Consider the following 56935-nt stretch of genomic DNA (forward strand, 5'->3'; position numbering starts at 1 on the left):
GATTGGGCGAAGGCGGCGGCCAGCTCGGCCACGTGGCCGCCCACGGCTTGCCAGCCGAGGATGCGGTGCGTGTCCTTGCGGGCGACGACGCGCACAAAGCCGCTGGTGTCCTCCAGCGTCATGGCGCGGCCATTGGCGGCAAAGGGGAATTGAGCGGTGAGCACTTCATGGCCTGCGGCCTTGGCTTCATCGGGCGAGAGGCCGACGCTGACAACCTCGGGGTCGGTAAAGCACACGGCGGGGATTTGCGCGGGCTGGAAGTGGCGGGTTTTGCCCGCGATGATCTCAGCCACCATCTCGCCTTGGGCCATGGCGCGGTGCGCCAGCATCGGCTCGCCGGTGAGGTCGCCAATGGCCCAGACGTTTTTCATGCTGGTGCGGCATTGGTCGTCCACCTGCACGGCGCGGCCTTTCATGCTCAGTTGCAGGCCGTCCAGCCCGTAGCCTTCGGTGTGCGGGCGGCGGCCGGCTGCAACGAGGATTTGGTCGGCCTTGAGCACTTGCGGCTTGTCTTTTTCGTGCTCGGCGCCCGCAGGGCGGATTTCCACGCCCACGGTTTTGCCCTTGCTTTGCGCTGGCCCCAGCACCTGGTGGCCCAGGTAGAGGGTGATGCCCAGCTCTTGCAGGCGCGCTTGCACGGGACGGGTCAGCTCTGCGTCGTAAGCGGGCAGGATGCGCGGCGCGGCCTCGACCACGGCCACTTCCACGCCCAGCTTGCGGTAGGTGATGCCCAGCTCCAGGCCGATGTAGCCGCCGCCGACCACCACCAGTTTTTTCGGCAGTTGCTTAGGCGAGAGGGCCTGGGTGGAGGAGATGACGCGCTCGCCATCAAAAGGCAGCACAGGCAGCTCCACGGGCAGCGAGCCATTGGCCAGCAGCAGGTGCTCGCACTGGATGCGGTGCGTAGCCTGGCCTTGGGCGTCGCGCACTTCGACGGTTTTGCCATCGACGATGTGGCCCCAGCCTTGCACGACTTGCACTTTCTGGCGCTTGAGCAGCGCGGCCACGCCGCCGGTGAGGCGCTGCACGATGCCGTCTTTCCAGGCGATGGTTTGCGCCACGTCCAGCGTGGGCTTTTGCACCTGGATGCCCAAGGGGCTGTTGCCGCTGGCCTGGGCCTGGGCGCGGGCGAATTCGCCTGCGGCGTGGATCAGGGCTTTGGAGGGAATGCAACCGATGTTCAGGCAGGTGCCGCCCAAGGCCTGGCCTTCCACCAGCGTGGTCTGGATGCCCAATTGTCCGGCGCGGATGGCGGCCACATAGCCGCCGGGGCCGCCGCCGAGGATCAGCAGTTTGGTTTGGAGGGTTTGCATAAGCGATTGTGGTGTCGCATCGGCAGCGCGTGCGGGGCTGCTGGCACACTGGCCTGCTCTGCCCCGCTACTGCGCTTGCGCTGGCGCTGCCTTTGTGATCGGGAAATGAAGTTACTCGATGAACAACTGCGCCGGGGTTTCCAGCAAGGCGCGGATGGCCTGGATGAAGCGCGCCGCGTCCATGCCGTCCACCACGCGGTGGTCGAACGAGGAGGAGAGATTCATGGTCTTGCGGATCACGATCTGGCCGTTCAGCACCACGGGCTTTTCCACCAGGCGGTTGACGCCGACGATGCCCACCTCGGGGTGGTTGATCACCGGGGTGCTGACGATGCCGCCCAGCGCGCCCAGGCTGGTGAGGGTGATGGTCGAGCCGCTGAGTTCGTCGCGCGTGGCCTTGCCCGCACGAGCGGCTTCGGCCAGGCGCGCCACTTCGGCGGCATTGCCCCACAAATCGCGCGATTCGGCATGGCGCAGCACAGGCACGACCAGGCCGCCATCGGTCTGCGCGGCAATGCCCAGGTGCACGCCGTCGTAGCGGGTGACGATGCCCGCGTCGTCGTCAAAGCGCGCATTGATTTGCGGGAAGTCGCGCAGCGCAACCACCATGGCGCGGGCGATGAAGGGGATCATGGTGAGCTTGCCGCGCTCTTTGCCATATTGGGCGTTGAGCTTGCCGCGCAGGGCTTCGAGCTCGGTAACGTCCACCTCCTCCACATAGGTGAAGTGCGGGATGCGGCGTTTGGACTCCTGCATCTTCTCGGCGATCTTGCGGCGCAGGCCGATGACGGGCACCTGCTGCACGCCGGTGCGCGGCACGTATGGCGTGACGCTGGCCCCGCCGCTGGCCGCACCACCGTGCTGCTGGGTTTGCATGTAGGCGTCCAAATCCTCATGCAGGATGCGGCCGTGCGGGCCGCTGCCTTGCACGAATTGCAGCGCAATGCCCAGATCCCAGGCGCGGCGGCGCACGGCGGGCGAGGCCAGCGGGGCTTCGCCGTAGGGCCGCGTGGGGCCGCTGGGCGCAGCGCTGCGTGCGGCAGGCGCAGATGCCGCCGCAGGTGCGGGCGCCTTGGCGGCCGGTTGCGCTGCGGCCTGCGCGGGGGCAGCGCTGGCCGCAGCAGGTGCAGCGGCCGCTGCGGCTTGTGCAGGCGCCGGGGCCGCTGCCTGGCTGGGGGCCGGGGTGTCGGCGCTGACGTTGCCTTCGCCTTCGACCTCAATGCGGATCAGCTCGGAGCCTACCGCCATCATTTCGCCCAATTGCCCTTGCAGCGCCAACACCTTGCCCGCCACGGGCGAGGGGATTTCCACCGCGGCCTTGTCGGTCATCACATCGGCCAGCGGCTGGTCTTCGCGCACCATGTCGCCCACTTGCACATGCCAGCCCACCAGCTCGACTTCGGCAATGCCTTCGCCGATGTCCGGCATCTTGATTACATGAATACCCATCTCACACCTCCATCACTTTTTTCAGGGCTTGCCCCACGCGCTCCGGCCCGGGGAAGTACGACCATTCCTGCGCGTGGGGATAGGGGATGTCCCAGCCCGCCACACGCTCGATGGGGGATTCAAGGTGGTAGAAGCAGTGCTCTTGCACCAGCGCCGACAGCTCGGCGCCAAAGCCGCCCGTGCGCGTGGCTTCATGCACGATCACGCAGCGGCCGGTTTTCTGCACGGATTGGACGATGGTGGGCAAATCCAGCGGCCAGAGGCTGCGCAGGTCGATGATCTCCGCATCAATGCCAGTTTCGCGCGCGGCGGCTTCGGCCACGAACACCATGGTGCCGTAGGCGATGACGGTGACGGCCTTGCCTTCGCGCACGATCTTGGCCGAATCCAGCGGCACGGTGTAATGCCCGTCGGGCACTTCACCCAGCTCGTGCTTGGACCAGGGCACAACGGGCTGGTCGTGGTGGCCGTCAAACGGGCCGTTGTACAGGCGCTTGGGCTCCAGGAAGATGACCGGATCGTTGTTCTCGATCGCGGAGATCAGCAGACCCTTGGCGTCGTAAGGGTTGCTGGGCATCACGGTGCGGATGCCGCAGGTGTGCGTGAACAGCGCCTCGGGGCTTTGGCTGTGCGTTTGCCCGCCGTAAATGCCGCCGCCGCAGGGCATGCGGATGACCATCGGCGCGGAGAAATCGCCCGCCGAGCGGTAGCGCAGCCGCGCCGCCTCGCTCATGATTTGATCCAGCGCCGGGTAAACGTAATCGGCGAACTGCACTTCCACCACCGGGCGCAAGCCGTAGGCGGCCATGCCCACGCCCGCGCCAACGATGCCGCTTTCGGTAATGGGGGCGTCAAACACGCGGTTTTTGCCGTATTTGGATTGCAGCCCCTCGGTGCAGCGGAACACGCCGCCGAAATAGCCCACGTCCTCGCCGAAAACGACCACGTTTTCATCGCGCGCAAGCATCACATCCATGGCCGAACGCAGGGCCTGGATCATTGTCATTTTTGCCATTTGCAGACCTCCTTCAGACCCCAAGTTGCTGCCGCTGCGCGATCAGATGCGCGGGCATGTGCTCGTACACGTCGTCGAACATATCCGCCGCTGTGCGCTGCGGTCCGCTCATCAACGTGCCATAGGTCTCGGCCTGTTTTTGCGCGGCCAGCACCTCGGCTTCCACCTCGGCCTGCACCGCTTCGTGTTCGGCATCGCTCCAGGCGCCCAGCAGCGTCAGGTGCTGGCGCAGCCGCGCAATCGGGTCGCCCAGCGGGAAGCGCTGCCAATCGTCGGCGGGGCGGTATTTGCTCGGGTCGTCCGAAGTCGAGTGCGGGCCAGCGCGGTAGCTGACCCACTCGATCAGCGTCGGGCCGTGGTTGCCGCGCGCGCGCTCGGCGGCCCAGCGCGAGGCGGCCAGTACGGCCAGAAAGTCGTTGCCATCCACGCGCAGCGAGGCAATGCCCATGCCCGTGCCGCGCGCGGCAAAGGTGGCGGTAGAGCCCCCGGCAATGGCCTGGAAGGTGGAGATCGCCCACTGGTTGTTCACCACGTTCATGATGACCGGCGCGTTGTAGACCTGCGCGAACACCAGCGCGGTGTAGAAGTCCGCCTCGGCCGTGGCGCCGTCGCCAATCCAGGCCGTGGCAATGCGCGAGTCGTGCTTGATGGCCGATGCCATCGCCCAGCCCACGGCCTGCACGTATTGCGTGCCCAGGTTGCCGGAGATGGAGAAAAAGCCATAGTCCTTGGCCGAGTACATCACCGGCAACTGCCGGCCCTTCACCGGGTCGGCCGTGTTGGAGTAGATCTGGTTCATCATCTGCACCATCGGCATGCCGCGCGTGAGCAGGATGTTTTGCTGGCGGTAGGAGGTAAAGCACATGTCGTCCTGGTTGAGCGACATGGCCTGGCCCACGCCAATGGCCTCCTCGCCCAGGCTTTGCATGTAGAAGGAGGTTTTCTTCTGCCGCTGCGCAATCACCATGCGCGCATCGAAAGCGCGCGTGAGCATCATCAGGCGCAAGCCACGGCGCAAGTCCTCCACGCTGACCTCGGGCTTCCACGGCCCGTGCGCCTGGCCTTGCTCATCGAGCACGCGGATCAGGCTGTTTTTCAGCGCAATCGTCTCCTCATAAGGGCAGTCCACCGCCGGGCGGGGCACCTCCCCCGCCTTGGAGAGTTTCAAAAAGGAAAAATCGGTCTTCTCGCCCGGCCGTGCGGATGGCTCGGGCACTTGCAGGCGCAGCCTGCCTTTGCCGGGGCCTTGAGCGAGGCCCTTGGATTTGCGCATTGCTAATGTCTCCCAGTGGATTGTGTCCACCATTGGTTACGGGGCCGCCCCCGCTGGAGCATGGCGCACACGGCCAGCCCCTTGGCAAAGGACATTCCCCAGGAAAAAAACGGCCGTGTAAGGAAAGTATGTCGCCCCACAAGGCCACGGCTTGAGTGAAGCGGATACCCTCACAAACCGGCCGCTATCCTAGCAATCGCGCCCTGGTTTGACTCGTGGTGCAAACCCTCAGAAGCTCTGCCAAGGCCGAAGCGGAAACGTGTTTGGCTTGATTCGTGTCAGCCGCCATGCAAGGGCAACGCCACCACGTTCCATAAAGCATGTGATGAACTTTGCGCTCTTGCAGGGGGCAAAAAGTGCATCACCCGTTCTGGGAGCCAAGCGCCACCCTCGCCCAGTAGCGGCGCCCACGCATGCACCCCGAAAATTTCAATCAAAGGAAAAACAATCCATTAACCATCATGCCGAAAAAAGGTTAATTTATTTCTTTTTGATTGATAAAAATAATATTTAGGCTGCCCCGCGCTCATCCAGCGCCACACGGATGGGGCGCAGGAAATCCTGGGCGGCGGCCACCACGCCTTCGGGCGGCTGGTTCTCGATCACCTGAATCAAGCGGCTGCCGATGACCACCGCATCGGCCACTTCGCCGATGGCGCGGGCGGTGTCGGCGTCGCGGATGCCAAAGCCCACGCCCACGGGGATGTGCACGTGCTGGCGGATGCGCGGCAGTGCGGCCTGCACTTCGGCGGTGTTCAGGCTGGCCGCGCCAGTCACGCCCTTGAGCGAGACGTAATAGACGTAGCCGCTGGCCACTTGGGCCACCTGCTGCATGCGCGCCTCGGTGCTGGTGGGGGCGAGCAGGAAGATCAAATCCAGCCCTGCGTTTTTCAGCGCGGCGGCGAAGTCTGCGCATTCCTCGGGCGGGTAATCGACGATGAGCAGCCCGTCCACGCCCGCAGCCGCCGCATCGCGGATGAACCTGCCCGCGCCGTGCTTCTGGTCGTAGCGCTCCACCGGGTTGGCGTAGCCCATCAGCACGACGGGGGTTTGCTGATCCTGCTCGCGGAAGGTTTGCACCATGCCCAGCACCTTGGCCAGCCCCACGCCCAGCGCCAGCGCGCGCTCGCCCGCTTGCTGGATGACGGGGCCGTCGGCATTGGGGTCGGAAAAGGGCACGCCCAGCTCAATCACGTCCGCCCCGGCGGCGACCATACCGTGCATGAGGGCGGGAGTGATGTCGGCGTAGGGAAAGCCAGCGGTGACGTAGGGAATGAGGGCGGTGCGGCCCTGCTGCTTGAGGGTGGTGAAGGTGGTTTGGATGCGGGACATGGGTGATGGAAAAATTCGGTAAATGCCAAAAAATCAGCCGCGGCGGCGGCCTGTCAATGCAGCTTGGAAAACATGGTTTGCAAGTAATGCTTTTTGTCCATGAACAGTACGTGACGACTTTCCAGATCGGCTTCTGTTGCATTACCCACGTTGAGCAGGTCGGCAAACTTCGTTGGTGAAAGGATGAAGGCATTCAAGATCAACGGCGCTTCACCCGCCTTGGCCTGCGCCGCCAGCGTTGCTTCCAGAGTCTTTACTTCTTTGTACAGCCTCAGCTTGGGGTGCGACAGGTCGAGATTGCGCAGCCCCTTCGGATCGACAAAGGTCAGCCACTGCTTGCCGCTGGCCTCGTCCACCAGCCACAGCAGGAAGTCCGGATAGAAGTTGCCCGCCAACGCGAAGCCCAGGCCTTTCTCTTCCCGATCCGCATTGCGCAGCAGGTACAGACTGCGCGGGCCAATCGCTTGCTTGCCTTCGCTGGAGTTGTAGAACGCCTCCAGATCGCGGACAAACGCCCATTCGCTGGGCGCGTCAAAGGCCAGCGGGCGCAGTTTCAGCGGCACCGCATCCTTGTCCTTCAATGCCAGCAGCGGGTAGTACAAGTGGCGCTCGAAGCTGATGGCCACCATGTGCGGTGCATTCCATTGGCTGGCCTCGCCGATCTTGCCCTCTGCCACCAGCTTCTTCAGCACTTCCAGCTTTTTCTGATACTCCAGACCGTCGTCGCTGTTCTCGATCTCGAACTGGTACAGCTTGAGCATCGAGCCGTGATCTTCATCGATGTGGGTGATGTCGTAGAACTGGCCTTCGTAGCCCGTTTTCAGGGCTTTGTAGAAGCGGTCGGTGTAATCCGTCAGCAGTCGAAGCAGGATGTCTTCCTGCTTGCGGATATCGGCGAAGGCCGTCACGTTCAGCTCAGATGCCGGGATGAACAGCGTGTACCAATCCTGCGCGCCCGCGCAGAAGTCGATCAGTTTCTGCCGATCCAGTCGCAGGTTGCTCCAGCTGCGCTGCAACTTGTAATCCTGCAAGGCCAGATAGATGCGATCCCAATTGAAAGCCGGGAACAGCGCCTGATTCAGCTTGCCCTTGTTGCGGGCTTCCGTCGTGGGGGGTGTGCCCTTGTCCTTGCTGGATAACGCCTCTACGCGCGGGTACAGGTCAAGCACCACATGGGGCGGCTTGATCTTGCCCTGGAACTGCGTGGGGATTTCGTACAGCCACGGAAAGTGCGTGCGCTTGAACCCCAGTTTCTGGTTGTCCTTGTAACCATCCTTCAGCGTCAAGGTTTTGAGTTTGCCTTTGGGCAGGTTGGCCCGCGTTGGAAAGTCCAGCTCCAGCACTTCATCGCTGGGCGTGATGCCTTCCTCGCGCAGGTAGTCCTTGAACGCAGCCATATAGCTGGCGCGCACGCCGAAGATGTTCAGCGCCTCCAGTTTGTCCAGGTGCACACCCTTGGGCCGGTCCTGCGGCAAAGTGCGCTTGAGCGAGAAGCCCTTGCCCTTGAGGCGTACCCCGCGTCCGAACAACTGGATGATTTGCGAGCCTTCACCTTGGCCCATGTTCAAAAGGCCCATCGTGGACACGCGCCAACTGCTCCAGCCTTCCGTGAACTTGCGCGAGCCGATCAGCACGTTGAGGCGGCTGTCCCTGTTGTTCAGCGTGCCGAACAGTGCGCCGCCGAAGTCGTCGCGCTCGGTGTCGAAAGCCGCCACGTCCTCCGCCATCCCGAAGAATCTCGCATCATCGCCGATGTTGATGAGGCCGAAGGGCTCGGCATTGCCAACGCGCAAGGCAAGCTCGCCTTTGCTGCTCTTGATGTTGACCAGTTTCAATCGCTGGCGGGCCGAGGCATTGAATACGCGCAGCAGGATGTCGGCGTACAGAGCATCCACGCGACCGCCGAAGCCCATCAGGGCCGTGAAACGCCCGCTGAAGATGTTGTTGCCCTTGGCGTCCAGAATCTGCGCCTTGTCCGCAATCAGGTCGGTCAGCCAGCTCTTGATCTGCGCTTCGCTGTTCAGGAAGTCGGCGAGGAATTTCACCACTTCCAGGATGTCCGATTCCTCGCCAGACACGGTGTTGCCTACGAACACCCACAGCGGCTTTTCGATATTGAAATCGGCGATCTTGTCGCGGTGCGTACTCCACAGCCAAAGCTGCTGGTAGTAGGCCAGCAGGCAGGCGGTGAAATACTTGCGCGCGTCGTCCGCCTGCGCGTAGGCCTCGCCGCTCATGTTGAGGATCAGCGACTCCTTGCCATAGCCGTCCTCATAGAAAAACTTGTACGAGTAATCGAACAGGATGCACTTGGCGTAAATCTCGCGCGTCGCAGTGATGCGCGCGCGGCGCTTGTCCTCGGCCGTCAGCGCAAGCTGCGCTTTCTGCCCGTCATCCAGGTTGCGCAGACTGGTGGTGCCAAACAGCATCCTGGCGCGCTTTTTCTGGATGTCTTCTTCCGCTGCCGCCACGGTCATGCCCTTGGCCACTGCCTGCCCGAAGGTGGCCGAGTACTCGAAGGCAAAGCCGCCACGCACCAGCGCATCGCGCCGCGCCATCCATGCGCCGGCCGCCGTACCCGTACCACGGTGGCCTTCGTCCACCAGCACCAGGTTGTTGCCCTCGAAGGCATCCACGGCCACGGTCTTGTCGCCCATCTCATCGCCAAGCTTGTTGATGTCGATGATTTCGATGGCGCCGCGCGCGGGTGACTGGGCCTTGTTGAAGAACTGCGAAAACCCGAAGCCGGACAGGTGCAGCTCATCCAGATGCTGACGGCTCAAGCCTTCGTTGGGCGTGAGCAAAATGATCTTGTCGGGGTAATGGTGATCATGCCCCGCCTGGAAGTAATGCAGGTACTGGCGGATGTTGACGTGCAGCAGCAGGGTCTTGCCGCTGCCCGTGGCATTCCAGAAAGCGATCTTGTTCAGATCGTCGGCTTCAAAGTCACGAAACGGTTCTGCGCCTGCCTCGCTGCGGTAACGCGCCATTTCCTCGTTCAGGCCGTCAAGCAGTTCCTGGCGGCGGTTGAAATACCAATCCAGATACAGCTCGGTGAACAGCAGCGAGAGGTACTGGAAGTACTTCATTTGCAGCGCATGGCCTCCCTGCTTGTTGCGCTGGGCGGTGATGGCCTGCCAGTGTGCAACGATGTTCAAGTCGTAACGCCGCAGCGCGGCCTCTGGCACCTTGTTGGGATCGAACAATCCTCGCGTCAGTTCGTGGAAGAACCTGGTCTGGCCGTCCTCGTCGATGCCTTCAAAGCGGTCATCGCCCAAGCGCATTTTGAGCGCCGCCAGCGTGCCGCCCTGAAAGAAACCCAGCACCCAGCGGTTGAGCACCAATTCCTGGTGGAAGCTGCGCTTTTTTACTTTTGGTTTCGCTGCACGTGCCATATCAATTTCCCCATGCCTGAATCTGTGTTACCCAGGCATCAAACTGGGGACACTGCCCACGTATCGCATTAATACCAATCGCCTCGGCGATCAACGGCCCATGCTCCGTCTTGGAGTAGGTACCTTCCTCGAAAATCGACAGGATTCGTTTGGATGGCGCAGTTTGTAGGCCGTCATTGATGTCTTCGGGCGATGAAAAAGCTTGTCGTACTTGTTCCAGTGCTGCATGGCTTTGTTCGTTCCAGCCATCCTGTACGCACTTAAATGCCTCTGGATCGGTGAACAGCAGCCCCTCAAACTCATACATCTGCACATAGGGCAAGACGAAACGCTCGTCATACCCAGTGGTTGAGGCGGCAACGCCGGCACGAATGTCCGCCTCCAGTTGTGCACGATTTCGCCCATTGCGGTCTTGAAAGCCGTAGAAATCCACCAGCGTGGTGATTCGATCGGTCTGGTGATACTGATGCGACATGAACTTCACCAAACGCTCCACCGTGACGCGACCACCACGATGATTGCCAGATGGTGACTGGAGCAGCGACGGAAAAGCCAGTACTTGATGGCTCAGCAGGTAAGGCGCAAGGCAGCTTTTGACAAATTCCACCTCGGTCTGCCCTTCACAAACAATGCAGACGCGGATCATTCCATGCCCCCCACCACCTGCTTCAGCCAGATATCGGACAACTGATAGTCATCGTCCAGCCACTCTTGGTACTGCTCTCGCGGCAGGTTGCGCAGCAGCGTCTCGCCATTGTCCGCGCTGGCGACGATGATGTTTTCCAACTCGAAGCAATCCACCAAGTAAGGGGACTGCGTGGCAATGAAGATTTGCCGTTTCTTGGACAGTCGCTTGAACATCTCGGCCACCAAGGTGATGGCATGCGGATGCAGACCCAGCTCGGGTTCGTCAAACAACATTACGTCCGGCAACCGCCCCGGTGGCAGGTTCAGCAAGGTCAGCAGGCAGAACAAGCGCAGCGAGCCATCCGACGTCAAGTGCGAACCAAATACCTTGTCATTTTGATTGCCTACCCAGCGCAACAGAACCTTGCCTGCTTCCTCCTCCAGCACAAAATCCTTGAAAGCAGGCAGTACGCGGCGGATCTGCTTCACGATCAATTCATAGCGTTTGCCATCTGCGCTACGCAAGTCCAGAAGGACGGCGGCGAGATTGCCTCCATCCGAACGAAGGCGAAATGATTCGGTCACATCCCAGCGGTGATGGATAGCTGAGTTTGGCGATGTGTCGTGAAACTGGTAGGTGGAGCACTGCCGCAAGAGATTGGCAATCGTCCTGGCTGTCCTGTCCTTCCGTTCCAGAAGTGCAGATTCCTTGCCTACTACGCCAATTTCCGTCCACTTCGCCTTGGTCGGGATGCCATGTGCCGAGTAGCGATACGCTTCATTCATCAAAATGACCGAATCCCCACCCGAAACATGCTCCAGGTCGAAACGGTAGTCGTTCAGCCCCGACCTGGTTTCAAGGCACAGCTCTGCATGGATACGCGGCGTTTTTCGCGCGCCCATGAAAAATTGATCGTCCCCGCCGCCCTGGCGAAATACGAACTCTTGCAGGTTCTTCGACTTGAGCATCCAGCTCAACATTTCAAAGAAACGAATCAAGCTGGATTTACCCGCGCCATTGGCGCCAATCAACACGGAAAGCTGCGGCAGTTCCAGATTCTGGATGCTGCGCAGGCTACGAAATCCCTCGATGGTGACGGACTTGATGCGTGCCGGTTCTGGTTCTTGTTGTTGAATGCCAGGGGTTCCAAAATTAGCCATCACACATCCTCCACGCTGAACATGCGATTCAGAAACTCCGGCTCGATCTGGCGCAGCTTGAGCACGCGGGTGGCGCCGCCTTCCTCGGCCGTTTGCGTCAGCACGGTGGGGATGTTGTGGTCACCGTTGATGTAGACCAGGTCAAACTCGTTGTCCGCCGGGTTGATGGCCAGCTTGTCGCACAGCTTAGCAATGCCTTCGTAATCCAGCACCTCGCAATCGCGCCACAGCACCAGGCAGCTTTCACCACTGGGTAGCGCGCCTGTGACGGTGACGAAACCGCGCTGCGGTTGAGCATCAATGTGCTTGACCCGCAGGCCGATCAGGTAATTGAAGGTTTCGACCAAGTCGATTTTTCGTTTCTCGTACGCACCCGCGGAATCGGCGGCGATATTGAGCATGTAATCAAACGGTTTTTTGAAATCCTCTACCGACAGCAGCGAACCGCGGCTTTCCACGTCCAGTAGGTAATGCAGTAGATAGTCGTCCCTGGCCTGTTGCGGCAGGGCACCGAACATCTCATTCTGCGCAGCCGTGCGGCGCAATTGCAGGTTGTTTAAGGTGTCTTCGTAGCTTTCGAGTTTGAGGACTTTGAAGCAGTGGGAAATGCCGGTTTCGGGACCAGTCGCCTTCCCCTCTAACCAATCAGCAGAAAATATGATTTTCTTAACTCTAGGTTTCAAGACGGTTTCAAAGTAATCGCCTTGCTCAACCATTACATACGAAAGATCAAGCTTCTCTTCTCGATTCAAGGAAATTACCGCATGCGCGGTAGTTCCAGACCCTGCAAAGAAGTCCATAATCACCCCATTGGAGCGACAATTCGCCGCCGTGATCGCATGACGAACGGTATGCAGCGACTTTGGAAAAGAAAATCCATTGCTGGGAACGATATTTTTTAGCAAGGTGCTCCCATATTCGGCCGCATTGAACTCGGCGTCGCTCCAAACAGTCCTATAGGACTCCTTGTCCTTTGCGAGATTTATGGAGGGTAGTCCGTTTCTCCCAGTCTTAACTTCAAGATTATTGATAGTGGAATTGACCGATTGTCTTGCGTAACGCCACTTACGCTCCAATCCATCTGTCGATGAGATTGGCCACACCGCCAGCACTCCATTTTCAACTTCAGTGCATGCACTGTGCGGATGAAAATCATCACCGGGAACGTCTCCGAACCCTACTACCACCCCATTTTTAACGAAAATTGGATAGAAGCAGTTCTTTGCTGTGTGCCGCTCTGATTCGCTGCCCGTTTTCATCAGTGGTTTGGACTTCGAGTCACTAAGACTGCGTTTTCCCAATAGCTTGCCTTCAGGTCTGAAGAAAATAGCTGATTCGTTTGTCACGGAGAACCCGCTACCCTGAATGCCACGCGGATTGTGGATTACGCTGATCTGAGTTATGTCCCCGTCTGAGAACAGGTCTTTCATTAGCAGAGACAGGTGCTCCCTCTCGTTCTCATCAATTGCAACACAAACTGGCGCATCAGGCCGCATTAACTCTCTTGCCTGAGACAGCCGGTTTTCCATGAGCGTGATCCAAGAACCATGCTTAAAGCCATTCTTGTAGGCTATTTCACTCGTGATTGCGTTGTATGGAGGATCAATGTAAATGAAATCGACTTCACCTGCCATCCGCTGGCTCAAGAGAGCAAGCGCCTGGAAGTTATCCCCGTTGATGGCGATGCCATCGAGGTTTGCTTCGATATCTTCGATATTTGCCAAAAGGCACTGCTTAAATTCGTCATTGAATAGCGCCGTATCCACCATACGATACGGCGCCGCCTTCAAGTCCTCCAGCGTCCCCGGTTCATCACTTTCCCATACGCCCAATTGCTTCCACTGCGCCCACTGCCGTTCATTGGCGGCAATTTCGGGATAAAGCGCCTCGGGCACACGATCCAGGGTGATGCAGTAATGGCTGGAAACGACGAATTTCTTTTTCAGCCACAGTTTTTTCTGAAAATCCTCCAGTTGCGCCAGAAAGGCAATCAGTTCCAAGGCAATACTGCGCAGGCACTGGATCATGCGCAGGTTTTTCTCGATGTCGGCAAAGGCATTGGCATTTTGCACATCGTCCAGATGCATGACTTCGTTCTTGATGTAGAAGTCCAGCTCGCGGCGCAAAAAGCCGCCCAGGTCTTTGTGAATGAAGTAATCGGCCGTGTTCTTGGCGGTGTAATCGCTCAGGTGCTTTTCCAGCAGGGTGCGCTGCGGGTTTTTCTCGGTGGGCGCACGCTGGGCCAGCGCCAGCCAGCGGGCCTTGACGGCAGCATCCGCCAACACGGCTTCTACCGCTTGGGCGATCAGCGCCTCTTGCTTGGCGCCCTTGGGCTGGGCGGCGTATTCAAAGCGGATGAGCAAATCGCGCTGGCCATCGTTGCCGGGAATTTCTTCCACGGGCAGCAGGGTTTCTTCGATTTCGTCGCCGTTGTCATCCACGCGGGTGCGGGTTTGGGCCGCGATCAGGGCAAAGCGGCGCTCCTTGTCGTTGTCCTTGCGGTTGTCCTTGGCGGTGTCGGCGGCCACCAGCCGGAAATGCACCGTGCGGCCAGGTTTTCCATTTTCTTCAGGCAGCTTGAAGCTGTAATTGCTGAAGTTCTCGCCACTCTTGGTGTAGTACTGGTCCTTGTTGGCCCAGTGCAGCACCACTTCTTCGCCCGCGTAGGGGATGGCGTATGTGTCGCCCTTGTAACGGCGCTGGCTGATGAAGTCGCCGTCTTGCCAGTAGCGGGAGAAAAAGGCCAGCAGATGGGAGAACACGGCATTTTCATGCTCGTTGCTGCCTGCGGTCGCATCCTTCAGGCGGGCGCGTAAATCCTTGACCTTGGGCAGATCGTCGGGGTTTGCGCCCAGCGCCAGCGCCTGCTTGATCGCTTCGTCCAGGTCGCTCTGCAATTGCTGGGCGCTGGCGGCGCTGCCTGCACAGAGCGCTTGTTGTACTTTTTCAAACAGCCGGTTTTGCAGGTAGTCGTTGATCTCGCCTGCGCGGGCGCCCAGGATGCGGTAAATGCCAAAGTCCAGTTCCGGGCGGTCGATCTGGAAAATCTCGCGCAGTTTGGCGACAAGCTCCTGGAATTTGGGGTTTTGTTGATTGGTCATGGTTTGCCCTGGTCTCGGAATATTGGGGGCGAGTTAGATGACCTGCCAGCGCACGCTGAACAGGGTCTCGTTGCTTGTTTTTTCTTGCAGGCGCTGCTGGAGTGATTCGATCAACTCGTCGCGCTTGGCAATGATGTCGTCTTCGACGGCAAAAATTTCCTGCCGCTGACGGCGTTGCTTGCGCTCCGGCTCTGGCAGTTCGCGTTGGATGAGCGCCTGCCCGATACGGTTGCTGGCGCGGTGCGCATTGCGCAGCTTGTGCGCTTCGTCGATGACCACCACGTCCCAAGGCAGGGCGCGCAGCTCGGCTTCCAGCTTGGCGGCAAACTGGTAGGACACGATGATGACCGCCTTGCCAACCTGCCGTTGCAGGGTGGCGAGCATGTCGCCGGCGGACTGCTTGCGCAGAGAAACGGCATCCACCACGGTGGCGGGCACGGCGAACTTGTCGTGCAGCTCCTGCGCCCATTGTTTGCGCAGGCTGGCCGGGCAGATGACCAGCCGCCGCCGCCGGCGCTCGGCCCAGTATTGGCAAACCACCAGCGCGGCTTCGCTGGTCTTGCCCAGCCCCACCTCGTCAGCCAGCAGTACGCCTTCCTGCAATGGGTTCCGAAGGGCGAACAGCGCCGCCTCGATCTGGTGCGGGTCAGATCGACGCTGGCATCGAACAGCGATTGGGAGAGGCGATCTACGCCATCGGCGGCGTGTCGCCGCGTCAGCTCGTGGGCGTAGTACTTGGCGTGGTAGGCGGAGGTCATCCGGTGATCTCTGACTGCTTTGCATCGCTTTGTCGGAATGGCCCAAACACAAAGCCGGTCCCATTACCGACACTGCGATGCTGCTCGGCAGGTACGGACTGGCAATGCGCGTTGGGGCTTATCTCCCAGCCCCCTTAACCACATGCCCGCGCATGGAGGGCTGGTCGTAAAAGTCCACGCCGTCCAGGTCGGCCACGGTGCCGATGTCCTTGTCGCCGCGGCCAGAGAGGCACACGAGGATGACCTGGTCGGGCCGCATGGTGGGGGCCAGCTTCATGGCGTGGGCGAAAGCGTGGCTGGATTCCAGCGCGGGGATGATGCCCTCGGTGCGGCACAGGTGGTGGAAGGCGGCCAGGGCTTCGGCGTCGGTGATGCCCACGTATTCGGCGCGGCCGGTGTCTTTGAGCCAGGCGTGTTCAGGGCCGACGCCGGGGTAGTCCAGCCCGGCGCTGATGCTGTGGGTTTCGAGGATTTGGCCGTCGTCGTCTTGCAGCACGTAGGTGCGGTTGCCGTGCAGCACGCCGGGGCTGCCGCGTTGCAGGCTGGCGGAGTGCTTGCCGCTGTCCAGCCCTTGGCCCGCGGCCTCCACGCCGATCAGGCGCGTGTTTTCATAAGGGATGTAGGGGTGGAAGATGCCCATGGCGTTGCTGCCGCCGCCCACGCAGGCGATGACCGCATCGGGCTGGGTGGCGGCCATGCGCTGCGCGGTCAGCATATCGGGCATTTGCGCCAGGCACTCGCGGCCGATCACGCTTTGGAAGTCGCGCACCATCATGGGGTAGGGGTGGGGGCCGGCGACGGTGCCGATGATGTAGAAGGTGTCGTCCACGTTCGCCACCCAATCGCGCATGGCTTCGTTGAGGGCGTCTTTCAGCGTCTTGCTGCCGGACTCTACCGGCACGACGGTGGCGCCCAGCAGCTTCATGCGATAGACGTTGGGCGACTGGCGCTTGACGTCTTCCGCGCCCATGTAGACCACGCATTGCAGGCCGTAGCGCGCGCAGATGGTGGCGGTGGCCACGCCGTGCTGGCCCGCGCCGGTCTCGGCAATGATGCGCGGCTTGCCCATGCGCTTGGCCAGCATGGCCTGGCCGATGACGTTGTTGATCTTGTGCGCGCCGGTGTGGTTGAGGTCTTCGCGCTTGAGGTAAATCTGCGCGCCGCCCAGCTCGCGGCTGGTGCGCTCGGCGTGGTAGATGGGCGAGGGGCGGCCCACGTAATGCGCCAGCTCGCGCTGGAATTCGGCCTGGAAATCCGCGTCGTGCTGATAGCGGGCGTAGGCGGCGGTCAGCTCGTCGATGGCGTAGGTCAGGGTTTCGCTGCTGAAGCGGCCGCCGTAAGGGCCGAAATGGCCCTGTTCGTTGGGCAGGGCGTATGGAGTGGTTGTGGTGGTCATCTTTCTCATCCTGAAATGGCCGCGCTTGCGTGCCAAGCGGGGCGCGATCGCCAGGCTTTCAGCCCTGGCTTGCATCGGCCTGCCGCACTGCGGCCATGAAATGCATCATCTTGCCGGCATCCTTGATGCCTTTGAGCGCCCGGCCATCGGGGCCATCCTGCTCGATGCCGGAGCTCACATCGACGGCCAGCGACAGGCCGCGATGGCGCAGCTCAGCGATGCCATCGATCACATTTGATGGTGTGAGCCCACCACTTAAGACGAGGTGAGATGTGACGCTTGTTGGTAGAAGTGACCAATTGAATGTTTGCCCGCCGCCGCCGTAGCCCGTGACGTGGGCGTCCAGCAAAATGGCCTGGGCCTGTGAGAAACGACGGGCGAATTCTACGAGATCGAACGCCGCCCCGGCCCCGTCCGTTGCCACCGGAATGCGCGCGGCGCGCAGGTAGGGGTGGCGGCCTTGGTGGCTCAGGCGCTGGCAGTCCTCGGGCGTTTCATCGCCGTGAAATTGCAGCCAGGCGTGCGGCAGCAGGCCCAGGGCGGTATCGACTTCGGCCTGGCTGGCGTTGACGAACAGCAGCACGGGCGTGACAAAGGGCGGCAGGGCGCGCGCCAACGCGGCGGCGCGCTCGGGCGTGACGTGGCGCGGGCTTTTGGGGTAGAGCACGAAGCCCACGGCATCGGCCCCGGCGGCCACGGCTGCGGCCACGTCTTGCTCGCGCGTGAGGCCGCAGAACTTGACGCGCGTGCGCGGCGCACTGGTGGGTGAAGACATACAGCAAAGGCTTTCTATGAATGCAGGCGCAGCACTGTACTGGCTCGCCCGCACTCGGAGCGGAAAAATCTGCATGGATAATCTCTTGCAATGAGCCGCCCCCGCCGTGCGGGTGGTGGCTGTTGTTTTGTTTCCGTTCCCTGGACTTTTGTCTCCCAACTTTGCAAAGGAAGAAACCATGTCCCTGAAATTCATGCGCCCAAGCGCCCAATGGCTGGCCCCCACGCTGCTGGCGGCTGCGGCGGCCCTCACCGTCGCGCCCGCTGCGGCGCAAACCACTTACAAAATGGCCTATGCCCTGAGCCAGCAATCGCACTACGGCGCTGCAGGCAACGCCTTTGCCAAGACGCTGGAAGAAGGCGGCCAAGGCAAGCACAAGGTGCAGCAGTTCCCCAACAGCGCCCTGGGCGGCGAGCGTGAAGTGATCGAGGGCCTGCAACTGGGCACCATCGACATGGCCGTGCTCTCCACCGGCGCGACCATGAACTTCGTGCCCAATGCGGCGGTGTTCGACATTCCATTCCTGCTGCGCGACCTGGATCACGCGCGCAAGGTGCTCGATGGCGAGATCGGCCAGAAAATGCTGACCGAGTTCAACAAGCGCGGCCTGGTGGCCCTGGCCTGGGGCGAGCAAGGCTTTCGCCACCTGACCAACAACGTGCGCCCCGTGGCCACGCCCGCAGACGCCAAGGGCCTGAAAGTGCGCACGACGGAAAACCAGTTGCACATTGCCGCCTTCCGCGCCATCGGCATCCTGCCCACGCCCATGGCCTGGCCTGAAGTAATCACCGCCTTGCAGCAAGGCACGATCGACGGGCAGGAAAACCCGCTGTCGGTCATCACCTCGGCCAAGCTCTCGCAGGTGCAAAAGCACCTCTCGCTCACCGGCCACGTGTACGCGCCTGCCGTCATCGTCGTCTCGCCGATGGTGTATGAAAAACTCTCCAAGGAGGATCAGGCCCTGTTCCAGAAAGCCGCACAAAACGCTGGCCAAGCCATGCGCGATTTCGTTTCCAACATCGAGAAAACCGGCGTGGATCAACTCAAGAGCGAGGGCATGACCGTCACCGAAGTCGATCGCGCCGCGTTTGAAAAGGCCGTGCAGCCCGCTTATGCGGAGTACAACAAGCGCTTTGATCCCAAGCTGATCGAGCAAATCCGCAACACGAAGTAAGCCCGTTAGCGCCAGCGCTCAACCAGGGCGCACGCGCACACCAGGGCGGATCAGCGCAACGCCCGCCCTGGCTTCTGAGAGCCTGTTCAAAATCTCGGCGCGAGTGGACAAGAAGCGGTTTGGGATGGGCTGCAAGGCGCAAAACACAGCCATAGCGCCCGCTATGGCGAGACTTTGCAACGCCGCAGACCGCCCAAATCCACTCTCTTGACCGCCGTGCAAAGATTTTGAACAGGCTCTGACAACCCCAACCTCCGCACCCACTGCTTGCCATGTCCCCTCGCACCATCGATCGCGCTTTGTTTGCGCTTGTCTCCCTCCTGGCCCAGGGCCTGTTGTGGCTGGCGGTGGCCACGGGGTTTTTCCAGGTGATTGCGCGTTTTGTGCTGCATTCGCCGCTGGATTGGAGCGAGGTGCTCACGCGCGCGGCCATCATCTGGTCGGTCATGCTGGGCGTGGCGCTGGCGTTTCGCCAAGGGCACATGATTGCGGTGGAGTTTCTGCGCTCGCGCCTGCGCGGCCCGGCCCGGCGTGCGCTGGAGCATCTCATCCACACCATTTGCCTGGGGTTTCTGGTGTTTCTCGTCTGGGTCGGCGCGCAGATGACCTATCGCGTGCGCTTCCAAAGCCTGGCGGGGCTGGAGGTGTCCATCTCCTGGGTGTATCTGGCCATCCCCGTGGGCGCAGCCCTGGCCGCCGTGGGCCTGCTGCTGCGTTGGGCCATGCCCGCCAGCCCTGCTGCGGCTGGAGCGGCCGAAACGGTTTGATTTTTTACCAATCAAACGGAAAATAAACCACACTGTTTTGGCTTGATGGAAAACAAACTTGATTTACTTTGATTCATAGTTTGAACTTCATGCCAGGCGACCTGAACAGCGCAGCCGCCTCTCTCGCTGTCACAGTTGGAGGGCGCTGATATCCCCCAGAATTTTCTCAATCAAAAGCAAAAAAAGTTATATGCCATGGCTTGATATAAAAGCCATGGCATTTTTTATGGTTTGGAAATTATCCAGGTCGGATACTTTCAGCCTGCGGCCGTCCAGGGCGTGACCTGCACCAGGCGCGGGTCGTTCACATGGTCGATCAGCATGGCTTTGACCCGGCCTTGCCACAACTGGGCAAAGCGCTTGAGCTGCTCGGGCGTGGCCTTGCCGCCCACGGCCAGCGGGATCAGCGCCCGCATTTCCTCCGTCCAGGGCGTGACGCTGGCATCGAGCTTGACCAGCACCGCCTGCCCATTGTCACGCCGCCGCAAGGCCAGATCGCCTTGCAAATTGTTGTCGTAGCTCAGCAAATTCTTGCGACTGAAGCGGTTGGCCTTGCCCATGCCGGGAAAGCCTGTCTCCGCCGCTGCGCCGGTGAGTAAGGTGGCCACAGAGGCAATCACGCCCGTCACGCCCTCCTCGCGGCCATCGCTCATCAGCACATCGATCCCGCCGCGCTCTGGCAAGGCGCTGCCGTAAAGCGCCTGCATGCCCTTGACGGTCATCAGATACGCCCCCGCCACCGTGGGGCAGGAGTGGCCCGCCAGGCGCACGGCATCCACATAGCGGTATTCCATGATGCCTTGCTCGGCCGCGCCCAGGAACTCGGCCAGTTTGTCTTGCACGCGCAGCACGGGGGCCTGCGCGAAGAAGGAAGGGAAACCCGTCATGGATGGATCCTCACAGCCCGCATCGCCACCACAGGCTTGCAACGGCACACTCAGCGCGGCCGCCATGGAAACGCCTGCGCCAGAGATCAATGTGTTTTTCAGCCAGTCGCGGCGCGGCAAGGCTTCGCGCGAAGAAAAAGGGGTTGCTTGCATGGTTTGCTCCTTGAAAAGAGAGTGAAGAAAAGCGAAACCATCGTGGGAGCAGCGCCGCCAGATCAAAGCGCTTTGCAGCGCATCGCGATCAGCGGCTTGTTGTTTCGATAACCCGCCGGGCAAACCGCCCCGGCTGCGCGCGCCTTGGCACAGGGCCAAGGCGGATCACTGCATCAGGCGCGCGCCAGGCATTGCATTGCATCGCGGCGCGCACGCCTGGCGCGGATCAGAACACCCCTTGCCAGGACAAGGTCAGGCTGCGGCCTGGCGCGGGCGTTTCCCGCCCTGGCAAGCCTGCCGCCAGGTGCTCGTGGTAGCGCTTGTCGCCCACGTTCTTGATGCCCAGGCGCAAGGTGTGCTGCTTGTGGGGACGCCAGGACGCACCCACATCCAGCAGGCCATAGCCTGCCGTGGGGTTTTCCGTGCCGCGCGCAAACACGGTGGCAACGCGGTTTTGGCGCTTGACCAGCAAGGCCGTGGCATCCAGCGACAGGCTGGGGCTGATCCGCCCTTCCCAACCGAGGCTGAGGCTGTCGGCTGGCACGTTGAACAGCGGCTCGTTCAAATCGTTATTGGTGCCGCGCACGTGCGAGTAAGCGGCCTGGAGCCAATGCCCGCCGCCCAGGCGCCAGCGCACGCTGGCATCCAGACCATGCAGCGTGGCGTGGCCCAGGTTGACGGTTTGCTTGCAAGCCATCGCCTGCGGCTGGCCGCAAGCGCGCACGGCTGCGGGGCCGCTGAGTTGCACGCCGGTGATGTAGTCGCTGATGCGGTTGCGCCACAAGGCCACGGCATAGCTGACATCTTCTGCATCGCCCTTCATGCCCAGCTCGAATTGCAAGGCTTTTTCAGGCGCGATGTGCGGACTGCCCGCCCAGTAAAAACCATCCTGGCGCGGGCCGCTTTGGTAGCGCTCGCGCAAGTCCGGGGCGCGGAAGCCGCGCGACACGCTGGCATAGGGGCGCAGCAACGGGGTGATTTCGTACAAGGCCCCCAGGCTGCCGGAGACGGCGCTGTCGCTGCGGTTGATGCCGGAGGTGATGCGGCCATTGTTCATCGCCGCCGCCGAGCCGCGCACGCTGTCGTAGCGCAAGCCCGCGAGCACCTTCAGCGCGCCAAACTGCATATCGTCCTGCGCATACAGGCCGATTGCGCGCAGTTGCCCTTCGTGGAAGGGCTTGTTCGATTGCAGCGCAAACGTCGGCGGCATGGCGCTGCGGCTGTCGGGGTCGGCCTTCATTTGCCACGCATTCAAGCCGATGGAGAGCAGATGCTGCGGATGCGCCAGCCAGTCGGCCTTGGCATCCAGCCCGTTGGTGGCAAACGTCACGCGCGTTTGCGACATGTCACGCCCCAGCCCGCTGGCCCACGCATCGATGCTGCGCGCCATCTCCTGGCGGTACAGGCGCACATCCATGTTCAGCGGGCGCTCGCCGCCGCTGCGGCGGCTGTAGCCCACTTCATAAAGCGAGCGCGTTTGCTCGGGCGAGTGGATGGTGAGCTGGCCCACGCGCGGCATGGGGTGCGGCCGACTCGTGCCGGGATACCAGACATCGCTGTCCTGCTGGCGCTGCGCGGACAGGCGCAATTGCTGTTGCGCATCCAGGCGGAAGCGGTACTGGCCGATGAAAGCCTTGGAGTCATACCCCGTGCGCGCCACCCGCCCCTGCGGCGCCTTGTAATCGTCGGGCCGCGCCAGCGAAGCGCCCAGCATCAGCGCATGATCGCCCTGGCTGAAATGGCCCACGCCAGCGCCACGCCAGCCTTTGCTGGCCGAGTCGTAATCGACCCTGGTGCGCAAACTGGCCCCCGACTCGAAGCGCGCCTGGGGCAATTGCACATTGATCGCCCCGCCCAAAGCCCCGGTGCCATACAGCACCGAAGCCGGGCCTTTGACCACCTCCACGCGCTCGGCCAGCCCCAGCGAGAGGAAAGAGCCAATCGCCCCGGCCGGCTGCGCCGAATTGAGCCGCACGCCATCGACCATGAGCACGACGGACTCCTTCTGCAAACCGCGAATCACCGGGTTTTGCCCCTGCGCGCTGTCAGAGGCCACCGCCAGCCCCGCCTGCCCGCGCAAGGCATCGCCCAAGTTGGCCGCCGCCGTGCGATCAAGCTGCGCGCGATCGACTTCCGTGGTGGAGACCGGCGTCTGGGCGCTTTCTGCGGCATAGCCTTTCGCCGTCACGTTGACAGCAGGCAAGCTCTGCAAAGCGGCCTCATCCACCGCGCCCTGCTCTGCGCCTTGCGCCTGCGCCGCAAGCGCCGCCAACATGGCCGATACACCGATGACAACGGCCGACACCTGCCCAGCAGGCAAAGGGCGTTTTTTCTGCTGCATGGTTGAAAAGCTCCTCAAGAAAATGAAACGCGGCATGCAACCGCAAGTGAAACCGGATTCAAGGATTTGTAAGTTTGATAACAATTTTAATTGTCATCCTGCAGACACAAACCAGCCGCCCCACTGCGCGTAGGGGTATGCCCTGATGCCCTGTTGCGGCGCTGGGCGCAAGCACGCCTACGGCGCGCCAGACGAGGGGTTGTTGAGATTTGGCTTGCGAAGCGGTTTTTCGAGGCAAAAACCGCAGACCGCCCGATCCTGAGGATGAGCGCAGCGCGAGGATGTTGATGACACGCTCTAAACAAAGCCTCGCCACAGTCCGAGCCATGGCGAGGCTTTCAATAGGCTTGGCGCAGGGGCTGGCTTAACGCTCGATGACGTAGCGGATGCGGCGCTCGCCCTGCGGCGGGGTGGGAAAGCCCTCCAGCGCGGCCTGGAAAAGCTGGCGGAAAACCAGCTCATCGGGCGCCCAGATGTCGTCGTAACGGGCGCTGCTCTCATACGCCACGGCGCCTTGGGCGTCACGCAAAATCAGGCGCACTTGCCGCAAGTACAGCGTGGGCGGGCGATCGCGCCCATCGTCCCAATAGCCCCAGCCCCACAAGGGGTGCCAGCTCAAAAAACCGTAGCCGAAATAGCCGCTGAAATAGCCACCGTAATGGGGCCAGTCGGGGCGGTAGGTGTGGGCCTGGGCCTCGATCTCCAGCCGCATGGCGCCGTGGGCATCGTCGCGCTGCATGCCCACCTGAGCCAGGGCCGCGCTGGCCTGGCGTTCAACCATGTCGCGCCAGGGGCTGGCCGCCTGCTGCGAAGGCAGACGCTCCAGCCGATAGGTGGCTGGCTGGGGCATGGCCGCCAGCGTGGAATAGGCCTGCACATCGTGCTCCAGCACGCGCGTGCTGCTGCAACCTGCCAGAGCGATGCACAAGCCCGCCAAGGCAGCGCTGGCAACCTTGCGGGCGGAGAGCACGGGACGGGGCATCAAAGTCATTGGGCAATCTCCTGTGAACAACTGGGCAATGCACAGCGCATTGTGCCGTTGTGGGGAGAGCGCCCTGGGTATCCGCAAAGCCATCCAATCAAAGTAAAAATGGCTTTAATACCATCTTGCCGAAACAAGGCAATTTTATTTCCTATTGATTTGTAAAAAACAGACCTGAGGCAGCCCCAAAAGCCTTCGGGCCGCCTCACACCCGCTCACTTCAGCCCAGCCGCGCGAGCTTTTCCAACTGCTCGCGCAGGCGCGCCAGCGTGGCGCCGAAGTCGGCCACGCGCTGCTTTTCCTGCTCGATGACGGCGGGCGGGGCCTTGGCGACGAAGGCTTCGTTGGCGAGCTTGCCTTGGGCTTTTTTCACCTCGCCTTCCAGGCGGGCGATTTCCTTGTTCAGGCGGGCTTTTTCGGCGGCCACGTCGATTTCGACGAACAGGCACAGGCGCGCATCGCCCACCACGGCCACGGGCGCGGCGGCGGCGGCTTGCGCCCACTCGGCCTCGCTGGCAAAGACCTTGACTTCGCTGAGCTTGGCCAGCGCTTGCAGCACGGGCGCCACGGCTTGCAGTTGCTGGCTGGCGGCGGCCGAATCGGCCACGGCATACAGCGGCAGGCGCTGCGCGGGGGAGATGTTCATCTCGCCGCGCAGGGTGCGGCAGGCGTCCACCAGGGCTTTGAGCTGGGCGACTTCGGCCTCGGCGGCTTCGTCGATGTTTTCGGCCTGCGCCTGCGGGTAGGGCGCGGTGGCGATGCTGCCGCCGGGCGGCACGGTCTTGCCTGCCAGCGGGGCCACGACTTGCCACAGCGCTTCGGTCACGAACGGGATGACGGGGTGCGCCAGGCGCAGCACGGCTTCGAGCACGCGCAGCAGGGTGCGGCGCGTGGCGCGCTGCTGCTCGGGCGTGCCGGTCTGGATTTGCACCTTGGCGATTTCCAGATACCAGTCGCAATACTCGTTCCAGACGAAGTCGTAGATGGCGGTGGCGACGTTGTCCAGGCGGTAGTCGGCAAAGCCTTGGGCCACGGCGGCCTCGGTCTTTTGCAGGCGGCTGACGATCCAGCGATCGGCGGCGCTGCGGTGCTGGGTGCTGCTTTCATCGCCACAGTCGTAGCCCTCGCAGTTCATCAGCACGAAGCGGCTGGCGTTCCAGAGCTTGTTGCAGAAGTTGCGGTAGCCCTCGCAGCGCTTGCTGTCGAAGTTGATGCTGCGGCCCAGGCTCGCCAACGCCGCGAAGGTAAAGCGCAGCGCGTCCGCGCCGTAGGCGGGGATGCCGTCCGGAAACTCCTTGCGCGTGGCTTTTTCCACCTGCGGCGCGGTTTCGGGCTTGCGCAGGCCGGTGGTGCGTTTTTTCAGCAGCGGCTCCAGCGCGATGCCGTCGATCAAGTCCACGGGGTCGAGCACGTTGCCTTCCGATTTGCTCATCTTCTTGCCCTGCGCGTCGCGCACCAGGCCGTGGATGTACACGTCCTTGAAGGGCACGCGGCCGGTGAAGTGGGTCGTCATCATGATCATGCGCGCGACCCAGAAGAAGATGATGTCGTAGCCGGTGACCAGCACGCTGCTGGGCAGGTAGAGGTTGTAGTCGGCGGTGGCATTGCTGCTGCCGTCCGTGCTCTGGGCCTCGGGCCAGCCCATGGTCGAGAAGGGCACGAGCGCTGACGAGTACCAGGTGTCCAGCACGTCGGGGTCGCGCTCCAATGCGCCGGTGTAGCCTGCGGCAGCGGCCTTGGCGCGGGCTTCGTCCTCGTTGCGGGCCACGTACACGCTGCCGTCCTCGCCGTACCAGGCGGGGATTTGGTGGCCCCACCAGAGCTGGCGGCTGATGGTCCAGTCCTGGATGTTGTTCATCCACTGGTTGTAGGTGTTGACCCAGTTCTCGGGCACGAAGCGCACCTGGCCGCTTTGCACGGCGTCGATGGCTTTTTGCGCGATGGATTTCGTTTCGCCTTCGCCCACCTTGGTCATGGCGATGAACCACTGGTCAGTCAGCATGGGCTCGACGATTTGGCCCGTGCGGGCGCAGCGCGGCACCATGAGCTTGTGTTTTTTCGTTTCGACCAAAGCGCCGATGGCTTCCAGATCCTTGACGACGGCCTTGCGTGCCACGAAGCGATCCAGCCCGCGGAAGATTTCAGGCGCGTTGTCGTTGATGGTGGCGTCCAGATTCAGCACGCCGATCAGCGGCAGGTCGTGGCGCTGGCCCACGGCGTAGTCGTTCACGTCGTGCGCAGGCGTGACCTTGACCACGCCAGTGCCAAATTCCTTATCGACATATTCATCGGCAATCACGGGGATTTCACGTCCCACCAGCGGCAGCGTCACCGTTTTGCCGATCAGGTGCCGGTAGCGCTCGTCCTCGGGGTGCACCATCACGGCCACGTCGCCCAGCATGGTTTCGGGCCGCGTGGTGGCGACTGTCAGGCTGCCGCTGCCGTCCGTGAGCGGGTAGGCGATGTGCCAGAGAAAGCCGTCTTCCTCCTCGCTCTCCACCTCCAGATCGCTCACCGCGCTTTTGAGCACGGGGTCCCAGTTCACCAGGCGCTTGCCGCGGTAAATCAGGCCCTGCTCATACAGGCGCACGAAGGTTTCGGTCACCACCTTGGAGAGCTTCTCGTCCATGGTGAAGTACTCGCGGCTCCAGTCCACCGTGTCGCCCATGCGGCGCATTTGCTCGGTGATGGTGTTGCCGCTTTGCTCTTTCCACTCCCACACCTTGGCGACGAAGTTCTTGCGCGCCTCGGGCGGCGTGGCGCCCATGTCGTAGCGGCTGATGCCTTGCGCCTGCAACTGGCGCTCGACCACGATTTGCGTGGCAATGCCGGCGTGGTCGGTGCCCGGAACCCAGGCCGTGTTGAAGCCCCGCATGCGGTGGTAGCGCGTGAGGCTGTCCATGATGGTCTGGTTGAAGGCATGGCCCATGTGCAGCGTGCCCGTCACGTTGGGCGGCGGCAGTTGGATGGCGAAGTTCTCGCCCTTGGCCGCCGCCTCGGCGCTGGGCGCGCCCGTGCCGCGAAAGCCCGCCGCGCCTAAGCCTGCGGCTTCCCACGCGGGGCCCCATTGGGCCTCGATGGCGGCGGGTTCAAAGGATTTGGACAGGCTGGCGAGGCCGGGTTGGGCGGGGGTGGTCTGGCTCATGGTGGGCAAAGGACAGCAACAAGCGGCAGCCGACGCCAAAAGGCAAGCGCTGCCGCTGCAAATGGGGTGAAGGGGGGATGAAGGGGGTGGGAATAAAGGGGCGTATTTTACGTTTCGCTGCACGCTCTAGAATCGCGCGCTTTGCCCGGCGCAATCAGCGCCAGCACGAGACAAGACAGCCCAACGCACCCGCGCCCATCCCATGACCCAACGCACGATTTTTGCCACCACCGCCCTGCCGTACGCCAACGGCGCTTTTCACATCGGCCACATCATGGAGTACATCCAGGCCGATATCTGGGTGCGCTTTCAGCGCATGCGCGGGCACCGGGTGGATTTCGTCGGCGCGGATGACGCGCACGGCGCGCCCATCATGATTGCGGCCGAGAAGGCGGGCAAAACGCCCGAGCAGTTCGTGGCCGATATTGCCGCGGGCCGCAAGCCCTATCTGGAGGGCTTTCACATCGCCTTTGACCACTGGCACTGCACCCACAGCCCGGAAAACACCGAGCTGGCGCAGCAGATTTACCGGGATTTGCAGCAAGCGGGCTTGATCGAGACGCGCACCATCGAGCAGTTTTTCGACCCCGACAAGGGCATGTTCCTGCCCGACCGCTACATCAAGGGCGAGTGCCCCAAATGCCACGCCAAAGACCAGTACGGCGACAACTGCGAGGTGTGCAGCTCCGTCTATGCCCCCACCGATTTGATCGAGCCGTACTCCGCGCTCTCGGGCGCCAGGCCCGTGCTCAAGGAGTCCGAGCACTTCTTCTTCAAGCTCTCCGATCCGCGCTGCGTGGCCTTTTTGCAGGAGTGGACGCAAAACGGCCGCCACGTGCAGCCCGAGGTGGCCAACAAGGTCAAGGAATGGTTCACCGTGCGCACCAACCCCGACGGCAGCACCAGCGAGGGCCTGGGCGATTGGGACATCAGCCGCGATGCGCCCTACTTCGGCATCCCCATCCCGGACGCGCCGGGCAAATACTTCTACGTCTGGCTCGACGCCCCCGTGGGCTACCTGGCCTCGCTCAAAAGCCTGCTGACCCAGCGCGGCGAGGATTACGACGCCTACCTGGCCAACCCCGAGCTGGAGCAGGTGCACTTCATCGGCAAGGACATCGTCACCTTCCACACCCTGTTCTGGCCCGCCATGCTGCACTTCAGTGGCCGCAAAACGCCCGACCAAATCTGCGTGCACGGCTTTCTCACCGTCAACAACGGCGAGAAGATGAGCAAAAGCCGTGGTACCGGCCTCGATCCGCTCAAATACCTTGACCTCAAGATGAACCCCGAGTGGCTGCGCTACTACCTGGCCGCCAAGCTCAACGGCCGCAACGAGGATGTGGACTTCAACGCCGAGGACTTCATGGCCCGCGTCAACGCCGATCTGGTGGGCAAATACGTCAACATCGCCAGCCGCGCTGCTGGCTTTATCGCCAAACGCTTCGATGGCCGCCTGGGCCTGCCCTCGGGCGACGGCCATGCGCTGCTGCAAACCCTGCGCGCCAAGGCCGATGACATCGCCGACGCCTTCGAGCGTCGCGACAGTGCCCGCGCGTTGCGCGAAGTCATGCTGCTGGCCGATCGCGTCAACGAATATGTGGACGCCAACAAACCCTGGGAGCTGGCCAAAGACCCCGCCCAGAGCGAGCGCCTGCACGACGTCTGCACCACCTGCATCGAGGCTTTTCGCATCCTCACCATCTACCTCAAGCCCGTGCTGCCTGCGCTGGCCGCGCAGGTCGAAGGCTTTTTGCAAGTGCCCCCCTTCACCTTTGCCGATGCGCAAACGCCGCTGGGCGCGGGCCAGACCATTGCGGGCTTCAAGCACCTGATCCAGCGCGTGGAGCAGGCGCAGTTGCTCGCCCTGTTCGAGCCGCCCGCCGACGCCAATGCCGCCGCGCCAGCGCCAACCGCAGCGAAAAAAGACGGCAAGAAAGACAGCAAGAAAACCGCCCCCGCCTTCGATCCCAACGCCCCCGGCGGCGAGCCGCTGGGCGACACCATCACCATCGACGACTTCGCCAAAATCGACCTGCGCATCGCCAAAATCCTCGCCTGCCAGCGCGTGGAGGGCTCGACCAAGCTGCTGCAACTGACGCTGGATGCGGGCGAGAGGGACGCCAGCGGCCAACCCATCACCCGCAACGTCTTCAGCGGCATTGCCAGCATGTACCAGCCCGAGCAGCTCGTGGGCAAGCTCACCGTCATGGTCGCCAACCTCGCGCCGCGCAAGATGAAATTCGGCCTCTCCGAAGGCATGGTGCTGGCCGCCAGCCACGCCGATGAAGCCAGCCAGCCGGGCATTTACGTGCTCGAACCCTTCCCCGGCGCGCAGCCGGGCATGCGCGTGCGTTGAGCGGCCGCTTGACCTCCCGCACAAAGCAAACGGCGCTAGGGCGCCGTTTTTATTACACATCAAAAAGAAAAGAAATCACCTTGTTTCGGCATGGTGGATAACAAGTCGTTTTTCCTCTGGATATGTAAAGATTATTACACACCAAAGGCAAGAAAACCACCCGTTTTCGGCAACGCATGCCAATCTGGCATTTTCCTATTGATCGATAAAACTGCCAACCCTCACACACGCGCCAGCGGCTGCGCCTCCAATTGCGCCAACGCCTGCTGCACCGCCGGGCGCTGCTGCATGCGCGCGTAATGCGCCGCCACTTTCGGGAATTCCCCGATATCCACGCTATCGCCCGCCAGCCAGCCCGCCACCGTGAAAAGGTAGGGATCGGCCACCGTGTAGGCATCGCCCATCACCCAGTCGCAGCCCTCGGGCAGGTAGTTTTGCTCGATGTAGGCAAACGCATCGCGCATGTTCTGCGGCACCTTGGCCGCCATGCTTTGCCGGGCAGCGGCATCGTCGCTCCAGCGCGCCGCGCGCAAGCGGTGGGAATGCGCCACGTGCGCCGTGCTGACCAAATAGCTGTTGAACGCTTGCATCTGCGCAAACGCCCACGCATCTTCCAGCGGCGCCAGTCGCGCCTGGGCAAAGCGCTGCGCCACATAGACCAGCAGCGCAGGTGTTTCCGTCAACACCCCTTGCGGCGTGCGCAGCAGCGGCACCCGCCCCTTGGGGTTGAGCGCCAGATACCCCGCGCTGCGCTGGGCCTGCTGCGCAAAATCGAGCAGCACCAAATCGAAATCCGCCCCCGCTTCCAGCAAGGCAATGTGGGTGGCCAGCGCGCAAGTGCCGCGGGCCGAATACAGCGTGAGTTCAGGCATGGCAAAGTCCTCCAGAAGGCAAAGCCCGCCATCTTGCCACCGTCGCCCCGCCCCACCCCGCCTCGCAGCGCCTGCCAAGCAGCGCCTGTTTACAGGGTGAGCGCAAAAGGGCATTCTTGCCCCCGCCCATGTGCCAGCCTGCGCGGCTACAGGCTTGCAATGGCCGCTCTGGCCACCAAATCACTCATGGTTTTGGACTTTCAGCACACTCAGACACATGCAATTCAAGGACTATTACGACATCCTCGGCGTGGCTAAAAACGCCAGCCAGGAGGACATCCGCAAGGCCTACCGCAAGCTCGCGCGCCAATACCATCCCGACGTGAGCAAAGCGCCTGACGCCGCCGCCCGCATGGCCGAAATCAACGAGGCCAACACCGTGCTGGGCGACCCCGAAAAGCGCGCCGCCTACGACACCGTGGGCGCCCAGGCCTGGGCCGCAGGCGCGCGCTCGGGCGACGACGTGCGCCCGCCGCCGGGCTGGAACAGCGGCTGGCATCAAAGCAGCAGCGCCAGCGCCGAAGACTTCGCGCGCCACTTTGGCCAAAGCGGCTTTGCGGGCGGCGACGGGGGCGAGTACAGCGACTTCTTCGAGCACCTGTTTGGCCAGGCCCGCGCACGCGCCCAAAGCCAGGCGCGCGCGAGCGACACTGCCCCGCACCGCGGCCAGGATCAGCACGCGCGCATCGAGCTGGAGCTGCTGGACGCCTACCGTGGCGCCGAGCGCCAATTCACCCTGCGCGACGCCCGCTTTGACGCGCAGGGCCACATCGTCCATGACGAGCGCACGCTGCACGTGAAAATCCCCGCCGGGGTGAAAGAGGGGCAAATGATCCGCCTGGCTGGCCAGGGCAGCCCCGGCCTCAACGGCGGCCCTGCGGGCGACGTTTTGCTGCAAGTGCATCTGCGCCCCGACCCGCGCTGGCGCGTCGAGGGGCGCGATGTGACGCAGAAACTGCGCGTCACTCCGTGGGAAGCCGCCCTGGGCGGCGAAGTCCAAGTGCACACGCCCGAGGGCAAAACCGTGCACGTTGGCGTGCCCGCAGGCTCCGGCTCGGGCCGCAAGCTGCGCCTCAAGGGCCGCGGTATCCCCGCCAGCAGCGCCAGCGGCCAGGCGGGCGATTTGTATCTGGAGCTGGACATCGCCGTGCCCGGCGCCGTCACCGAAGCGCAAAAAGCCGCCTGGCAAGCCTTGGCCCAGAGCTACCCCGGCTTCGATCCCCGCCGCGCCTGAGCGCGCCCCACCCAGGAGAGAACACCATGCCCACCCCCCTCACGCTGACGGCCGATCTGGTTGAACTGCTGGACGACGCCGCGCTCGACATCCACCAACTGGCCTGCGGCTGCGCCATGAGCGCCCAATGGGTTTACGCCCGCGTTGAAGCGGGCGTGCTGCACCCCGCGCAAGGCGCCGCCAGCGCCAGCGCCGCCCAATGGCGCTTTGCCAGCGCCGCCCTGACCCGCGCGCGCCGCCTCGCCCAGTTGGAGCGCATTTACGACGCCGATCCGCAACTGGCCGCCCTTGCGGCCGACTTGATGGAAGAAGTCGCCGCCCTGCGCCAGCAAGTGCAGGCATTGCAAGCCATGCCAGCACCGCCCACACTTCCAGAAGCGGATTGAGCGCCTGTTCAGCATCTTGCCCAAAACACCCCCGCGCGCCCATCCAGCGCGTACGGATGGGGCCATGAAGCGATACAACCATGCCCGCGCGCCGCACGCGCGCGCAGGCCCTTCGCTTTCGGATCGGCTTTCGGATCAATAATCGCGGCCCCTGCCCTCCCGGATATTGCGCCCATGACTGCCTCGCCCCCGCCCCCACCTTCCGCCGCTGCCGGCTTGCCCGATCTGCAAGAGCAAATCAGCGGCTTTCAGCAAGTGCGCCAGGCGCATCGGCTGGAGCTGATTGAAGACTACGTGGAGCTGATCTCCGACTTGCTGCGCAGCACCGGCCAGGCGCGCCAGGTGCAGATTGCGCAGCGCCTGGGGGTAGCGCAGCCCACGGTGGCCAAGATGCTCAAGCGCCTGGAGGCCGAGGGCTATGTGCATTTGCGCCCCTACCAGGGTGTGTTGCTGACCGAGCGCGGCGAGGCCACCGCCCTCTACAGCCGCCAGCGGCACCAGTTGGTCGAAGCCTTCCTGCTGGCCCTGGGGGTCGATGCCGCCACCGCCCGCCGCGATGCCGAGGGCATGGAGCACCACGTCAGCGAGGCCACCTTGCAAGCCTTCCAGCGCTTTCTCGACCGCGCTGCCCAGCCCCCGCAATAATCACATCAAAAGAAAACAAACATCAATGCCATCATGCCAAAACAGCATGATTTTGTTTCTTTTTGAATTGTAAAATTATCGCCTCAAATTGCTGAAGGCCGCATACTCCCAGCGGCGCAACGCCAAAATCATGGTGTAACCCTCGCGCTCGCTGGCAGGCACCTTCTGATCGCTCAAATGCTGCTGGGAAAAGTCCTGCCCCAGCTTTTGCATGCGCTCGAGCATGCCCGGCGCGGCCGCGCGGCTGATGCTGCCGTGCACCAGGTACAGGCCCTCATCGTCGTGCGCAAACGCGCCGCCGAGGTAATCCATCGCCACATGCTCGCGGAAGAACTGCATCACCGGGCCGTTGGGCCGCCATTTGAAAGTCTTGGCGAGCTTGAGGCGATAGCGGTTGAGCGGGCGCAATTCCAGAATGCCCAGGCGGTCGAGCTGGGCGAGGTATTTCACGCATTCGGCTTCGGTGAGGCGATAGACGCTGACCATTTGCTCCACCGTCCACAAACTCATGGCGTTGACCGCCACCAGCAGCAGCTTTTTGTCGGCAATCACCGCCCGTTCCTGCTCCACGCTGAGCTGCGCCAGCATGGGCTGCTGGTCGGCCACACGGCGCGCCAGCTCGACAAACTCCACCCCCAGCGCGCGGCAAATGGCATCAATGCGCGACAGCGCCATATCCCCCTTGGCCAGCATGCGTTTGACGCTGGATTCGGCCATACCCAGCTCCTGCGCCAAATCGGCGTAAGTCATGCGGTTGGCTTTGAGTTCTTTTTTGATGACGGCGATGAGGTCTTGGGTGGTGCTCATGGGAAAGGAGAAGGCAAAAGGGGAAAATGCAAAAAGGTATCGCAATACGATCCCGAAAGTCGATTCAGCCTGGATTTTGATACAAATAACGCCACTTTGACGACCAAAGCTGAAACACTGGCGGCTGCCTTGCGGCTTGTGTTGTTTCAGAAGCCGACCGTTCTGCCGCCGCCGCTCGGCAAGCTCTGCCACGATACTTTCGCCCCACCCTGACCACCCCTTCACACCCCCCTGCACGCCAGGCTTTGCCATGCCCCATTCCGCCGCCCCTTTGAAAGCCGAACAAGTCAGCCAGTTCAAGCTGCTGGCCCAGCCGCGCTTTGCCCCGTTTTTCTGGACGCAGTTCACCGGCGCAGCCAACGACAATCTGTTCAAGTTCGCCCTCACGGTGATGGTGACCTACCAGATGCACCTGGACTGGCTACCGCATGAAATGGCCGGGCTGGTCATCGGCGCCGTGTTCATCCTGCCGTTTTTGCTGTTTTCCGCCACAGCCGGGCAATTGGCGGACAAATACCCGCACCACCGCCTCATCGGCTATCTGAAGCAATGGGAGGTGGGCCTGATGCTGATCGCCGCCGTGGGCTTTTGGCTAGGCTCGCCCGCGCTGCTGCTGGGCTGCGTGTTTGGCATGGGGCTGCAATCGACCTTTTTCGGCCCCGTCAAATACGCCTACCTGCCCCAGCAATTGCACCCCTCGGAGCTGACCGGCGGCAACGGCATGGTGGAGATGGGCACGTTCGTCGCCATCGTGCTGGGCAGCCTGGCGGGCGGCGTGCTAATCGGCCTCACCGGCGATGCGCCCAGCGCGGCAGGCGTATCGGGTGCCGCAGGCGCGGGCAGCGCCGGGGGCGATGTCCTCCATGCCTACTGGCTGGGGCATGTGAGCGTGGCCGCCGCCTGCCTGGCCCTGGCGCTGCTGGGGTACTGGGTCAGCCGCGCCATCCCCGCCGCGCCCGCCACCGACCCCGGCTTGCGTATCAACTGGAACCCCATCAGCGAGGTGTGGAGCAACCTCAAACTCGCACACGGCAACACGGTGGTGTTTCGCTCCGTACTGGGCGCGAGCTGGATGTGGTTTATCGGCTCCGTGCTGATGAGCCAATTCCCCGTGATTGCCAAGGATGTGCTGCACGGCAGCCCCAACGTCGCGCCGCTGCTGCTGGCGGTGTTTGCCGCTGGCATTGGCACCGGCTCGCTGCTGTGCGAGGCGCTCTCGCGCAAGCAGATCGAAATCGGCCTGGTGCCCGTGGGCGCCATCGGCATGAGCGTTTTTCTGGCCGATTTGTATCTGGCCACGCGCAGCCTGCCCGCGCCCGCTGCGCCGCTGAGCGTGCCGCAGTTTCTCGCTCTCGGCGCGAACTGGCGCGTGATGGCGGACTTGTTCCTGCTATGCCTGTTCACCGGGCTTTACAGCGTGCCCATGTACGCGCTGATCCAGGCGCGCTCGCAGCCCACGCACCGCGCACGCATCATCGCAGCCAACAACATCCTCAACGCCCTTTTCATCATCGCCAGCGCCCTCATCACCGCCGCCCTGCTGCACCTGGGGCTGGAGATTGCGGACATCTTTCTCACTCTGGCCATCGCCAACGCCGTGGTGGCGGGCTACATCTTCTTGCTCGTGCCCGAATACCTGCTGCGCTTTATCGCCTGGGTGCTCACCCACCTGGTGTACCGCTTCCGCGTGCGCGGGCGCGAGCACATCCCCGCCCAAGGCCCGGCCGTGCTGGCGTGCAACCACGTCAGCTTTGTCGATGCCATCTTGCTCATGGCCGCCAGCCCGCGCCCGATTTACTTCCTCATGGACGCACGCATCTTCAAAATCCCCGTACTGGGCTACGTTTTCCGCATGGCGCGCGCCATCCCCATCGCGCCGCAAAAGGACGACCCGCAAGCCTTCGAGGCCGCCTTTGCCCAGGCCACGCAGGTGCTGCGCAACGGCGATTTGCTGGGCATATTCCCCGAAGGCGCGATCACACGCGACGGGCAATTGCAGCGCTTTCGCCGCGGCATCCAGAAAATCGTCGCCGACGCCCGCGCCCAAGGGCTGGACGTGCCCATCGTGCCCATGGCGCTGACCAATCTCTGGGGATCATTCTTCTCGCGCATTGAAGTGCGTAACGGCGAAAACGTCGCCATGGTGCGCCCCCTGCGCCGCGGCCTGTTCAACCGCGTGGGCCTGCACATCGGCCCCGCCCTGGATGGCCCCGCCACAACGCCGAGCATGCTGCAAGAGCAGGTGCAAAGGCTGTTGCAAGCCCCTTGATTCCAAATCAAAGAAAAATGAAAAATATCCCATGGCAACATAGAAGCGCCATGGGTTATTTTTTATTTCCTTTGATCTGAAAAATCTAGGCAATCACGCGGCGGCGGCGGGCGTCGCGGCTGCGCCGCGCCAGGATGGAGGCGGCCATTTGCACCACCGCCATGCCCAAATCCGGCTCACGGCGGTACAGCTCCATGAACTTGATGCGGCCAAGCGCCCACGCCACGCCAGACTCGGCCACGGTGGCGCCCGCCTGGCGCGGCATATTGCCCAGAAAGCTGGCTTCGCCAAACACGCTGCCTGGCGAGACAAAGCCCATGCGCAAGGTGCCTTTGTCGTTTTCGTAATGCACCGTCACACGGCCACTTTCCAGCAGATACAGGCTGCGCTCATCGCGGTCGCGCTGGAACAGCGTCTGCCCTTGCTTCAACTCCATCCGCGTCAAATACCCATCCAGCATCGCCCAATGCTGAGGCGAGAGGGGTTTGGCTTTGGATTCCTTGTCCAGCGGATAAGCAAAGGCTTGAATCAAATCGTGGAGGCGAGTTTTGCCCGTCATGGGATGCGGTGAATTGGTGTCATTGCAGGAAAAAACAGCGCTCGGCGGTTTTGCCGCCTTCGCGCGGGGGGCGCATTTTAGGGGTGTGGCCTTGCTACGCCGCTTTGCTTGAGCGCCCTTAAAAAATCCAGGGGCATTGGCCTGGCGGACTGCGCAAACGCATGTTTGCTTATAGGGCGGCTCTCAGGGCGCCCGATCCAGCAGCACGATGACAGCGCCTGCCCCACCCTCGCAAGCGCGCGCCTGCACGAAAGCCAGCACTTCTTTTTTCTGCACCAACCAGCGCTGCACGCGCGTTTTGAGCACGGGCACACGCCCGGGCGAGCCGTGGCCTTTACCGTGGATGATGCGCACGCAACGCACGCCACGGCGGCGCTGTGCGCGGATGAATTGCCCCAGCGCTTCGCGCGCTTCGTCCAGGCGCAGGCCATGCAAGTCCAGCGAGGCCTGGATGCTCCAGTGCCCCAGACGCAGCTTGCGCGCCACCTCGGGCGCGACGCCGCTTTGGCGGTAGCTCAGGGCCTCATCGGTGTCGAGCAGGGAGCTGACATCGAAATCGTCGCTGATGGATTCGAGCAGCGCGCGCTGCTCATCGAGCTGCAATTGCAAGGGCAGCGGCGGCGCAGGTTCAGGCGCCAGGCGCACGCGCGGCGGGGCTTTGAGTGCATGCACGGGGCCAACCGTGTGGCGAAACAGGTTGCGCTGGCGTTCTTCCTCCGCCCGGCGGGCCTTTTCCAGCTCGGCCTGGCGTTGGCGCATTTGCTGCTGGAGCTTGAGCAGGGCGGACACCTGCCGCAAATCCGATAAAGCATGCAGGCGCAGCGCTTGCCCCTTCTCCGGCGCTGCGGGCGCCTGGCGCGCAGGTTTGCGATCGGAACCGCCGCTCATAACACCCCCGAATCGGCCAGCGAGCAGCTTTGCCCCTGCGCCACGATGATGTGATCGCGCACCTGGATGCCCAACAGCGCCAGGGCATCGCGGATGTGCCGCGTCAGGCTCACATCGGCAGGCGATGGCTGCACCGAGCCGCTGGGGTGGTTGTGCGCCAGGATGACGCTTTCGGCATGCCAATGCAGCGCGCGCAGGGCGATTTCGCGCGGATAGACCTGGGTGTGCGTGAGCGTGCCGCGAAACAGCTCCTCAAACGCAATCATGCGCATCTGGGCATCCAGAAACACCACCGCAAACACCTCATGCGGCCGATGCGCCAACTGGGCCTGCAAATAGCTTCTGGCCGCGGCGGGCGAAGCCAGCGCATCGCCTGCCTGCAACTGCTGCGCCAGGGCACGGCGCGCCAACTCCATGATGGCCAGCAGCTCGGCGCGCTTGGCTGGCCCCAGCCCCTTGATGCGGGCCAGGTCTTCATGGCGCGCATGCAGCAAGCCATTCAAGCCGCCAAAGCCGCCGCCCTCCGCTGCACCTGCCGCACGTGATGGAGGGGATGTATCGGCGGGCGCGCCGTTGCGCGCAGGCAAGCGCAACAAATCCTCCGCCAGCGCCAGCACGCTGCGCCCGGCAATCCCCGTGCGCAAAATAATGGCCAGCAGCTCCGTATCCGAGAGCGCCGCCGCACCGCGCGCAAGCAACTTCTCGCGCGGGCGCGCTTCGGGCGGTAAATCCTTGACGGGCATAGGCAATAGGGCAATGCAGAAAAAAAGGGGCAAACGTACAATCCGCGCCCAGTTTATCAATGCCTATATACACAGAACCTGCACCCTATGAACGCCCCTGCCCCTTCCGACGCCACCGCCCCTGCAGCCGTCCACCCTGGCGCTTTCCTCACACTGCACTACCGCCTGGCCGGTCCGCAGGGCGACATCGTCAACACTTTTGAAGGCGGCCAACCCTCTACCCTCACGCTGGGCACCGGCGCTCTCTCGCCCGCGCTGGAGCAGCGCCTCATGGGCATGCAAGAAGGCCAGCGCGCCTGCTTCTCCCTTGCGCCGGGCGAAGCCTTTGGCGAGAAAAATCCCCAAATGCAGCAATGGGTTGCGCGCAAGCTGCTGGATGAACAGGGCGACCCTGAAGACGAATACACCCCCGGCGAAGTGGTGGAATTTCTCACCCCCAGCGGCGATGGCAGCTATGCAGGCACCGTCATGCAAGTGCGCGAGGATGGCGCTGTGCTGTTCGACTTCAGCCACCCGCTGGCCGGCCAGCCCGTGAGCTTTGAAGTCCTCATCATCGGGGTGCTGTGAGATGAGCGCCCGCGACATCGTGCTGGCCGAGCCGCGCGGCTTTTGCGCAGGCGTGGATCGCGCCATCGACATCGTCGAGCGCGCCTTGCTCAAATTCGGCGCGCCCATCTACGTGCGCCATGAAATCGTGCACAACACCTACGTCGTCGAAACCCTCAAGGCCAAAGGCGCCATCTTCATTGAAGACCTGGCCGAAGTCCCCGCAGGCGCCACCCTCATCTTCAGCGCCCACGGGGTGAGCAAGGCCGTGCAAAACGAGGCCAAGGCGCGCGGCTTTCAGATTTTCGACGCCACCTGCCCGCTGGTAACCAAAGTCCACGTCGAAGTCGCCAAACTCGCGCGCGAAGGCTACGAATTTCTCATGATCGGCCACGCCGGCCACCCGGAAGTGGAAGGCACCATGGGCCAGCTCTCGGAAGGCATCCACCTGGTGCAAACCGTCGAAGACGTCGCCACCGTCCAGCCCGCGCAAACCGAACGCCTGGCCGTGGTCACGCAAACCACCCTCTCGGTGGACGACGCTGCGGAAATCACCGCCGCCGTCAAAGCGCGCTTTCCCCACATCCGCGAGCCCAAACAGCAAGACATCTGCTACGCCACGCAAAACCGGCAAGACGCCGTGCGCCAGCTCAGCCAGCAGGTGGACATCGTCATCGTCGTGGGTAGCCCCACCAGCTCCAACAGCAACCGCCTGCGCGACCTGGCCGAACGCCTGGGCACACCCGCCTACATGGTGGACAACGCCGACGAGCTGCAGGCGCAATGGTTCGAGCAACGCCAAACCGTGGGCCTGACCGCAGGCGCATCCGCGCCGGAAGTGCTGGTCAAAGCCGTGATCGAGCGCCTGCGCTCGCTCGGGGCTGTCTCCGTGCGCAAAATGGATGGCATTGTGGAAACCATGCATTTCCCCCTGCCCAAAGGGCTAAAGCTGGAGCACGAAACCAGCAACAAAGCGGGCCGGGCCTGAAACCAGCCCATCTCAGGCCATCAATTTACAAATCAAAAGCAAAGAAATACACCTATTTCGGCAACACAGGAAATAAGTCCAATTTTCTTTGAATTGCAAATTATGCATTTGGGAAGATGCCACCCTACTGAGCCCTCCCCGGCCTGAATGCAGGCCAAGCATGCTTGAGGGACCCGATGGGGAAAATCGCGCGCCAAAGGCGCAGGCCGATTTTCAAGCTGCCTTCCCTGCGCAAAAGGAAAATGCCGCAAAAACCCCATTCCGAAAATAAGGCGCAAAAAGAAAACCCAGGCCAAACACAAGCCTGGGTTTTTTGATTTTTCTGTTTTGAATCAGCTCAAATCGCCATAAGCGAAGCGCCGTGCACAACTGGCCCTATTCAAAACTGAATCCAAGGCAAGCCCCGGTAACGCCAGCCATTTTGCGTGCCGCGATGGCCATTTCTATCCAAACTGCCTTCAAAACCTTCCAGAATATTAAAAGCCTCGAATCCCAATGCCGCTGCACGCGCAGCGGCCGCCACCGAGCGACCGCCACTGCGGCATAACATCAGGATTTTCTTGTCTGGCGGTGCCGCAGCGCGCAATTGCGCATCAAAATCGGCGTTAAATGCCATGTCAGGCCACTGGCTCCAAGGCACTGAGCGCGCGCCAGGCACCTGACCAACCCACACCAACTCAGCATGGGTGCGCACGTCAATGATGACGGCCTGGCCCGCCATCGCCCACTGCCAAGCCGTCTCTGGGGTGATGTCGCCCGCGTAGGGCGCGGCATCCATCATGGCCTGTGCGCCTGTCGCCTTGGCCTCAGCGGCCCGTGGTCAGCGAGCGCTTGAAGCGGATTTCCTCCAGCTTCGTGCCACCAATGCTGGCGATCTTGGCACTGCTGACTTCACGCTCGAAACCTGCGGTTTCATGGAATTTCAGGGCGCGTTCGTTGTGCAGGGGCACCCAGGCGGTGACATTGGTGCAACCTTCTTCGTGCAAGCCCTCGCGCGCGGCGTCCCATAATGCAGCGCCCACGCCTTTATTCCAGTGGTTGGGAGCGATATAAATGGCCCAGATTTCACCCGTCGTCGGGCGCGTTTTTTCATCGCGCGAGCGGTCAAAACCGACAAAGCCGACGATTTTGTCGTTTTCCACCGCGACTTTCACTTGCGGCTCGCAATATTCAATGGCTTCGCGCCAATAAGCGACACGTTTTTCAACAGTGACCGATTTGAGGTGTTCGTCTGGAACCACGCCTTTATAAGCGGCCTGCATGGCGGCAGTATGGATTTGGGCAATGGCTTTAGCGTCGCGCAGCGTCGCGGGTCGAACCACGATAGTAGACATAGCAGTATTGAGAGGGGGAGAAAAAGAAACAGTGGTTGCGAAAAGCGGCGTATTCTGCACCCAAGCCCCTGTAAATATCAAGTGGTGAAACGGCTTGACAGACGAAACCAAGTGGCATTCATCGGGGGGCTTGCCATACGCCTGGATTTGCGCCAGCCCCCCTTTTTCACAAGGCTTGCAGGGCTTTTTACGGTAGCGCCACAAGCCCCAAAAGCGCGGATCGGGATGGCCCGCAGCCAGGCTGCTGGCCGCGCTTATTCATCCATCATTTCGCGCAGCTTTTGCAGTTCGCTGGCCCCTTGGCCTGGCCCTTCATGCCCGCCTTGGGGCGCGTCCTGGCGCGAGGCGGCGCTGGGCGCTGTCGGCTGGTTTTGGCGCAGTTGCTCCAGCGCTTGCCACAAGCGCTGGATTTGCTCCTCCGACTGTGCAGCCGTATCGATCAAGCCTTTGAGCGCCTGCGAAACGGGATCATCGCTTTGCGTGACGCCGTAAGCGCTAAAGCCCATGCGGGCGGATGCCTCCTCCCGGCGCTGATCGCTTTCTGCGTGGATGATGCGCGCTGGATTGCCCACTGCGGTGGCACCGGCAGGCACCGGCTTGGTAACTACGGCGTTGCTGCCAATCTTGGCGCCTTCGCCCACCTCAAAACCGCCCAGCACTTGCGCATTGGCGCCGATGATGGCGCCCGCGCCAATGGTCGGGTGGCGCTTGCTGCCTTTGTGCAAAGAGGTGCCGCCCAGCGTCACGCCTTGGTAGATGGTGACGCCGTCGCCCACTTCAGCCGTCTCGCCAATGACCACCCCCATGCCGTGGTCGATAAACACCCCTTGCCCCAATTGCGCGCCCGGGTGGATTTCAATGCCCGTCACCATGCGGCTCAGGTGTGAGGTGAAGCGCCCCAGCCATTTGAGGCCACGCAGCCAAAACCAATGAGCGAGGCGATGCATCCAAATCGCGTGCAAGCCTGGGTAACAGGTCAACACCTCCCAAGCGTTGCGCGCGGCAGGGTCGCGCTCAAGAATGCATCGGATATCGGCTCGCAGGCGAGAAAGCATGGCTGGCCCTATAAGGGAAAAAGGCCGCGATTATCGCAAACCGGCCAGCCCCCTTCAGGGCCTCGCCCATCCGTGAGAAAATGCCCCGCTTTGCCCGGGCGCGCCATGGCGCCGCGCGCAGGTTTTCCCCCTCTCCTAACGCGGCCTCCCATGCACGAAGCCACGCAATGCACGCCGGGCGCCGGGCGACTTGCATCGCCCCAATGCTTGGGCCGTCCCGCCCCTTTCTGGCATGACCGAATCCACCGCATCCCTCCCCTGTGCCAAGCCCCGCCTGGCGCTATTCGATCTGGACCACACCCTGCTGCCCATCGATTCCGACTACGAATGGGGCCAGTTCACCGCCCGCCAGGGGCTGGTTGATGGCCCCGACTTTGCCCGGCGCAATGCGGAGTTTTTCCAGCAGTACAAAGATGGCACGCTGGATTTGGCGGAATACGTGCGCTTTGCCACCGAGGCCATTCGCCGCATCGGCCCTGAAGCCGCCGCCCAGGCCCATCACCAGTTCATGGCCGAAGTCATCGCGCCGGCCTTGCTGCCGCCCGCGCTGCAACTGCTGGAGCAGCACCGCGCAGCGGGCGATACGCTGCTGATCGTCACTGCCACCAACCGCTTCGTCACCGAGCCCATCGCCCAGGCCCTGAACGTGCCCGAGCTGCTGGCCGTGGAGCTGGAGCGCGATGCCAGCGGCTGGTACGACGGGCGCATCGCAGGCGTGCCCACCTCGCGCGCGGGCAAAGTCACACGCGTGGCGCAATGGCTGGCCGAGCGCGGCTGGGATTGGGGCGATGTGCACACCACCTTCTACAGCGACTCCAGCAACGACTTGCCGCTGCTGGAGAAAGTGGACACCCCGATCGCCACCAATCCCGACGAGCGCCTGCGCCAGCACGCCCTGGCGCGCGGCTGGCGCATTCTGGATTTATTCACCAAGACATGATCAAGCAATTCATCGACAAGCTGCTGGGCAAACGCCGCACAGGCGCCGCCACTGCCGCCCCGCGCGCTAGGCGCAGCCCTGCTGCGGCCAAAGCCTCGGCTGCGGGCCACCCCCTGGGCCAACGCAACGAAGTGCCCGCACGCGCCCACGGGATCGATCCCACACTGGTGGATCGGCGCGCACAGGAAGTCGTGCACACCCTGCAAGATGCAGGCTATGAGGCCTACATCGTCGGCGGCGCGGTGCGCGACCTGTTGCTGGGCCTGCGCCCCAAGGATTTCGACGTCGCCACCAACGCCACGCCCGAGCAGGTCAAAAGCCTGTTCAGGCGCGCCTTCATCATCGGGCGGCGCTTTCGCATCGTGCACGTGGTCTTTGGGCGCGGGCGCGAGCACGAAGTCATCGAAGTCACCACCTTTCGCGGCTTTACCGACAACGCCAGCGCCGAGCGCGTGCATGGCAACGAAAAAACCAGCCGCCAGGCCCTGGCGGGCGTGCGCCACGCCGTGGACAGCAGCGGGCGCGTGCTGCGCGACAACGTCTGGGGCAGCCAGCAAGAAGATGCCGCCCGGCGCGACTTCAGCATCAACGCCATGTACTACGACCCGCGCTCGCAAACCGTGGTCGATTACCACGGCGGCATTGACGACGCCCGCCAGCGCACCATCCGCATGATCGGCAACGCCGAGACACGCTACCGCGAAGACCCCGTGCGCATGCTGCGCGCCATCCGCTTTGCCGCCAAGCTCGACGCGCTGGGCTTCACCCTCGACAGCGCCACCGCCCGCCCCATCGCCCTGCTGCTGCCGCTGCTCGAAGACATCCCCCCCAGCCGCATGTTCGACGAAATGCTCAAGCTGCTGCAAACCGGCCATGCCCTGGCCTCGGTAGCGCAGTTGCGCGCGCTGGGGCTGGGCCGTGGCGTCTATCCCCTGCTCGATCTGGCCGTGGCCCGCGCCGACTGGCCGCTGGTGCGCCTGGCCTTGCAAGACACCGACCGCCGCGTGGCCGAAGGCAAGCCCGTAGTACCCAGCTTCTTGCTCGCCTGCCTGCTGTGGGACGATGTGCAAACCCAATGGGAGCGCGCCCTGGCCCAGGGCGAGCACCCCACGCCCGCGCTGTCTGACGCCATCAGCGACGTCTTCGAGCGCCGCGTTGGCGAAGTCTCCGGCCGCGGCAAGCTGGGGGCGGAAATGCGGGAAATCTGGATGATGCAGCCGCGCTTTGAGCGCCGCACGGGCAAAGCCCCGCTCAACCTCATTGAGCAGCCGCGCTTTCGCGCCGGGTTGGACTTTTTGCGCCTGCGCGCGCGCACTGGCGAGCCGCTGCAAGCGCTGGTGCAATGGTGGGAAGCGCTCAGCCTGGCCGATGACGACGCCCGCGCCGATCTGCTGGAGCAAGCCCGCCTGCATAGCCAGCAAGCGGGCGGCGGCGGCAAAAGCAAATCCTCACGCCGCACGCGCAAACCCACCGCCACGCCGGATGCCGACGCTGCCGATGCCCCCAGCGCCACCTGCAACAACAGCGACGACAGCGCCCCGCATGCAGCACCGCAGGCCAACGACGCGACCGATGCCCCCGCCGCCAAAAAACGCCGCCGCAGACGCCGCAAGCCAGCCGCCCAGCGTCCCGATGGCAGTGATGGCAGCAATGGCAGCGAAGCCAACAGCGGCAACAGCCACAGCGCCGCCGGTGGAGAAATGCCCCAACCCTGAGCGCCCCAGCAGCATGAGTGGCAAAGGCGCAACGCCAGCAAAACCAATCAAAGGAAATTTGATACCAATACCATCAAGCCAAAATAAGGCAATTTATTTTCCTTTTGGTCGATAATAAAAAGCCCGTCATGCCCTCGAACACCGCGCCTGTCCGCCCTGCACCCGCCTCCCGCGCCCACTATGGCGACGGCTTGCCGCCCGGCCCGCGGCGGCGCAGCGTTTTCGTCATCTTGCTGGGGTTGACGCTGGTCGTGCTCGATAGCTCCATCGTCACCCTGGCCCTGCCCCGCATCGCCCGCACTTTCGAGACTTCCGCCTCCGCAGCCGTGTGGATCGTCACCGGCTACCAGTTGGCCGTGCTCGGCCTCATCCTGCCCATGGCCTCGCTGGGCGAGCGGCTCGATTACCGCCGCGTTTATCTCTGGGGCATGGCGGTGTTTGCCGCCGCCTCGCTGCTGTGCACGCTGGCGCAAAGCCTGTGGCAGCTTGTGGCCTGCCGCGTGCTGGTGGGCGCAGCGGGGGCGGCCATCATGGGCGTTTCGCCCGCCATCGTGCGCCTGACCTACCCTGCCGCCCTGCTGGGGCGCGGCTTTGCGCTCAACGCCACCACGGTGGCCATCGCCGCCGTCACCGGCCCCACGCTGGCCGCGCTCATCCTCTCCGCGCTGGATTGGCCCTGGCTGTTCGCCCTGAGCGCGCCGCTGGCCGCCCTCACCCTCTGGCAAGGCAGGCGCCACCTGCCCTCGCGCCCGCCGCCGGCCACGCCCCCACCCCTGGCCGCGCTGGATTGGCTGCTCAACATCGCCACGTTCGCCCTGCTGTTTTGGGGGCTGGATCGGCTGGTGGCCCACGGCATTGGGCAAGGCGGGCTCACCGACGAAGGCTGGCAGGCCCTCGCCGCACTGGCTCTGGGACTGACGCTGGGGGCCTGGTATGTGCGCCGCCAATGGCATTTGCCCGCGCCGCTGCTGCCGCTGGATTTGCTGCGCATTCCGGTGTTTGCCCTCTCCATGTGCGCCTCAATCAGCGCTTTCAGCGCCCAGATGCTCGCCATGATCGCCCTGCCTTTCTTGAGCATGTCCATCCTGCACCACCCGCCGCTGTGGACTGGGCTGCTGGTGAGCATTTGGCCCATCAGCATCGCCCTGATTGCGCCGCTGGCGGGGCGACTGGTCGGGCGCTGGCCCGGCAGCCTGCTGGGTGCGACGGGGATGCTGATGCTCGCCACAGGCATGATCGCCCTGGCGTGGATGCCGCTGTACGCCTCGCCCTGGTGGATGGGCGCCGCGCTGGCGCTCAGCGGCGCGGGATTTGGGCTGTTTCAAACACCCAATAACCACATCATCCTCACCAGCGGCCCGCCCGAGCGCAGCGGCGCTGCGGGCGGCATGCAAGGCACGGCGCGCCTGACGGGGCAATCGCTCGGCTCTGCCCTGGCCGCTGGCGTATTCGCCTTTCTGCCCCCGCCGCACGTTCTGCAAGGCCCGCAAACCGCGTTTGCCATCGCCGCCGCCTGCGCCTTGCTCGCCGCTTGCGCCAGCGCCCTGCGCAAACGCAGCCAGCGTTAGAGCGTGTGATGCACTTTTCGCCCCCCGCAGGGGGAGCGCAAAGTGCATCACACGCTCTAGTTGTCGTTGAGATTCAGTATTGCGGCGGTGTTTTTGGTCAAAACTGTGCATCTGCGGCTTTTGCCTCGAAAAACCGCTTCGCAAACCCAATCTCAACAACTCCCAGGATGGCGTTTGCCGATACAGCCCATGACCACCCGCTCGTTCCTGCCCCTTTCCGTCACCGCACCTTACCCATGCAGTTACCTGCCCGGGGCGACGGCGCGCTCGCTGCTGGTCACACCAGGGGACGTGGTGGATACCCAGGTGTATTCGGCGTTGGTGGACAAAGGCTTTCGGCGCAGCGGCCTGTTTACCTATCGCCCCCTCTGCCAAGGCTGCAATGCCTGCCAAACCCTGCGCCTGCCCGTGCAGTCTTTTGCACCCAACCGCAGCCAACGGCGCACCTGGCTGCAGCATCAGGCGCTCACGGTGCGCATCGCCGCGCCCCGAATGCAAGCCGAGCATTACGCGCTCTACCAGCGCTACCTGAAAGCGCGCCACAGCGGCGGGGGGATGGAGAGCGACAGCGCCAGCGATTACGAGCAGCTTTTGCTGCGCAGCCGCGTCAATACGCAACTGGTGGAGTTCTGGGCTGCCAGCGAGCAGGGAGGCGCGCAACTGCGCATGGTCAGCGTGGTCGATGTGCTGCAACAGGGGCTGTCAGCGGTCTATACCTTTTACGACGACGCCATCAAAGGCCTGGGCACTTTCAGCATCCTGTGGCTCGTCCACTGGGCGCGCCAGTTGGGCTTGGCCTATGTGTATCTGGGCTACTGGATTGAGGGTTGCACCAAGATGGCCTACAAAACGCGTTTTTTGCCTTGCGAAATTTTGCAAGATGGGCGCTGGGTACGCGTGGAGCGGGCCAGCGCGTAACCAAGGCGCGGCAGGCGCTTCCTCAGAACAGGCTCCCAGCCCCCTTCGCTCGCAACCCTTTGAAAAAAAAGCCATTTATGCCATTTCTTTACGGTTGGCTGAGGTGGCTGCCCGTAAAATCCGCGCCCTATGCAGCCCGTCACTCTCAGCACCATTGTTTTGCTGCCGTTCATCGGCAGCTTGTTGGCCGTCATCCTGCCGTCCAATGCGCGCAATAGCGAATCGACGCTGGCTGGGTTGATCGCGCTGTTTTGCGCGGTGCAACTGGGGTTGCACTACCCCGCCATCAGCGGTGGCGAAGTGATCGAGCAAGAGTTTCTCTGGCTAACCTCCTACGGGTTGAACCTCAATCTGCGCATGGACGGCTTTGCCTGGATGTTTGCCATGCTGGTCTATGGCATTGGCGCGCTGGTGGTGCTGTACGCGCGCTATTACATGTCGCCCAAAGACCCGGTACCGCGCTTTTTCTCCTTCTTGCTGGCCTTCATGGGCTCCATGGCGGGGGTGGTGCTCTCGGGCAACATCATCCAGCTCTCCTTTTTCTGGGAGCTGACCAGCATTTACTCCTTCTTGCTGATTGGCTACTGGCACCACCGCAAGGATGCGCGGCGCGGCGCGCGCATGGCCCTCACCGTCACGGGCGCGGGCGGGCTGTGCCTGTTCGCAGGCATGTTGCTGCTGGGGCATATCGTGGGCAGCTACGACCTGGACAATGTGCTGGCGGCAGGCTCGCAAATCCGCAACCACCCCGCCTACACCACCGCTTTATGCCTGATCTTGCTGGGCGCATTCAGCAAAAGCGCCCAAGTGCCGTTTCACTTCTGGCTGCCCAACGCCATGGCCGCGCCCACGCCCGTCTCGGCGTATTTGCACTCGGCCACCATGGTCAAGGCGGGGGTGTTTCTGCTGGCGCGCTTCTGGCCCGTGCTCAGCGGCACCGAAGAATGGTTTTGGCTGGTCAGCAGCATGGGCGCAGCCACGCTGCTGTTTGGCTCGTTCATGGCCATGTTCCAGAACGATCTCAAAGGGCTGCTGGCCTATTCGACCATCTCCCACCTGGGGCTGATTACGCTGCTGCTGGGCCTGAACCGCGAGCTGGCGGCCGTGGCAGCAGTGTTTCACATCATCAACCACGCCACCTTCAAAGCGTCGCTGTTCATGGTGGTGGGCATCGTGGACCATGAAACCGGCACGCGCGACATTCGCCGCCTCTCGGGCCTGTACAAGCTCATGCCCCTGACGGGGACGCTGGCCATCGTGGCCACCATGGCCATGGCAGGCGTGCCGTTTTTCAACGGCTTTCTCTCCAAAGAAATGTTCTTCGCGGAAACCGTGCTGGTGCACGCGCCCGCCTACATCCAAGCCAGCCTGCCGGTATTGGCCGTGCTATTTGGCATTTTCAGCGTCATTTATTCGCTGCATTTTGCCTACGACGTGTTCTTTGGCCCGCCGACGGAAGATTTGCCCAAGACCCCGCACGATCCGCCCATCTGGATGAACGTGCCCGTGGGCTTGCTGGTCGTGCTGTGCCTGTTGGTAGGCGCTTTCCCCGCCCTGATGGTGGGGGATTTCCTGGCCGTGGCCGCCCAGCCTGTAGTGGGCGATCTGCCTGAATACAGCCTGGCCGTCTGGCACGGCTGGAACCGGCCATTCCAGATGAGTATGGTCGCCCTGGGTGTGGGGTTGGCGCTGTTCTTCCTCGTCATCCGTCCGCTGCGCGGCAAAAACTACTTCAAGGATTACGCCTTTACCTGGACGTTGACCGGCAAGCGTATTTTTGAGTACCTGCTGGCCTGGACTTCGCGCAAAAGCCGCGCCCTGCGCTCGCGCCTGACGACGCAGCGCCTGCAATGGCAAATGTTCTGGCTGATGATGGTGACGTTCCTGGCCGTGGGCCTGCCTCTGTGGAAAGACGGGCTGACGATTGGCGAGCGGCCCATGATGACGCATTCGCCAGGCTTTGCCACCCTGTGGTTCCTGGGCATGCTCTGCGCCATCGCCGCCGCCTGGCAAGCCAAATACCACCGCCTGGCGGCTATGACCTTGCTGGGCGCCACCGGGCTGTGCGTGGCCATCACGTTCTTGTGGTTTTCCGCCCCCGATCTGGGGCTGACGCAGTTGACGGTGGAAATCGTCACCACCATCTTGCTGCTGTTGGGGCTACGCTGGCTGCCCGTGCGCGACAAAACCATCCGCCCCGTAGTGCGCGAGGTGGATTTGAGCATCGCCCAGGCGCGGCGCGCGCGCGACTTCATCATCGCCCTGGTGGCCGGTTGCGGCATCGCTTTGCTGACTTACGCCATGCTCAGCCGCCCGTTTGCCGAAAGCACCTCCACCTTCTTCCTGGAGCGCGCGCTCAGCGAAGGCGGCGGCACCAACGTCGTCAACGTGATGCTGGTGGATTTCCGCGCGTTCGACACTTTTGGGGAAATCGTGGTGCTGGCCATCGTCGGCTTGACGGTGTACGCCTTGTTGCGGCGCTTCCGCCCCGCGCGCGAAACCATGGATTTGCCCATGCAGCAGCGCGTGCTGCCCGGTGACTTGATTACCGACCTGTTCAACCCCCGCCAGGCTAAAGACACGGCCATTGGCTACCTCACCGTTCCTGCGGTGCTGGTGCGCCTGCTGCTGCCCATCACCACCATGGTGGCGGTGTATTTCTTTCTGCGCGGCCACAACGAGCCGGGCGGCGGCTTTGTGGCCGGGCTGATCTTTTCGCTGGGCCTGCTGCTGCAATACATCATCTCGGGCACCGAGTGGGTTGAGGCCAACATCACGCTTTATCCGCGCCGCTGGATCGCCTTTGGCCTGCTGTGCGCCATCGTCACCGGGGCCGGTTCGCTGTATTTCGACTACCCCTTCATGACCACGCACATGATGCATGTGCACTTGCCCTATTTGAACGAAGAAATCCACATCGCCAGCGCCATGTTTTTTGACCTGGCGGTGTTTGCCGTCGTCGTCGGCTCGGTGCTGCTCATTCTCACCGCGCTAGCCCACCAATCCACCCGCGGCCATCGCTACCACGCGCGCAAGCTCGAAGACGAAGCCGAGGCCAAAGAGGCTGCCATCGCCCGCGCCAAGCAGGCCGCCGCCTATGCAGAAATCGCTCGCCTCAACAGGCAGCCCCCCACCCCGAGATAAGGACAGGAGACAACCATGGAAATCATCCTGGCCATTGCCATTGGCGTACTGACCGGCGCTGGCGTGTGGCTACTGCTGCGCCCGCGTACCTTCCAGCTCATCATCGGCCTGGGCCTGCTGAGCTACGCCGTCAATTTGTTCATTTTCTCCATGGGCCGCCTGGGCCTGGCCATCGACCGCGAGCCGGTCTTGCGCCCGGGCGTGCCCCAAGATTTGCTGCACTATGCCGACCCGCTGCCCCAGGCCCTGGTGCTCACGGCCATCGTGATCGGCTTTGCCACCACCGCGCTGTTTCTCGTCGTGCTGCTGGCGCTGCGCGGCATGAGCGGCACCGACCACGTGGACGGCTCCCTAGCCGCGGAAAAACACGACGCGTGAGAGCGAACTGCACACCATGATGACCGATTGGCTGCAACAGCTTGCCCCCCACATGATCCTGGCGCCCATTTTGGTGCCCATGGTCACTGCCGCCCTGGTGCTCTTTTTGCGTGAGGAGCGCCAGCGCATCAAGCTCTACCTGAACGTTTTTTCCTGCATCGTCAGCCTCGCCGTTGCCGTTCACCTGCTGCTGTGGAGCGACCAGCAAGGCGCAGCCTCGACCATGAGCATTTACCTCGTGGGCAACTGGCCCGCCGATTTCGGCATCATGCTGGTGCTCGATCGGCTCTCGGCCCTGATGCTGGCGCTCACGGCCGTGCTGGCCCTGTCGGCAGCCCTTTATGCCGCCGCGCGCTGGCACCGCGCCGGGGTGAACTTCCACGGCCTGTTTCAATTGCAGCTCATGGGTTTGAACGGCGTGTTCCTGACGGGCGATTTGTTCAACCTGTTCGTCTTTATCGAGATCCTGCTGGCCGCCTCCTACGGCCTGCTGCTGCATGGCTCGGGGCGCCAGCGCGTGCAAGCGGGGCTGCACTACATCGCCATCAACCTGGTGGCGTCGTCCATGCTGCTGATCGGCATCTCCATGTTCTACGGCCTCACCGGCACCCTCAATTTGGCGGGCATCGCCAGCGCCATCCCTGACGTGGCCGATCAAGACCGGCCGCTGCTGCACGCCGCCGTAGGCATTCTGGCCATTGCCATCCTCACCAAAGCCGCCGTCTGGCCCATGAACTTCTGGCTCACGCGCGCCTACAGCGCCGCCACCGCGCCATCGGCCGCCTTGTTCGCCATCATGACCAAGGTCGGCATCTACATGGTGCTGCGGTTGTGGACGCTGCTGTTCGGCTACGACGCGGGCACCTCCGCCCAATACGGCGGCCAATGGCTGAGCTACCTGGGCATGGCCACCATCGCGGTGGGCGCGCTGGGCGTGCTCAGCTCGCAAAAAATCGGCAACCTGGCCGGTTACAGCGCCATCGTGTCCTCCGGCACGCTGCTGGCCGCGCTCGGCTTTGGGCAAAACCTGCTCACCGCCAGCCTGCTGTATTACCTGGTGACCTCCACCCTGGCCGTGAGCGCCTGCTTTTTGCTCGCCGATTTGATGGATCGCTGGCGCAACGACGGCAAAGATTACGCCCCCTACGAAGCAGAGGATGAAGCGCCCTTTCTCACCGCCGATCTCAAAGGCCAGTTGCAAGCGTGGAACCTCGACGAGCGCCAGCAAGCCTTGGTCGGGCGCGCCATGCCTGCGGCCGTCGCCTTGCTGGGCATGGGCTTTTTGGCCTGCACCCTGCTCATTGCCGGGCTGCCGCCGCTATCGGGCTTTATCGGCAAATTCGCCATGCTCACCGCCTTGCTCAACCCTTTGGGTATGGGCGCCTCCATCGGGCAAACGCCCGGCATTGATGGCTGGGCGCTGATGGCCTTGCTGATCGCCTCGGGGCTGATGGCGCTGATTGCGTTTTCGCGCGCGGGCATCCGCCATTTCTGGGCCTCGCACGACCGCAGCCCGCCAGAAGTCAAAATCATCGAAGGCTTGCCATTGGCCCTCTTGCTAGGCGCTTGCGTGGCGCTGACCGTGCAGGCTGACGACGTGATGCGCTACATGAAGGCCACTTCCAACGCGCTGTACGCGCCCGATGACTACATCCAGTCCGTGCTGCAAACCCAGGTCAAGCCCTACCCCTCGCAATACCAGCCCACCGTCTCCGACCCGGCCGATCTGCCCCGCCCAGCGCCTGAAGCCGCGCCCGGCACGGCACCGGCTGCGGCTCCTGCGCCCGCTGCGGCCGAGAAAGGCGCGCCATGAAAAAGCTGCTGCGCTCCATCCTCAAAACCCTGTTTCCTGCGCCGCTGCTGTCGCTGCTGCTGGTGCCGCTGTGGCTGGTGATGACGCAAAGCTACACGCTTGCCAACCTCACCCTGGCCGTCATCCTGGGTTTGGGCATGCCCATCTTCAGCGCCAGTTTGCGCCCCTTGCATGTACGCGTGCGCAAGCCTTTGCGCATCATCCGGCTGTGCTTTGTGGTGATGATTGATGCATGGCATTCCAACCTCATGGTCATCCGCATCCTGCTGCAACCGCGCCTGGCGCGCGAAACCGAGGGCGTCTTCGTGCGCATTCCGCTGCAAATGCGCGACCCCAACGGCCTGGCCGCGCTGGCCGTCATCACCACCATCACCCCCGGCAATGCCTGGGCGGAACTGTCCATGGACCGCAGCGCTTTACTGCTGCACGTCTTCGACGGGCGCATCGATCCCGAGCTGGTCATTCGCACCGTCAAAGAACGCTACGAGCGCCCCTTGATGGAGATTTTTGAATGAACGGACAAATCCTCGCCTGGGCCATGCCCATCACCCTCGTCATGCTGCTGCTGTCCATGGTGCTGGCATCGGTGCGGCTGTTCATCGGCCCCCACGTGCAAGACCGCATCCTGGCGCTGGACGCGCTATACGTGCTGGGCATGTACGTCATGCTCAGCCTCTCCATCTACTACGACAGCACCGCCTATTTTGAAGCAGCCCTGCTCATCGCCCTGCTGGGCTTTGTCAGCAGCACCGCCATGGCCAAATTCCTGCTGCGCGGCGAGGTCATCGAATGAGCGCCGCCCCCACCCTGCCCTTGTGGGCGGAAATCCTGGTGGCCTTCTTTGCCCTCGGCGGCGGCATCATCAGCCTGCTGGGCGCCTCCGGCCTGGTGCGCCTGCCCACTTTTTTCTCGCGCCTCCACGCCCCCGCGCTCATCACCACCGCCGGCATCTGGTGCCTGATGCTGGCCACCATCACCTACTTCTCTGTGCAAACGGGCAAGCCCGCGCTCAACATCCTGCTGCTGGGCCTGTTCATTGCCATCACCGCGCCCGTCACCACCATCTTGCTGATGCGCGCCGCCCTCTTTCGCGCCCGCCAGCGCGGTGAAGACGTGCCCCGCAGCCTCAACGCCCTGCAACTGGCCACCCCCAAAATGGCGCCGGAAAAAGACGATGACGACGAGGACGAAGGCCAAGGCAAAGCAGCGGAGCACCCTGCCAGCGCCCAACCCGCCGCCGCACCGACTGCTACGGCCACAACCTCAGCGCCAGCGATCGCCGCACCCGAAGACATCCCCCCCACCGCCACAGCCCCCGCAGCCCCCACGGGCGACGCAGCGCCAGCGCCCTCCCTCAACTCCGACTCTGCGCAACCCTGATCCCCCTCTCGCCCATGTCCACAGCCACCGCCTGGCCCTACCCCTTCTGGATCGCCCACCGTGGCGCCGGCAAGCACGCCCCTGAAAACACCCTGGCCGCCTTCCGCAGCGGCGCGGCCCACGGCTGGCGCATGTTCGAATGCGATGTCAAACTTAGCCACGACGGCGTGCCCTACCTCATGCACGACGCCACGTTGGATCGCACCACCAACGGCCAAGGCCCCGCCGCCGAGCTGCCCTGGAGCGCCCTGGCCCGCCTCGACGCAGGCGCCTGGCACTCGCGCCGCTGGGCGGGCGAGCCCCTGCCCACGCTGGAAAACCTGCTGCGCTGGTGCATCGCCAACCACCTTCTGCTCAACATCGAAATCAAGCCCATCCCCGGCGCCGAATACGCCACCGGCCAGGCCGTGGCCGAACTCGTCGCCGCCATCTGGCCGTCGCATTTGCCGCAGCCGCTGCTCTCCTCCTTCCAACGCCCGGCTCTGCAAGGCGCGCAAGCCGCCCGGCCTGAGCAGCCCCGCGCCCTGCTGCTGGACGCGTGGGAGGATGACAGCCTCACACACGCCCGCACCCTGGGCTGCCTGGCCCTGGTCTGCCACTACCCGCTGTGGGACGCCACACGCGTCAGCGCTGCCCACCAGAACGGCCTGCGCGCCCTGAGCTACACCGTCAACGACCCCGCCGCCGCCCGCCACCTCATCGCCCTGGGCACCGACGGCATCATCACCGACGAAATCGCCCTGTTCGGCCCTGCCAGCCGCTGAAAACACTCAAAATTACAAATCAAAAAGAAATTAATACCCACTGTTTCGGCATGATGGTATTTAAATCGAGTTCACATTGATTTGTAAAATATCGACACCACTCAACACCATGCTTGCCAAACGCATCATCCCCTGTCTGGACGTCACCGGCGGCCGCGTCGTCAAAGGCGTCAACTTCGTTGAACTGCGCGACGCGGGCGATCCCGTCGAAATCGCCGCCCGCTACGACGAACAAGGCGCCGACGAACTCACCTTCCTCGACATCACCGCCACCAGCGACGCGCGCGATCTGATCCTGCCCATCATCGAAGCCGTCGCCTCGCAAGTATTCATCCCGCTCACCGTCGGCGGCGGCGTGCGCAGCGTCGCCGACGTGCGCCGCCTGCTGAGCGCCGGGGCCGATAAAGTCAGCATCAACTCCGCCGCCATCGCCAACCCCGAGCTGGTCAACGACACCAGCGGCAAATACGGCTCGCAATGCATCGTCGTCGCCATCGACGCCAAACGCCGCCCCCCCGAGGCCGAGCAAGCCCCCGGCCCCGACGGCCAGCCCCTTGGCCCCGGCTGGAACGTTTACAGCCACGGCGGCCGCAAAGACACCGGCCTGGACGCCCTGCGCTGGGCGCGTGAAATGGCCCGGCGCGGCGCAGGCGAAATCCTGCTCACCAGCATGGACCGCGACGGCACGCAAAGCGGCTTCGACCTCGAACTCACCCGCGCCGTCAGCGACGCCGTGCCCGTGCCCGTCATCGCCAGCGGCGGCGTCGGCACGCTTGATCACCTGGCCGACGGCATCACCGCAGGCGGCGCCGATGCCGTGCTGGCTGCCAGCATCTTCCACTTCGGCACCTACACCATCGAGCAAGCCAAGCGCCACATGGCCGCGCGCGGCATCCCCGTGCGGCTGTAAATCCATCCCCGATCACCAACACACAGCCACACCTCCCATGTTCCCGTACGACCTCGATGGCAAAACCTTTCGCTCCGTCAGCAACACACCCAATGGCGAAGTGGACGGGCAGACCCGCTTTCACTACCGCCAGCGGGGCGAGATCGTCACCGCCCACTACGAGGGCGGGCAAGTGCGCTGCGGCCAGCTCATGGCGCGCATGCTGCCCGATGGCCGCCTGGACATGCGCTACCACCACCTCAACAGCGCAGGCCAGTTCATGCTCGGCCAATGCCTGTCCACCCCCGAGCGCCTGCCCGATGGCCGCTTGCGCTTTCACGAGCAATGGCAATGGCTCAACGGCGACGGCAGCAGCGGCCAATCCATGATTGAAGAGATCCGCGAATGAGTAACTCCCCCCCCCCTGCCGACACCCCCACCCCTGCCAGCGATGCCTGGCTGGACGCCATCGCCTGGGACGCCAACGGCCTCGTGCCCGCCATCGCCCAGGAAAAAGACACGGGCGACATCCTCATGGTCGCCTGGATGAACCGCGAAGCCCTGCGCCAGACGGCGCAAAAAGGCCAGGCTGTTTACTACAGCCGCTCACGCGGCAAGCTCTGGCACAAAGGCGAGGAATCGGGCCACTTCCAAACCGTGCACGCCATCCGCACCGACTGCGACAACGACGTTATTTTGTTGACTATCACCCAGCACGGCCACCAACCCTCCATCGCCTGCCACACCGGCCGCCACAGTTGCTTTTACCAACGACTGGAAAACCCCGCCTCCCCCGCCCCGCACTGGCAAGCCTCCGATCCCGTACTGAAAGACCCGCAGCGCATTTACAGCCAATAACGCACCATGTCCGACACCCCATCCGCCGACGCCCTGTTCGCCCATTTGGCCGAAGTTTTTGAATCGCGCAAACCCCACCGAGGTGGCGATCCAGCGCACAGCTACGTGGCCCGTTTGCTGGCCGATGGCAAGGCGCCCGACGCTTTTCTGAAAAAAATCGGCGAAGAAGCCGCCGAGCTGGTCATGGCCGTCAAAGATGCCCAGTACGCACTCGCCACAGCCGAAGCCAACGGCACAGGCCCCCACTGCGCTGAAGCCGCCCAAAGCCGCGCAGCCCTGGTCTATGAAGTGGCCGATGTGTGGTTTCACACCTTGGTGGCCCTCTCGCACTTCAACCTCAGCGGCGCGGACGTGATCCACGAGCTGGCCCGACGCGAGGGCTTGAGCGGCTTGGCCGAAAAAGCCGCCCGCGCAAACAACCCATAGCTCAAAACCCCATATCAATTACATATCAATAAGATAAAAAATCACCATATTTTGGCAACATACATAACAAATCAAATTTACATTGATTTGAAATAATCAAATCTGCCCGCCCACACCCGCCATGTTGCAGTTCCAGCTTCTCACCACCGATTCTTCCAGCCACGCCCGCCGTGGCGCGCTCACGCTCAACCACGGCGTGGTGCAAACGCCCATCTTCATGCCCGTGGGCACTTACGGCACCGTCAAGGGCGTGATGCCGCGCAGCCTGCATGAAATGGGCGCGCAAATCATCCTGGGCAACACCTTTCACCTGTGGATGCGCCCCGGGCTGGATGTGATGCGCTCCTTTGGCGGGCTGCACGCTTTTGAGCAGTGGCACAAGCCCATCCTGACCGACAGCGGCGGCTTTCAGG

49 protein-coding genes (2 of these 49 cut by a window edge) are annotated in these 56935 nt (G+C 63.0%); 25 read left to right on the forward strand and 24 right to left on the reverse strand.

What is annotated here, in order from left to right; translation table 11 throughout:
- From lpdA to EBQ26_RS07520, 12 genes are all read right to left on the reverse strand, one after another.
- On the reverse strand, positions 1 to 1313 hold the 5' portion of the coding sequence (lpdA, locus tag EBQ26_RS07465; protein WP_122238393.1) for a dihydrolipoyl dehydrogenase. The gene continues 118 nt to the left of window position 1, outside the view; the window shows 1313 of its 1431 coding nt (coding positions 1–1313); its start codon is at positions 1311 to 1313; the stop codon falls past the left edge of the window.
- Between the two features lie 111 nt (positions 1314 to 1424).
- A complete protein-coding gene (locus EBQ26_RS07470) occupies positions 1425 to 2762 on the reverse strand; it encodes a dihydrolipoamide acetyltransferase family protein (protein WP_122238394.1) in 1338 nt (445 codons plus the stop codon).
- Between the two features lies 1 nt (position 2763).
- Entirely contained in the window at positions 2764 to 3777 is a 1014-nt protein-coding gene (locus EBQ26_RS07475) for an alpha-ketoacid dehydrogenase subunit beta (protein WP_238944225.1), read from the reverse strand.
- Between the two features lie 13 nt (positions 3778 to 3790).
- On the reverse strand, positions 3791 to 5050 hold the full coding sequence (locus tag EBQ26_RS07480; protein WP_122238395.1) for a thiamine pyrophosphate-dependent enzyme: 1260 nt from the start codon (positions 5048 to 5050) through the stop codon (positions 3791 to 3793).
- Positions 5051 to 5560: 510 nt separating this feature from the next.
- The gene (gene trpA / locus EBQ26_RS07485) at positions 5561 to 6382 is read right to left on the reverse strand and encodes a tryptophan synthase subunit alpha (protein WP_122238396.1); all 822 of its coding nucleotides are present in this window, start codon (positions 6380 to 6382) and stop codon (positions 5561 to 5563) included.
- A 53-nt stretch (positions 6383 to 6435) separates the two neighbouring features.
- Positions 6436 to 9777, reverse strand: a complete 3342-nt coding sequence (locus EBQ26_RS07490; RefSeq protein WP_122238397.1) for a DEAD/DEAH box helicase family protein — start codon at positions 9775 to 9777, stop codon at positions 6436 to 6438.
- Position 9778: 1 nt separating this feature from the next.
- Positions 9779 to 10423, reverse strand: coding sequence for a DUF4276 family protein (locus tag EBQ26_RS07495; protein WP_122238398.1), 645 nt, complete (start codon positions 10421 to 10423; stop codon positions 9779 to 9781).
- Complete coding sequence (locus EBQ26_RS07500; protein ID WP_122238399.1) at positions 10420 to 11565, reverse strand: AAA family ATPase; 1146 nt, start codon at positions 11563 to 11565, stop codon at positions 10420 to 10422. Before EBQ26_RS07500 ends, EBQ26_RS07495 begins: the two co-directional genes overlap by 4 nt.
- Positions 11565 to 14666 carry a DNA methyltransferase gene (locus tag EBQ26_RS07505; RefSeq protein ID WP_122238400.1) on the reverse strand — a complete coding sequence of 1034 codons (3102 nt, stop codon included), beginning with the start codon at positions 14664 to 14666 and terminating at the stop codon, positions 11565 to 11567. The genes EBQ26_RS07500 and EBQ26_RS07505 overlap by 1 nt, the downstream gene beginning before the upstream one ends.
- Before the next feature lie 33 nt (positions 14667 to 14699).
- Entirely contained in the window at positions 14700 to 15269 is a 570-nt protein-coding gene (locus tag EBQ26_RS07510; protein ID WP_238944226.1) for an SNF2-related protein, read from the reverse strand.
- Positions 15270 to 15542: 273 nt separating this feature from the next.
- Positions 15543 to 16820 carry a tryptophan synthase subunit beta gene (gene trpB / locus EBQ26_RS07515; protein ID WP_122238471.1) on the reverse strand — a complete coding sequence of 426 codons (1278 nt, stop codon included), beginning with the start codon at positions 16818 to 16820 and terminating at the stop codon, positions 15543 to 15545.
- Positions 16821 to 16878: 58 nt separating this feature from the next.
- Entirely contained in the window at positions 16879 to 17595 is a 717-nt protein-coding gene (locus EBQ26_RS07520; RefSeq protein WP_122238401.1) for a phosphoribosylanthranilate isomerase, read from the reverse strand.
- A 193-nt stretch (positions 17596 to 17788) separates the two neighbouring features.
- On the opposite strand from EBQ26_RS07520, the gene EBQ26_RS07525 reads away from it, so the two are divergent.
- Positions 17789 to 18769: a TRAP transporter substrate-binding protein gene (locus tag EBQ26_RS07525; RefSeq protein ID WP_122238472.1), complete on the forward strand. Its 981-nt coding sequence runs from the start codon at positions 17789 to 17791 to the stop codon at positions 18767 to 18769.
- A 272-nt stretch (positions 18770 to 19041) separates the two neighbouring features.
- A complete protein-coding gene (locus EBQ26_RS07530; RefSeq protein WP_122238402.1) occupies positions 19042 to 19536 on the forward strand; it encodes a TRAP transporter small permease in 495 nt (164 codons plus the stop codon).
- Positions 19537 to 19793: 257 nt separating this feature from the next.
- On the opposite strand, the gene EBQ26_RS07535 is transcribed toward EBQ26_RS07530, so the two are convergent.
- The 4 genes from EBQ26_RS07535 to EBQ26_RS07550 form a co-directional block, all read right to left on the reverse strand.
- The gene (locus EBQ26_RS07535; RefSeq protein WP_238944227.1) at positions 19794 to 20576 is read right to left on the reverse strand and encodes a hypothetical protein; all 783 of its coding nucleotides are present in this window, start codon (positions 20574 to 20576) and stop codon (positions 19794 to 19796) included.
- A 226-nt stretch (positions 20577 to 20802) separates the two neighbouring features.
- On the reverse strand, positions 20803 to 22917 hold the full coding sequence (locus EBQ26_RS07540; protein ID WP_238944228.1) for a TonB-dependent receptor: 2115 nt from the start codon (positions 22915 to 22917) through the stop codon (positions 20803 to 20805).
- Between the two features lie 364 nt (positions 22918 to 23281).
- Positions 23282 to 23908 (reverse strand): hypothetical protein, encoded by a 627-nt coding sequence (locus EBQ26_RS07545; protein ID WP_238944229.1) that lies wholly within the window; start codon positions 23906 to 23908, stop codon positions 23282 to 23284.
- Positions 23909 to 24119: 211 nt separating this feature from the next.
- Positions 24120 to 27044, reverse strand: a complete 2925-nt coding sequence (locus EBQ26_RS07550; protein ID WP_122238403.1) for a valine--tRNA ligase — start codon at positions 27042 to 27044, stop codon at positions 24120 to 24122.
- Between the two features lie 202 nt (positions 27045 to 27246).
- On the opposite strand from EBQ26_RS07550, the gene metG reads away from it, so the two are divergent.
- Positions 27247 to 29403, forward strand: coding sequence for a methionine--tRNA ligase (metG, locus tag EBQ26_RS07555; RefSeq protein ID WP_122238404.1), 2157 nt, complete (start codon positions 27247 to 27249; stop codon positions 29401 to 29403).
- Between the two features lie 221 nt (positions 29404 to 29624).
- Here metG and EBQ26_RS07560 read toward each other — a convergent pair whose 3' ends face one another.
- A complete protein-coding gene (locus EBQ26_RS07560; RefSeq protein ID WP_122238405.1) occupies positions 29625 to 30275 on the reverse strand; it encodes a glutathione S-transferase family protein in 651 nt (216 codons plus the stop codon).
- A 217-nt stretch (positions 30276 to 30492) separates the two neighbouring features.
- On the opposite strand from EBQ26_RS07560, the gene EBQ26_RS07565 reads away from it, so the two are divergent.
- The 3 genes from EBQ26_RS07565 to mntR all read left to right on the forward strand — a co-directional run bounded on the left by EBQ26_RS07565 (position 30493) and on the right by mntR (position 32540).
- Positions 30493 to 31509 carry a DnaJ C-terminal domain-containing protein gene (locus tag EBQ26_RS07565; protein WP_122238406.1) on the forward strand — a complete coding sequence of 339 codons (1017 nt, stop codon included), beginning with the start codon at positions 30493 to 30495 and terminating at the stop codon, positions 31507 to 31509.
- 26 nt (positions 31510 to 31535) lie between these two features.
- Positions 31536 to 31895: a MerR family transcriptional regulator gene (locus EBQ26_RS07570; RefSeq protein WP_122238407.1), complete on the forward strand. Its 360-nt coding sequence runs from the start codon at positions 31536 to 31538 to the stop codon at positions 31893 to 31895.
- A 174-nt stretch (positions 31896 to 32069) separates the two neighbouring features.
- On the forward strand, positions 32070 to 32540 hold the full coding sequence (mntR, locus tag EBQ26_RS07575) for a manganese-binding transcriptional regulator MntR (protein WP_122238408.1): 471 nt from the start codon (positions 32070 to 32072) through the stop codon (positions 32538 to 32540).
- 75 nt (positions 32541 to 32615) lie between these two features.
- On the opposite strand, the gene EBQ26_RS07580 is transcribed toward mntR, so the two are convergent.
- Positions 32616 to 33347 (reverse strand): helix-turn-helix domain-containing protein, encoded by a 732-nt coding sequence (locus tag EBQ26_RS07580; protein ID WP_122238409.1) that lies wholly within the window; start codon positions 33345 to 33347, stop codon positions 32616 to 32618.
- 250 nt (positions 33348 to 33597) lie between these two features.
- Here EBQ26_RS07580 and EBQ26_RS07585 point away from each other — a divergent pair, with 250 nt between their 5' ends.
- Positions 33598 to 35616 carry an MFS transporter gene (locus tag EBQ26_RS07585; RefSeq protein WP_122238410.1) on the forward strand — a complete coding sequence of 673 codons (2019 nt, stop codon included), beginning with the start codon at positions 33598 to 33600 and terminating at the stop codon, positions 35614 to 35616.
- 85 nt (positions 35617 to 35701) lie between these two features.
- Here EBQ26_RS07585 and EBQ26_RS07590 read toward each other — a convergent pair whose 3' ends face one another.
- The 3 genes from EBQ26_RS07590 to radC form a co-directional block, all read right to left on the reverse strand.
- Positions 35702 to 36175, reverse strand: a complete 474-nt coding sequence (locus tag EBQ26_RS07590; protein WP_122238411.1) for a Crp/Fnr family transcriptional regulator — start codon at positions 36173 to 36175, stop codon at positions 35702 to 35704.
- 183 nt (positions 36176 to 36358) lie between these two features.
- Positions 36359 to 37063 (reverse strand): Smr/MutS family protein, encoded by a 705-nt coding sequence (locus EBQ26_RS07595; RefSeq protein WP_390614180.1) that lies wholly within the window; start codon positions 37061 to 37063, stop codon positions 36359 to 36361.
- Positions 37060 to 37806: a RadC family protein gene (gene radC, locus EBQ26_RS07600; RefSeq protein ID WP_122238412.1), complete on the reverse strand. Its 747-nt coding sequence runs from the start codon at positions 37804 to 37806 to the stop codon at positions 37060 to 37062. The genes EBQ26_RS07595 and radC overlap by 4 nt, the downstream gene beginning before the upstream one ends.
- An 87-nt stretch (positions 37807 to 37893) precedes the next feature.
- Between radC and EBQ26_RS07605 the strand changes: the two genes are divergently transcribed.
- Together EBQ26_RS07605 and ispH are read left to right on the forward strand one after the other, a co-directional pair.
- Positions 37894 to 38373, forward strand: a complete 480-nt coding sequence (locus tag EBQ26_RS07605) for an FKBP-type peptidyl-prolyl cis-trans isomerase (RefSeq protein ID WP_122238413.1) — start codon at positions 37894 to 37896, stop codon at positions 38371 to 38373.
- A gap of 1 nt (position 38374) precedes the next feature.
- Positions 38375 to 39340 carry a 4-hydroxy-3-methylbut-2-enyl diphosphate reductase gene (gene ispH / locus EBQ26_RS07610; protein ID WP_122238414.1) on the forward strand — a complete coding sequence of 322 codons (966 nt, stop codon included), beginning with the start codon at positions 38375 to 38377 and terminating at the stop codon, positions 39338 to 39340.
- 379 nt (positions 39341 to 39719) lie between these two features.
- Here ispH and EBQ26_RS07615 read toward each other — a convergent pair whose 3' ends face one another.
- The 3 genes from EBQ26_RS07615 to cysE all read right to left on the reverse strand — a co-directional run bounded on the left by EBQ26_RS07615 (position 39720) and on the right by cysE (position 41729).
- Positions 39720 to 40121, reverse strand: a complete 402-nt coding sequence (locus EBQ26_RS07615; RefSeq protein ID WP_122238415.1) for a rhodanese-like domain-containing protein — start codon at positions 40119 to 40121, stop codon at positions 39720 to 39722.
- A 25-nt stretch (positions 40122 to 40146) separates the two neighbouring features.
- Entirely contained in the window at positions 40147 to 40674 is a 528-nt protein-coding gene (locus tag EBQ26_RS07620; RefSeq protein ID WP_122238416.1) for a GNAT family N-acetyltransferase, read from the reverse strand.
- A 254-nt stretch (positions 40675 to 40928) separates the two neighbouring features.
- Positions 40929 to 41729 (reverse strand): serine O-acetyltransferase, encoded by an 801-nt coding sequence (cysE, locus tag EBQ26_RS07625; protein ID WP_122238417.1) that lies wholly within the window; start codon positions 41727 to 41729, stop codon positions 40929 to 40931.
- A 232-nt stretch (positions 41730 to 41961) separates the two neighbouring features.
- Between cysE and EBQ26_RS07630 the strand changes: the two genes are divergently transcribed.
- The 16 genes from EBQ26_RS07630 to tgt all read left to right on the forward strand — a co-directional run.
- Positions 41962 to 42669 (forward strand): histidinol-phosphatase, encoded by a 708-nt coding sequence (locus tag EBQ26_RS07630; RefSeq protein WP_122238418.1) that lies wholly within the window; start codon positions 41962 to 41964, stop codon positions 42667 to 42669.
- The gene (gene pcnB, locus EBQ26_RS07635) at positions 42666 to 44384 is read left to right on the forward strand and encodes a polynucleotide adenylyltransferase PcnB (RefSeq protein WP_122238419.1); all 1719 of its coding nucleotides are present in this window, start codon (positions 42666 to 42668) and stop codon (positions 44382 to 44384) included. Before EBQ26_RS07630 ends, pcnB begins: the two co-directional genes overlap by 4 nt.
- Before the next feature lie 128 nt (positions 44385 to 44512).
- Positions 44513 to 45952, forward strand: a complete 1440-nt coding sequence (locus EBQ26_RS07640) for an MFS transporter (RefSeq protein ID WP_122238420.1) — start codon at positions 44513 to 44515, stop codon at positions 45950 to 45952.
- A 189-nt stretch (positions 45953 to 46141) separates the two neighbouring features.
- Positions 46142 to 46870, forward strand: coding sequence for an arginyltransferase (locus EBQ26_RS07645; protein ID WP_122238421.1), 729 nt, complete (start codon positions 46142 to 46144; stop codon positions 46868 to 46870).
- Positions 46871 to 46999: 129 nt separating this feature from the next.
- Positions 47000 to 50014 (forward strand): monovalent cation/H+ antiporter subunit A, encoded by a 3015-nt coding sequence (locus EBQ26_RS07650; RefSeq protein WP_122238422.1) that lies wholly within the window; start codon positions 47000 to 47002, stop codon positions 50012 to 50014.
- Between the two features lie 15 nt (positions 50015 to 50029).
- Positions 50030 to 50392 carry a Na+/H+ antiporter subunit C gene (locus EBQ26_RS07655; RefSeq protein ID WP_122238423.1) on the forward strand — a complete coding sequence of 121 codons (363 nt, stop codon included), beginning with the start codon at positions 50030 to 50032 and terminating at the stop codon, positions 50390 to 50392.
- Between the two features lie 19 nt (positions 50393 to 50411).
- Positions 50412 to 52205, forward strand: coding sequence for a monovalent cation/H+ antiporter subunit D (locus tag EBQ26_RS07660; RefSeq protein WP_122238477.1), 1794 nt, complete (start codon positions 50412 to 50414; stop codon positions 52203 to 52205).
- On the forward strand, positions 52202 to 52720 hold the full coding sequence (locus EBQ26_RS07665) for a Na+/H+ antiporter subunit E (protein ID WP_238944230.1): 519 nt from the start codon (positions 52202 to 52204) through the stop codon (positions 52718 to 52720). Before EBQ26_RS07660 ends, EBQ26_RS07665 begins: the two co-directional genes overlap by 4 nt.
- The gene (locus EBQ26_RS07670; protein ID WP_122238424.1) at positions 52717 to 52998 is read left to right on the forward strand and encodes a K+/H+ antiporter subunit F; all 282 of its coding nucleotides are present in this window, start codon (positions 52717 to 52719) and stop codon (positions 52996 to 52998) included. The genes EBQ26_RS07665 and EBQ26_RS07670 overlap by 4 nt, the downstream gene beginning before the upstream one ends.
- Positions 52995 to 53585 carry a monovalent cation/H(+) antiporter subunit G gene (gene mnhG / locus EBQ26_RS13170; RefSeq protein ID WP_122238425.1) on the forward strand — a complete coding sequence of 197 codons (591 nt, stop codon included), beginning with the start codon at positions 52995 to 52997 and terminating at the stop codon, positions 53583 to 53585. Before EBQ26_RS07670 ends, mnhG begins: the two co-directional genes overlap by 4 nt.
- Before the next feature lie 14 nt (positions 53586 to 53599).
- A complete protein-coding gene (gene ugpQ, locus EBQ26_RS07680; protein ID WP_122238426.1) occupies positions 53600 to 54349 on the forward strand; it encodes a glycerophosphodiester phosphodiesterase in 750 nt (249 codons plus the stop codon).
- 109 nt (positions 54350 to 54458) lie between these two features.
- A complete protein-coding gene (gene hisF, locus EBQ26_RS07685; RefSeq protein WP_122238427.1) occupies positions 54459 to 55259 on the forward strand; it encodes an imidazole glycerol phosphate synthase subunit HisF in 801 nt (266 codons plus the stop codon).
- 37 nt (positions 55260 to 55296) lie between these two features.
- A complete protein-coding gene (locus EBQ26_RS07690) occupies positions 55297 to 55647 on the forward strand; it encodes a n-acetylglutamate synthase (RefSeq protein ID WP_122238428.1) in 351 nt (116 codons plus the stop codon).
- A complete protein-coding gene (gene hisI / locus EBQ26_RS07695) occupies positions 55644 to 56096 on the forward strand; it encodes a phosphoribosyl-AMP cyclohydrolase (RefSeq protein ID WP_122238429.1) in 453 nt (150 codons plus the stop codon). The genes EBQ26_RS07690 and hisI overlap by 4 nt, the downstream gene beginning before the upstream one ends.
- 6 nt (positions 56097 to 56102) lie before the next feature.
- Positions 56103 to 56522, forward strand: a complete 420-nt coding sequence (locus EBQ26_RS07700) for a phosphoribosyl-ATP diphosphatase (protein ID WP_122238430.1) — start codon at positions 56103 to 56105, stop codon at positions 56520 to 56522.
- A 121-nt stretch (positions 56523 to 56643) separates the two neighbouring features.
- Positions 56644 to 56935 carry the start of a tRNA guanosine(34) transglycosylase Tgt gene (tgt, locus tag EBQ26_RS07705; RefSeq protein WP_122238431.1) on the forward strand. 881 nt of this gene lie beyond the right edge of the window, so 292 of the gene's 1173 nt are visible here — the first part of the coding sequence; the start codon lies at positions 56644 to 56646; its stop codon lies beyond the right edge, outside the window.

This window comes from Allofranklinella schreckenbergeri, from assembly GCF_003703475.1.
Taxonomy (GTDB): domain Bacteria; phylum Pseudomonadota; class Gammaproteobacteria; order Burkholderiales; family Burkholderiaceae_C; genus Lampropedia; species Lampropedia schreckenbergeri.

Excerpts from the sequence above, each read along its gene's own strand:
- trpB (WP_122238471.1), bottom strand. The coding sequence starts at position 16,820 with ATGACCACCACAACCACTCCATACGCCCTGCCCAACGAACAGGGCCAT.
- EBQ26_RS07590 (WP_122238411.1), bottom strand. The coding sequence starts at position 36,175 with ATGACGGGCAAAACTCGCCTCCACGATTTGATTCAAGCCTTTGCTTAT.
- EBQ26_RS07580 (WP_122238409.1), bottom strand. The coding sequence starts at position 33,347 with ATGAGCACCACCCAAGACCTCATCGCCGTCATCAAAAAAGAACTCAAA.
- EBQ26_RS07550 (WP_122238403.1), bottom strand. The coding sequence starts at position 27,044 with ATGAGCCAGACCACCCCCGCCCAACCCGGCCTCGCCAGCCTGTCCAAA.
- mntR (WP_122238408.1), top strand. The coding sequence starts at position 32,070 with ATGACTGCCTCGCCCCCGCCCCCACCTTCCGCCGCTGCCGGCTTGCCC.
- EBQ26_RS07655 (WP_122238423.1), top strand. The coding sequence starts at position 50,030 with ATGGAAATCATCCTGGCCATTGCCATTGGCGTACTGACCGGCGCTGGC.
- pcnB (WP_122238419.1), top strand. The coding sequence starts at position 42,666 with ATGATCAAGCAATTCATCGACAAGCTGCTGGGCAAACGCCGCACAGGC.
- EBQ26_RS07640 (WP_122238420.1), top strand. The coding sequence starts at position 44,513 with ATGCCCTCGAACACCGCGCCTGTCCGCCCTGCACCCGCCTCCCGCGCC.
- EBQ26_RS07475 (WP_238944225.1), bottom strand. The coding sequence starts at position 3,777 with ATGGCAAAAATGACAATGATCCAGGCCCTGCGTTCGGCCATGGATGTG.
- EBQ26_RS07700 (WP_122238430.1), top strand. The coding sequence starts at position 56,103 with ATGTCCGACACCCCATCCGCCGACGCCCTGTTCGCCCATTTGGCCGAA.
- EBQ26_RS07650 (WP_122238422.1), top strand. The coding sequence starts at position 47,000 with ATGCAGCCCGTCACTCTCAGCACCATTGTTTTGCTGCCGTTCATCGGC.
- EBQ26_RS07520 (WP_122238401.1), bottom strand. The coding sequence starts at position 17,595 with ATGTCTTCACCCACCAGTGCGCCGCGCACGCGCGTCAAGTTCTGCGGC.
- cysE (WP_122238417.1), bottom strand. The coding sequence starts at position 41,729 with ATGCTTTCTCGCCTGCGAGCCGATATCCGATGCATTCTTGAGCGCGAC.
- ugpQ (WP_122238426.1), top strand. The coding sequence starts at position 53,600 with ATGTCCACAGCCACCGCCTGGCCCTACCCCTTCTGGATCGCCCACCGT.
- hisF (WP_122238427.1), top strand. The coding sequence starts at position 54,459 with ATGCTTGCCAAACGCATCATCCCCTGTCTGGACGTCACCGGCGGCCGC.
- radC (WP_122238412.1), bottom strand. The coding sequence starts at position 37,806 with ATGCCCGTCAAGGATTTACCGCCCGAAGCGCGCCCGCGCGAGAAGTTG.
- EBQ26_RS07490 (WP_122238397.1), bottom strand. The coding sequence starts at position 9,777 with ATGGCACGTGCAGCGAAACCAAAAGTAAAAAAGCGCAGCTTCCACCAG.
- mnhG (WP_122238425.1), top strand. The coding sequence starts at position 52,995 with ATGAGCGCCGCCCCCACCCTGCCCTTGTGGGCGGAAATCCTGGTGGCC.
- EBQ26_RS07585 (WP_122238410.1), top strand. The coding sequence starts at position 33,598 with ATGCCCCATTCCGCCGCCCCTTTGAAAGCCGAACAAGTCAGCCAGTTC.
- EBQ26_RS07505 (WP_122238400.1), bottom strand. The coding sequence starts at position 14,666 with ATGACCAATCAACAAAACCCCAAATTCCAGGAGCTTGTCGCCAAACTG.
- EBQ26_RS07665 (WP_238944230.1), top strand. The coding sequence starts at position 52,202 with ATGAAAAAGCTGCTGCGCTCCATCCTCAAAACCCTGTTTCCTGCGCCG.
- EBQ26_RS07480 (WP_122238395.1), bottom strand. The coding sequence starts at position 5,050 with ATGCGCAAATCCAAGGGCCTCGCTCAAGGCCCCGGCAAAGGCAGGCTG.
- trpA (WP_122238396.1), bottom strand. The coding sequence starts at position 6,382 with ATGTCCCGCATCCAAACCACCTTCACCACCCTCAAGCAGCAGGGCCGC.
- EBQ26_RS07620 (WP_122238416.1), bottom strand. The coding sequence starts at position 40,674 with ATGTCTACTATCGTGGTTCGACCCGCGACGCTGCGCGACGCTAAAGCC.
- EBQ26_RS07540 (WP_238944228.1), bottom strand. The coding sequence starts at position 22,917 with ATGCAGCAGAAAAAACGCCCTTTGCCTGCTGGGCAGGTGTCGGCCGTT.
- ispH (WP_122238414.1), top strand. The coding sequence starts at position 38,375 with ATGAGCGCCCGCGACATCGTGCTGGCCGAGCCGCGCGGCTTTTGCGCA.
- EBQ26_RS07660 (WP_122238477.1), top strand. The coding sequence starts at position 50,412 with ATGACCGATTGGCTGCAACAGCTTGCCCCCCACATGATCCTGGCGCCC.
- EBQ26_RS07645 (WP_122238421.1), top strand. The coding sequence starts at position 46,142 with ATGACCACCCGCTCGTTCCTGCCCCTTTCCGTCACCGCACCTTACCCA.
- EBQ26_RS07470 (WP_122238394.1), bottom strand. The coding sequence starts at position 2,762 with ATGGGTATTCATGTAATCAAGATGCCGGACATCGGCGAAGGCATTGCC.
- EBQ26_RS07560 (WP_122238405.1), bottom strand. The coding sequence starts at position 30,275 with ATGCCTGAACTCACGCTGTATTCGGCCCGCGGCACTTGCGCGCTGGCC.
- EBQ26_RS07500 (WP_122238399.1), bottom strand. The coding sequence starts at position 11,565 with ATGGCTAATTTTGGAACCCCTGGCATTCAACAACAAGAACCAGAACCG.
- EBQ26_RS07595 (WP_390614180.1), bottom strand. The coding sequence starts at position 37,063 with ATGAGCGGCGGTTCCGATCGCAAACCTGCGCGCCAGGCGCCCGCAGCG.
- EBQ26_RS07690 (WP_122238428.1), top strand. The coding sequence starts at position 55,297 with ATGTTCCCGTACGACCTCGATGGCAAAACCTTTCGCTCCGTCAGCAAC.
- EBQ26_RS07605 (WP_122238413.1), top strand. The coding sequence starts at position 37,894 with ATGAACGCCCCTGCCCCTTCCGACGCCACCGCCCCTGCAGCCGTCCAC.
- EBQ26_RS07545 (WP_238944229.1), bottom strand. The coding sequence starts at position 23,908 with ATGACTTTGATGCCCCGTCCCGTGCTCTCCGCCCGCAAGGTTGCCAGC.
- EBQ26_RS07495 (WP_122238398.1), bottom strand. The coding sequence starts at position 10,423 with ATGATCCGCGTCTGCATTGTTTGTGAAGGGCAGACCGAGGTGGAATTT.
- EBQ26_RS07530 (WP_122238402.1), top strand. The coding sequence starts at position 19,042 with ATGTCCCCTCGCACCATCGATCGCGCTTTGTTTGCGCTTGTCTCCCTC.
- EBQ26_RS07570 (WP_122238407.1), top strand. The coding sequence starts at position 31,536 with ATGCCCACCCCCCTCACGCTGACGGCCGATCTGGTTGAACTGCTGGAC.
- EBQ26_RS07565 (WP_122238406.1), top strand. The coding sequence starts at position 30,493 with ATGCAATTCAAGGACTATTACGACATCCTCGGCGTGGCTAAAAACGCC.
- EBQ26_RS07615 (WP_122238415.1), bottom strand. The coding sequence starts at position 40,121 with ATGATGGATGCCGCGCCCTACGCGGGCGACATCACCCCAGAGACGGCT.
- EBQ26_RS07525 (WP_122238472.1), top strand. The coding sequence starts at position 17,789 with ATGCGCCCAAGCGCCCAATGGCTGGCCCCCACGCTGCTGGCGGCTGCG.
- EBQ26_RS07630 (WP_122238418.1), top strand. The coding sequence starts at position 41,962 with ATGACCGAATCCACCGCATCCCTCCCCTGTGCCAAGCCCCGCCTGGCG.
- EBQ26_RS07670 (WP_122238424.1), top strand. The coding sequence starts at position 52,717 with ATGAACGGACAAATCCTCGCCTGGGCCATGCCCATCACCCTCGTCATG.
- EBQ26_RS07535 (WP_238944227.1), bottom strand. The coding sequence starts at position 20,576 with ATGCAAGCAACCCCTTTTTCTTCGCGCGAAGCCTTGCCGCGCCGCGAC.
- hisI (WP_122238429.1), top strand. The coding sequence starts at position 55,644 with ATGAGTAACTCCCCCCCCCCTGCCGACACCCCCACCCCTGCCAGCGAT.
- metG (WP_122238404.1), top strand. The coding sequence starts at position 27,247 with ATGACCCAACGCACGATTTTTGCCACCACCGCCCTGCCGTACGCCAAC.